Genomic DNA, 57671 nt, shown 5'->3' on the forward strand with positions numbered 1-57671 from the left:
CTTATAACTTTAGGATATTTACCCTATTTAATCAACTTTTTTGGCGAAGGTATTGCCTTAAATGGCATAATTTGCCTTAGTTTTACATTTGGAGAGCGGATATAAGAAAGGTATGCTAAAATTCAAATTTACATTATTTAACCGCAAGGAATAATTAAAGTTATGAACATCTTGATTACCTCCGCTGGTTCTGAGTTGGCGCGCAGCGTAGCGGGAGCATTCGCGGCGGAACACACACTCCGCTTGACAGAGTTGTATTCTGTTGACACTGTTGAAGGGACGTTCGTGCAAAGCGAACTTGGGCACGACGAGTCAACCAACGAACTGGTGCGCGGTATAGATACCATTATCCACATCGCCGAAACACCGCCTAACCTTCTTGCTGAAGCCGACCAACCCGACAATTACGCTATTGATTATCAGACGCGCTGCACTTATAACCTCCTGATGGCAGCAGCGGAAGAAGGCGTGAAACATGCCATTTATGCAAGCACGCTCCGCCTCTTTGAGCAACACGGTGAAGACTGGACGGTTACAGAGAGTTGGCGACCTCGTCCTACTGTGGATAGTTTTGTGCTTTCAAAGCATCTTGGTGAGTTCACATGTAGAGAATTCGGGCGTGAAGGCAAACTCAACGTGACGTGCCTCCGTCTGGGTAACCTCGTTACTGCTGATGCCGCGGCAACCGCCGAACCAGATTCAATGTGGCTTGAGATGAAGGACGCAGTCACCGCGTTTCAGGGAGCCCTTGAATCGTCCTCGCCGTGGCGGATCTTTCACATCCAGTCAGAGTTCCCCGATTCTCGTTTTTCGATCGGGAAAGCCAAGGGGCATCTAAAGTTCGATCCGCAATTCGTACCGTAGCGGACGGGAATAGTCGTCAGTTATCAGGCGACTGAAAATTGTTAAAAAAATACGCCAAAGATTCAAGTTCCAAACAACGTTTGGGACGGCACCGTGAAGAGGATTCGTTTCGGCGAAACCTACATATTTAACCGCAAGGAAAGTTAAAAGATGAAAGTTCTTATTTTAGGGGGGAATGGGTATCTCGGACCGCATGTCGTCAAGGCATTGGAACCTTACTATACGTTGCGCGTCACAGACATCAACGAGATTGAAACGAAACATGAGTCGATGCACATTGATGCCGGTTCACTGGATCAGGTGATGCGCGCCGCTGAGGGAATGGACGCGATTCTCAATTGCTCCGTCCTACGACACGATCGGCAACTGGCTTTTGATGTGAGCACGCGTGGATGTTACAATACGATGCGCGCCGCTCTCGAACACGGTATCCGTCGCGTTATCAACACGGGACCCCATTTCACCATCCAAGGGGATGACTATACCACTTACGATTACGAGATTAACCCGGATGTGCCACCGCACACCAGCACTGGACTCTATCCGTTGACCAAGGGGTTAGGACAGGAAATCTGTAAAGTCTTCACTGAACATTACGACATCTATGTTCTCTGCTATCTGTTCCTGAGTTTCCGGGAGCACGACGATCCTGCAGAAGGCACCGATCTCAATCCCTTTTCTGTCAGTTGGCGGGACGCAGGCGAAGCCTTCCGACTGGGTTTGGAGATCGATTTGGAGGACCTCCCATCACGCTGTGAGATTTTCAATATTTTCGCAGATTTACCGCATCAGCAATTCTCGAACCTCAAAGCGAAACGGATTTTAGGTTTCGCGCCTCAGGATAACTTTGAGCGGATGTGGCATAAAACGGAATAGAACATCAATACACAGACTAACAAGTCTATGCTACAAAACCGTAGCCTGCAACAATACACAGAAATACGCAGAAATACGCAGAAATGCCCAAGCAAAAACGCCCCAAGCAAAAACACGCAGGCGGATATACGTAAAGGGACTTCAAACTTGAAACCTACCTGACCGAACCGCAAGGAAAAATTAAAAAGCCGCAAGGAAAAATTAAAAAATGGAGATTAAACTCTTGGCACATCGAGGCGGCATGGGGCGTGCCCCCGAAAACACCCTTGCTTCCTTCAGACAGGCGTTGGTGGACGGTGCCGATGGATATGAGTGTGATGTCTGTCTCACCCAAGATAAGCAACCCGTCCTGATTCACGTTGGTTTCAACCGCTACAGTATTCAAAAGGCTACGGGATGCTCAAAATCCCTCAGTGAACTTACGTGGAAAGAGGTCCAACAACTCACGATGGAGGCATCTAATGAACCTGTTGCCCACCTTGACGATACCCTTCATTTCGCACGAGAAAACCAAATGCCGTGCTTCATTGAGCCGAAGACGGACGCGCCAGAATTACTCCCAATCATCGTAGAACAAATCCGCCATTTTGAAGTCGTTCATCTTGTCAATATTCTCACGTTTTACTTTCGAAAGCATTTGCTTGTGGAGGCTAAGCGTTTGGAACCAAAGTTGCAGACGAGTGCGATTCTCATTAATCCGGCGGCGAACTTCCTCAAGGCAGCGGCTGCTATTGATGCAGACCGCATCATCTTAGGCTGGAGTGGGATTAATCACTTTGGGCTTTATAACGCTTTCACGCAGACTGTTACACGCCAGGTTAAGCAGCTCCAGGCAAACGGAATTGTTGTAGATGCCGGGTTCATTCAGACGGCAAAAGATGTCGATTGGGCGGTCTCGCCGCAGAAAGCTGGCGGTGTTGATGGCTTATGGGTGGACGATGTGCCTTATATCAGACGTTGTCTCCGAGAGATGTTTTAAACTATTAACTTCAAGTTTCCGTGTACCATGCAATAGGTTCGTTTTGTAGGTAGGGAAGCAGCATTCTCCGAAGTTTCCGACGGGCGTGATGTAAGTACGTTTTAACCGTGCTCTCCGACTTGCCCAAGCGTGATGCAATCTCTTTTATTGGGAGTCCTTCCCGGTGCCGTAGGTAAAAAACACTGCGTTGGGTAAGAGGCAGCTGGTAGGCGGCTTTACGGATAATCTCTTCGAGTTCTTTCCTTTCGAGAAGCTCACACGGTGAAGGTTGCACCTCGGCCATTTGAAGTGTGTCGTCTGCGTTCTGCGGTAATTCCTCGAATCCTATAACATCGTGTCTATTGCGCTTACGGAGAAAGTCAATGCTACGATTGACAGCAATTTGGTAAAGCCAACTGTAAAATACGGATTGCCCCTTGAAATTTGGCAATGCCTGCCACGCCTTCAGAAAGACCTCTTGGCAGAGGTCTTTCGCTGTCTCACGGTCACAAACCTTGCGATAAATCAGATTATAGATTTTTTGTTGATATTTGTACACGAGTGGATTAAACGCCTCTGTATCACCATTTTGGGCGCGTGCGACAAGTTCCTGCTCATCGAAATGGTTGAGTTCAGTATGTGTTGTTAAAACATTTCTCATTTTTCTAATTATGGCCTCCTGGGCTGTGCTCCATTACATTCCGCACAGGTTTTCGGTAAAGTCAAAATCCTTTTCAAACCTTGAGATAGTTAAAAAACTATTCGATCCATTGCATTGTTTCTCGGAGCTGTTCCTTTGCTTTGGCGTAATCTCGACGTGCCTGATAAAAAACACGTTGCGCCTCTGTAAATTGTGCTTGTGTTTGAAACGCATCGTTATAAGTCATATTTTGATACCCGGGTATTTCAACCGTGACTTCATCCAGCACGCGTTCTATTGTTCGTAACCTTTGCTCAAAAATTCTCACGCGTGTTTCTTCGATCTCCGCCCGTTCTTTGGCATTCGCCACGGCACGGTAAGCCCGTCGCACCTCTACGCGGATTGACTTTGTTGTTTCGACGTATTCCAACTGAAGTCGTTCAAGTTCTGCGATTTCTACGGCGCGAAGATGCTTCGTTTTGTTCCCATCGTATAACGGAATATTGAAGTTAAAACGCACTTCCCACCCATCTTGTGTCCGTGGACGGGTTTGAAAGATACTGGATGCATCTCGCTCCCGATCGAGTATCACTGGATCGTAGAGTGCCTTTGCATCCCATGTTTGGTTCCGTTCGTGTTGTTCCAGCAGCACATGAAGGTCCTTGTAACGTGCTTCAGCAGAGAGTTCAGGAAATCGGTTCCAGATTGTCTCTGCGGCGAGACGTTCTTGACGCACGATATTGCCTTGTAAGTCGCGTAAATTGAGATTATTTACGAGTGCAAGTTCAACTGCATTCTCTAATGTCAGGTCGTCCTCAGGGAGAGGGTCTGAGAGCGTAACTTGCGCCAGCGGATCAAGTCCGGTAAGGCGGATGAGTTCCGCGGTGTCTACATCCAATCTACGCTGCAGCTCATTGAGGGCAAGCTGCTGCTCGGAGAGTTCAAGTTCCGTATTGAGGCGACTGAGGAAAGGGATCCGTTTTTCTGCGTGCTTGATTTGTGTGCCTTTCAGTTTTTTATTCAGTTCGACCTCGATCGCACGCCGTTCCTGAATCTCTTCCTGTGTCAGGACGATGTTGTTCCAAAGATTGCGGACATCGTGAACGCTCTGCTTTTTCGAGCGTTCATATTCAATCTCTGCCCTACGGACATCTTCCTGTGCGGCGTCAAGACCTTCGGGGATTTCGCCAAATTGGACAAGGAGCATACTCGCTTGTGCGCGGGTGAGATAGTCCCTTTCATCAATATCGCCATCTTTTTGGCGTTGATATTCACCGGTGACCCCCACCTGTGGTAGGTAAATGGCTTTGGACACTCGGAGGTTTGCTTTGGCGCGTTCCACCACTTTTTCTGCCTTTTTCACGACTTCATTGTTCTGTAGCGCGAGTTCGATGGCGCGGGCTGGCTGAAGTATGACCAGCTGCTGCCCTGAGACGACGCTCCCAATGGTAAAGAATAGGCAGATCGCTAATACTTTTGTTAACCTCTTGTTCACTACTATCTCCATTTCAATAGTTATCGGTTATCAGTTGTGAGTTAAAGAAAATTTTGATAGTTCTAACACCTCTTGGCACTGATAACCGACCACTGAGAGGAAAACCCGAAGGGTTTCCGTACTGACGGTTATTCTTCAACGCCGACTAATACGGACTGTGACGATAACAATCCCAATCATCAGGAGGATCAAGGCACCGAACAGGAGCGTCGTCACCGACATTTGTGTCTGAGACTCGACTTGCACCGTGATCGAACGGTCGCGTGCTTCAAACTTACGATTGTCGACAGTGACTTCTGCGTTCAACTTCGCTTGGTATTCTCCCACGCCGATGTCCACAGGTGGACTCAGCGTCAATTGAATGTCTGTCTCCTCGTTTCGTTCCAATGCGCCGACAACTTCAGGGATAACCGTGTATTTCCAATCCGTGTTGACATCGACAAGCATACGAATGTCCACGAGGTCGCGGGTGCCTATGTTCTTTAGCGTCGCTGTCATGTTGACTTCTTCGCCTATCTTGATCGTCTGGAAGGCGTTCGGCACGAACACCTCAATCTCCGGCACACCCTTTGGAATCAACTCGAACCGCTCGACACCGCCTTGTATATTCGCAATCCTATCGGCAGGTAAATCCAAGCGATTGTTCACACCCCCGAGTTCATTCGCTTCCGCCTCATCAATCACAGCTACATAGAACTCAAGCGTGTTATCGAGGTAGGACGCATCGAGTTCCTCCGGGAGATAGACAATCAATGACAGATCCCGCTTTGACTGTTCTTGCGTGAACTTTACCTGAGACTGTCGAGATTGCGTCTCTGGGTCTTGGAATTCAAAGGAGAGGCGGTTGAGAAGGTTAATAACGCGGAGTTGGAAGGTGTTCTCCGTTTCTGCCAACCGATCGAGCGTCAAATCGTAGGTGACACTGCTGCCTAAGTTCCCTTCCTGTGAAAAGCGGAGCGAGCTGACGTTTACCACATCCAACGCAGATTCTTTTTGCAGATAGATGAGTCGCGTTTCGGGTTCGTCAAGTTCGGGGTAATCTAACGATACCTTCAAACTCTCGACATCTTTCTGAAGTTGGAACGTCAATTCCGCTGTTTCATTGTAGCCGAGAACCGGGATCTTCTCTTCATACGGTTTAACGATGTTCGTGTCATCGGTAACATCGAGTAAGGAGACATAGATGCCGCGAATCTCATTTGCGGCTGCAATCTCTTCAGGGGTCGCGTTGACGGGCATTGCCTCGGTCGTAGATGTGTTTTTTAGTTGAATCGTCACCATCATTTGGTTGTCGACGCGAAACTTCTTCGCACTCAGGATAGAGATGTAGCGTGTGTCCTCCTCAAGATGAATTTTGTAAGAAATATCCTTATCCAGGTATTTGAGATTAACAGTGAGGTTATCCACATTCCGCCGCAGTTCAAAGTCGAGGGTTTTCTCCTGTCCGTCTTTCAGCGTTGGAATGCGGGGTTCATAAGGATAGCCGATGATGGATTCCGTGTCGTCTTTAATGGAGACATAGACGTTATTGATTTCTTGTGCCGTGTTGGTACCTGTTTCTTCTGTTTCGCCTTCCAAGGCACCGTAGGTCAGAACAACTTCCAGACGCCGCCGATCCGCCTCCTTATAACGTCTCGCCGATACCACAGAGATATACGGGTCATCCTGTTTAAGGTGGATGTTCTTCTGCTCCTCACGCCCCGAGTACGTCAACTCGACGACGACATCCCGCACGTTTTCTTTAATGAGCTCAAACTCCAGGGTAACAGACTCCCCCTCTTTGAGCGTCTCAATCCGTTGTTCGTAAGGTTCGGTGATCGTCGCTCCGCTGGTGCCATACCCTTCCTGCTCTTTAATCTCGACGAAGATGTCGTCAATCTGTGCGCTGATGATAATCTCGCGGCCCAACACTTTCGAGCTTTCAACGAGTTTGACCGGCACTGAACTGTTCCGCAAGGTAATTGAGAACAACTCCCGTCCATCAGCGGATTCATAGAGTCTTGTCTTTTCAACGGTGATATGCCACTCATCTTGCAGCGACTCAAGTTCTGTCTGTTGGAGCGTCAATTTTGCCTGTTCATATTCATCGACGGCGCGTTCGTAAGCCTCTTCTGCAGTATTCACCTCCGAGACGGTGACGATGTTGTTTTCCTCCATCAGCATCGCCTTGAGGTTTTCGAGCTCCACCTGCTTCTTTTTCATTAGATTTTCTGCCAACTCCATCTTCAGGCGATCGATTTCTATCAGGATTTGGCGGCTCTGTTCCTCTTTCGTTTTCGGGCTGTTATCGTTAACAGGCGGGATCTCTTCTGGCACTGCTGCCAATGGAACAGACAGTGATACCGCTATCGCGCTCATAAATATCAGTGCAAACGTCAAAGACTGAAAGCAGGAATGGAAGGATGGATGGGTGGAAGGATAGGTGCCCAATCTCCCAATCTTCCAATCTTCCAATCTTCTCTTCCTTTTTTTCTTGCATCCATCCATAGTTTTATCCTTCTAATCCAGTTCGGTTTAAACTTCTTCCGGTTCGTATCCAGCAACATAGTGCAGATACAACGTCTCAAGGTTTTCTTTGAGAATTTCTTCGCGTGTCAACTCGCGTTCAAGGTTGCCTTCCACGAGAATGCCGATCCTGTCAGCGATCTCCTTGGCACGAAAGATGTCGTGCGTAGACATGAAGATGGCTTTGCCTTCCTCTCTCAACTCACGAAGAAGATTCAGGAAATCGGCACCCCCTTTGGGGTCCAAACCCGAAGTCGGCTCATCGAGGAGAACGGCTTGTGCATTCTTCATGATCGCAATGGCAATGCCCAAGCGTTGGCGCATTCCTTTGGAAAAGGTCTTGACGCGCCGTGTAAAGGCTGCCTCCGGTAAACCGACACGTCCAAGCGTCGCATCGAGGTCCGCGTTGGATACCTTCTTGCGTCCACCGAGCTTCGCGAAGAAGGATAGGTTTTGACGCGCCGTAAAATTTCGATAGAGTTCAACGTTTTCAGAGACGTAGGCGAGATGCTTCTTTGCCTCCAGTGGGAACTTTGGAATCTCAATGTCGCCTACCAAGGCAGTGCCGCTTGTGGGTTCGATGAAGTTCAGCAGCATGGAGATGGTCGTGCTTTTCCCAGCACCGTTCGCGCCGAGGACAACATAAATTTCGCCATCGTCCACTTTCAGGTTCAACTTGTTAACAGCTAAAACGCTTTCGTTATAAACTTTCGTAAGATCACGGGTTTCTAACATGAGGTTCCTCCTACGGTTGATTTTTCTCTAATGGTACTGGAAATATAAGGAATTTTCAAGGAAGAATTTTATTTCTCCTTTTAGTGATGGGCTTATGGGCTGCAGATATTCATACCTCCGAACGTATGAAAACGAGGAATGCTCCGGAAAGAAACACAACGAACAGCAACATAAGCAGTAGTATATCCACCATTGCCGCGTTGACCGTATCGCTGAAAGTAATCTTATCCTCATAAGTTGGGAGTGCCCTTGACGAGATCGGCTTTTTAGACATACCCTCAGGGATACCGATAATATGAGGACTCTCTGTATCGGCGCGGTCGGTTTCAACAATGAAGTTTCTGAATGCCTTTATATGAATATCTACACGCGCAAGGAATTGCAAATGGCGATTCAACCCGGTGCCTGCCATGGATTCAAGGGCGTATTCGACTATCGCCGCTGGAGAGAAACGGGTAATGCCTCGTGCACGCTGGACCTGTGCGATTTGTGCCGCTAAATGCGCTCTGTTCAGTCTTTCCCGAATCTCCACATCTTTGTTGACAAATTCAGCCTTGATCTGTAATTCCCCTGAATCTACCTCTCTGGATTGCAACTTTGCCAATTCCGATGTTAAGGCTTCCTCCTTCCCTGCCGCGAATTCTCCTGCCTTTTCGGGCGAAGTTTTTATAAGTTGCATAAATTCACTCAGAAAGCTGCTGACTTGTAATTTGGCTTCCAGTTGTGCGTAAAAACTTTCATCAACCTGATCAAGAGCACTCGCTTTTGCCATTTCCCGTTGGTGGACGGTTTGGACGGGTGCCATCCATTTCTGGGCAAGCGTGCCGAGGGTAGAAGGCATAAACACGACAAGTGCCACCCAGATTATCAACAGGATGACGAGACTCACGCGGCTCTCTCGGGTGCTCGCCGACACCATCAATCCTATCGCGATAAAGATGCCAGCATAGCCTGACGCAATCAGGACGATCATGCCCAAACGGCCCCAGTCTGCCGCTCCGAACTGTGTCCAACTGTCCGTGGAAATCACTGCCAGATTCAGCAACACCGCAAAATAGAAGGGGAGTAGGACCGTTAGGAGGGTCCCCAAAAACTTTCCAACTAACAGGGCAGGACGCGATATCGGATTCGCGAGGCACAGTCGAAGCGTTCCCCTTTCTCTTTCGCCAGAGAGGGCATCAAACGTAAACAGAAGCGGGATAAAGGAGAGCAGATAGGTGATGATGAACACCCAATCTATTTTTGTCGCCGCGGGACGAAGATCTCGCACATTCGGGTTGACGGTGGAATAATCCAGCGACCAGATACTTTTTACTGATACGCCTGGGAACGTTTCTTTACGCCAAGACCCCCAATTGTTCGTTCCTTGCCCCGGCAAAAACGTCTCGCTACCGGCTGCAATGAAGGTCAGCGGAGAGGGGCGTTTGTAAAGCGCACCGGGCCCCTCTTGTAGCAGAGAATAGAGATCCGTCTGGGACTGCAATTCATTTCGGGAGGTGTTAACATTCTCGGAATACTTCCGGACCTTAGCTGGGTGTGTCTGAAGATGCACGACAGCGTTGGTTACCATTAATGCTGACATCACCAAGACAGTCAAGGCAAAACGCAGACTATTGAGATGGTCTAAGAATTCGCGTTTGATAACATGTCCGATCATCGTACTTTCTCCTTCAGAAGTTACCTGTCCAGCTATACCTCAATTTTGACAAAAATCAAGATTGCCACCATGAATAGGACGATATTGATTAACAATAGCAAAAACAATTCTGGCAGGGCGCGCTGCGCGTTTACGTTAACATCTACTTGCTGGAAAGTAAACCGAGGTAAATCCCACCAATCTACTCTCCCTTTGTCAGACGCGAACCAGAGTCGACTTGCGAATGCGTCTCTGTCATGGAAATAGTCAATTAACGTTTGGCGATACCTCTGTGTAGCACGACTAAAATCTAACATCCCATCCAAGTCAGTACCCGCCCAAGCAGAGGTCGCGAACGTATACAAGCTTGCAGGACTGAGTTTCATCAACCTTTCATCCCATTTCGACTGCCGGATATCTGTTCGTGCCAAGCCTTGTTCACGTATCAATGCAGCCTTTTCTGCGAGACGGATATGCATCGCATTGATGAACGCGTGGTAATTTTGGAAAGGCGAGATGAACGGTTCTGAAGCCGTATTCACTTGATACATATTGAGCCTATATCTTCTGTCAGCACGCAAGGATGCCCCTGAATAGCCTATATTAAACCTGGGAGGATCCCCCTCCAGGGGACTGTTTGCTAAGAACTGTTGTTTTTCTCTCTCGGCTTCTTCCCACATCTGCTCAATTTGTTGGCTCACGGATTGTTTTTCGGCGCGTATATCGCCCCCCGGATTCATGGAAAACCGACTCCAGTTGGGATAAACAAGCACCAAAGTCACCCAGAAGAACATGCAGAGGATCAGGGACGTAGCCGTGCGGCGAGTCGTCACAGAAATCAACAACCCGATCAGGTAGAAGAGGGACAAGTAGACAATTGTCGTCAAAACGATCCCACCAATCCGGAGGAAATCCTGTCCGTTGAGTTGAATTGAATTCGCGAGAGAGCAAAGAAGCAGCACTATCAGTAAGCTCATTAGCACAGGGAGTAGCAAGCAGATCATCGCAGCGATATATTTACCAAGCAAAATTCCGCCGCGTCGAACCGGGTGTGAGATAACCAGACGTAAGGTGCCAGCTTCCCAATCTCCCGCAATCGCATCATAAGCGAAAAGCAAGGCGAGAAGACTCAGCACCACTTGAAAGACAGAGACCAAGTCTACCTTTGAAAAGAGATTCAAATACGGATTCTCCAGATTTCGCCCGGAAACACTTGAAATCAACGGGACACTCCCATGATCAATTTCAACAGTCGTCCCCAGTCGCTTGTCTAATCCTGTGCTAAAGAGACTTAAAGGGTTCGGAGTCCGCTCGACGAACAGTTCTAACATCGAATAGGTGGGGGCACTCACCGCTTTCTCACGATGAACCTTTGCTTGCTGGCTGGAACTCGCCACTCGGCTTTCATGATCATCAATTAGCACAATTGTATTGGCAACAACGAGCAGAAGCGTAATCAGGAAGGCAGCAAGGAACCGCGCGCTCATGAGATGGGTTAAGAGTTCTTGGCGTATCAGGGTGCCTAACATAATGTTGATCCTTCCTGCCTACATATTTTAATTATATGCAGCTAAATCCAAAATCTTTAGTTTTTTTAAGATGTACGCTTGAATGTAATAACACCTTCGTCAAAGAAGAATTGAGTAAATAAGGAAACCAATACCTTAACCTTATAGGTGAGCGCGCTACACCTTAGAAAGGATATTTGCCCATGTATGAGATTATATCACTCTTTCAGTTTCGTATCTACGTTTTATTTCGTCCATTAATAAACGGACAGAGTGCCAGCGTTTATAGTCGCATGCAGTGTGATCTACGACCTTTGAAGAAAGACGGGTCACTTCACTTTAATGACAACAAGCGTCACGTCATCCGCTTGGGGTTTACCGTTTGCCCAGGATGTACTTGCCTTGAAGATGTGGTCAATAATCGCTTGCGGGGATTGGGTTGCCACCTCCGTAAACAAATTTTTTGTCTTTGGATAGTCTAGCATTTCATTTTCCGGATTCAACATCTCTGGCAAACCGTCACTCATGAGCAAGAGGGTATCGCCGCTGTGGAGTTCGTACGACATCTCTTCTCGCTCGGATCCGATAGACCAGCCGAGGGGCGTGCCTTCAAGGAATATCTCCTCAACTCTGTTTTCGTTCGCTATATAGAAGAGGGCAGGTGGCATTCCAGCACCTGTCAGTGTTAGTGTGTTGTGATTTACTGTAGCGAGCATCATCGCCATGGATAATCTTTTCAGATTCATGCTCTTAATACCCTGGGAGATATGATCGAGCGTTTCCAAGTTGTCAGCGTCTTGTGCTGAGGTCTTGAAAAGGCCCTTAACAGCGGAAACCACGAGTCCAGCATTCATGCCGTGTCCTGTTGCATCCCCGATGGCGAATGTAAGCCGACCGTTCTCGCTGAGAGTGTAGTCATAATAGTCGCCCCCAACTTCCGTTGCGGGTTGCATCTTAAAGGCGACATCAAGGTTAGGAAGTTCCGGTGGGGTTTGCGGCAGCATTGACACCTGAAGGTCATGTGCTGCTGCAAACTCTTCTGTTTTACGGGCGTTTTCGGCTGCTAACAATTTTCGCTCAAATACCTCAGTTTCGAGTTGGCGGCGGCTCCGGGCGAAGTTGCGAGCAAGATAAACCGACATCGGAAAAAAGGGAACAAGTGCACTAAATTTCCAACTAATGTATATTGTGGTAATATGTGTTGGGAAAAAAATATACGCGAGCGGCAGGATAAAAGGGGCGAACGAGCCGATTCCAAAAATCCACGCGTCATCTTTTTTCTTAGAGATGGCGACGATAATTACCCGTGCCATCTCTAAAAATGTGAGGCTTGTAAACAGGAATAGAAGTGAAAGTGTTAGTCCTACACTCTCCGAAACCCTGATATTGTGGGTCCCATCAGACCAGCTTGAATGGGGTGTACTTTCACTAATGGGCGGAAAGCCTGACTTAAGACTCAGGAGACCCACGCAGAGTGTTACACCCCAGCCAATAAGAAAGCCCCAAAAAGATTTTGGCAGTTTTACATAGAAAAGCGTGTACAGAAACAGCAGGGCTGCCAAGAACATCAGGACATAAACGCAGATAAGGAGTTGAAGCAGGTGTAGAATATGGGTTCCATTTGTCGTCAACAAGGTAAATTGGTGCAGAAAAAAAACAAACGTCCCGATACTCCCCGTTAAGATAGAAAAATATAAGTTTTCCCGCATGCGAGGGTAAAAGATAAATAACAACAGGTGCTGCAGCATCAGAAAAGCCGAGATCGCTGTCCACACCATCTGAAAAGTAGTGCCTTGGCGAACTGTGTTGACACGTTTTTTAATGCTTGCGTTTAGCGGGGTGAGACTCAAACTGAAGCCGAGGAAGGGGCTCGATTGATGGAGCAAGAAATTGGAATATCGAACCGCGATGAGATGATCAGTTTTACCCGAAAACGAAATCGCCTGTGGATTTCGCTCCCAATAGGGTTCCTCTTCCCCTTGTCGTGTTCCTACTTTACCGAATTTATAAATCAGTTTTCCGTCGAGATAGATTTCAGATGCCCCCATTTGATACACCACATGGAGGGCTAACGGCATATTCCAAAGCTGCTCATCAGCAACGGAGAGATGAAGTCTGAACCATCCAATACCCTGCCATCCACCCTCGGGCAAGGCATTGGGAGATAACAATATGCTCGTGGATTCCCACGCTGTATCATCGAAAGTTGGACTCGCCCATTCCAAGTTATCGCCTGGGTGATACTTCCAAGAGGCACTCGACCAATTTACCCTCCCCGAATTCACAGTTTCTAACGTCAGGACGTATACGTCGGTGCCCGGTATAATTTCAGTTTCGTGGGCAGACACTTGTGATATGAATATGAGTCCTATTAAAATGAGATAGAACCTTAGAATTACCCTGTGTTTCATACCAATACCTTTGCCAAAGAAGAATTGAATAGATAGGGAAACCAATATGCCAAAGTGATGGATGAAGAAACCATAGTGTGAACAGGAGAATGCCTATGTATGAAATTATATCACTTTTTAGCGTTTTACATCTACATTAACTTGATATTATACCATTTCTGATTGAAAATGCTTCAATAAACGAGCTCTTTGTAGCATAGGAGACCGTTGGTCTCCTGTGCAGTCTGGTGGGGTCTTTGAAGCGATCTGTCAATGCAATATAATCTTTTAGAAATGGTATTACATGCCTTTTGTAGAGGTGTTTAAAACAAGGTGACCTTTTTCCGTCGCTACGCGAATGTTGCTTTGCTGGGCAGTTGGGTCTAGGGATAGTCCCAGGTGTCCGGTAGGGTTGGTCTGTACTCGGAAACTCCCCTTCTTCCAAGTAAAGCACAAGGATTGTGAGGCCAATCGTTTCCCACCTTTCGAGATGACTTGGAGTGACAGGAGATTGTGGGGCTGTGCCAACCCAGCAGCGTAGGTATGATAAAGTGCTTGTGTTAGGTCAAACGCAACCGCGCGAAGGCGGGTAAGTGACTCCTGCTTTAAGTGCTTTCCACCTATTTCCCCGTCATGACACTGAGCACAGACAGAAACCGTCTGTTCAGGAACCTTCATCCTCTGGACACTGTTATGTTGATGCACCCCAATCATTTTTGAGATCATTTTAGGGATTTCAGATATTGGTGGTGTCTGTGTCCGAACCAGTTCAAATACTTCGTCCCGCCAGCGGGCACGGACAATGCCTAAGGGTAGAACGGATGGGTTCGCCCAAATTTCCAAAAGAGGCTCACAACTGCCATCCGGGGCTTGTAGTTGGGCAAAATAGTGCTGGCATTCAAAGATACCGCTTGCTGTTTCCACCATTTCTTTCCCAACATGTTCGAGAATTAAAGGATGAGGCGGCACACTGCGCGATGGAACGAGAAATGGAACAGCCCTTGTGGTAAAGATAACCTTAGCACTTTCGCTGCCAGGGCGGAGAGATTCTGTGCTCAGAAGCCGCCATACCTCCATATCTATTCCATTATATTGTACCAGCCCCTTCGTTTTCAGCCAAAAATCACTGTTGGGTTGGCTTTCCGATGCGACGACTTGGAAGGCGATTTGTCTATGATCGGTATTGGTTTTGAGTTGATATACTGCAGAATCACCGGGGTTCCATTTGTCAACTCCCAATTGTTCTGGGGCAATGAAGAGGTACCTCACGCTGAGTGGCGCCTCCTTAACGATGGTGTGAAAAGCAGCAGCGGCTTTCCACCGTTTCTGGAAGTCAAGGAATAGCCACAGCGTTAACAATGTAGTGACACACACAATAATAGGGAGTAAGATGCGATTACCCATAATATTAGTTTCTCCTCTGAAAAGCGACAAAACCATTTTCATATATGTGACAGATTCCGCTTCTGATCGGAGCACTTGTCTCGGTCAGTTGTTGCACTATGACTCTGTACTCGCCCGGTGGTGGCGCGGGCAGGTCGAAGGCGACAGCATTGGATGTTTTAGTTATCAATTTGCTATCGTGATACGTGCTTGTACTCACAAGGACTGGTTCGCCCTGTTCTGATTTGGGATACCAAGTTACCTTACATCCGACGCTGTGTTCCCATGGGGTTGTCAGTTCACATTGATGCTCATCTACCTGATAATAGAGACAAAGGGTCACATGATTCGGGGAAGTAGTACTTTCATAAAGTGTCAGTGCTACAATGTCCGGAAGAGAATTTTCCATCTCTGTAGAATTAAAGCCTACTTTGTAAAGCCTATTTGTGTCTTCACGCGCGAGAGAGATGAGCCCATTTCCTTCCAACGCTTCCAATTTCTGTTTTTCCTTTTCGTTAAGTTGTGCTTCATGTGTTAAGACATATTGGGTACCAAAGGTATTGAACGCTGCGAGGACGGTTTCAGGTGACGATTCCGCTATCACTTTTTTCAGATCAACTTTGGCATGTGGGGTAAAGCCGGAATATCCATTCACTATCCTATGCCAATGGAGGGTGCTGTAATACAGGAACAGTGCCTCCGTTTCTAATTGTCGCTCCGAAGGACCTCTCGCTAATGGGAGTTCAAGCAAGGTTGCCTCGGGGGGAAGTCTTTTGACGTGCTGGTAGATGCGTGGGACTTCCGCAATGCTTCCTGGCACCTTAACCAGCCGAGCAGGGAGCGGCCAGCTCTCTAAAATCACAACTGTTAGGAAGATGGGGATAAGTACAAACCGCCATCGTGGGGCTGCTCGTTGAGATAACCAAAGGACACCCCACCCCGCAAGTACGGCGAGGAACAGGGTAGAAAAAATGACGAACCGATATGGCGATCGGATGGAGGAAAATCCTGGAACAAATTGATAAAGCAGATTGTAAGGCGAGAACCATGCCACGATTCGGTATACGCCTAATCCGGTGGCGTTTGTCGGTGTGAGTGCCATGCCGAAGGAGAGCCAAAAGGCGAGCCCAGCCATGACGAAGTAGAATCTCCCGTAGTGTTGTGGGAACCCCACCTTCTGGGCCTGTTGCCCTCTACCTACCGGCATGCTTTGTTTATTGGCGGTGTTTTTAGGATCCTTGGCTCTAAAAATGGCTATTGTTCCGATACCTGCAAGGCACACGAGCGTCGCACCGAGGAATATGCTCCGGTCGGGACTACCGATGTCCAAAATTCTCCCGTAAAGCCAACTGTTCTGAGGCAATTTAAGGTAATCTGAAAGCACTGCGGATAGGTTCTGAACAAGGAACTTCGGACGCGACAATTCCATCGCAGTCTTAGCGGATTGCATACCGACAATTAAGGGTGCTAAACACGAGAAAGTTATCACTGCTGTAACGCCGCCACGGATTAAGGTTTTCCATTCCATGTCTAACACTTTTCGATACCCAAATTTAAGGACGAAGCAACAGACGAAAACGCTAAGAAAGAGTCCATAGTAGGCACATGTATACCAGCATCCAAGGAAGCCCGCACAGAAAAGGAGGGCATCTGCCCATCTGTTGCTGTTGAGAAAGCGATGGATGCCTAAAAAGGTGAGGGGCAGAAAGAGCGTCGCTAACAGTTGCAAGACTCCCATTTCAGCGAACATATAGAAATGAAATCCATATAGGATACCTGCTATGACAGCGGCTCCCCATCGGTAACCTCGGTATGTCTTGGAGTGAAAATTCTCCTTCCTTAACGTTCCAAAGAGGGACCAACAGAGGGCGTAAACCGCCATACCAGCCCCCCAGATGAATCCGAGCAGAAGCAGGTTATACATTAAAACCGTATTCGCACCGAGGAACACCAACGGGAATGTGAGTAAGCCCATACCCAATTGAGGTTCTGAATAGGCAAGGGTTTTCTGATGCGGATAGAATAAATTCGCATCCCAATAACTGTCCGCTTGTCCTTTTAACCAGTGATGATTCCATGCTAAGGTCCAAAGGTTGAGATAGGGGACGGTCATAACAGGCTGCTGGCCGGGGGTTACATGCGTGTTCAGATGCATAGCAACGGGCCAAGTCATTGCTACAGTAAGTACCAAAAAACAGAGGCCTGCTAATAAGTGTGGATGAGATTTTAACAGTCTAATGAGCATTTTTTATCCCCTGCGAAAAAGTTGCAACCTGAAAAACGAGAGAAAACCGTCGATAATTCCGTCTACCATATCACGCGAACCTTACTCTTCTTCGCTTCTGCAGAAACCATTACCTCGTAATCTAATATATCTTTCTCAAACTCCATACGAAGCACGCCATTTGGATCCGTTTGGAAACTCATACGTCCACCTTCAACCCATCGGAATTTTAAGAGTCCAAACGGAACCGATTCCCCCTGCCGTGTGAGGATTTGAAACTGAACCTTCTGTCCAGGCAACTCACGGACATGGGTTTTGAGAAATGACCCGAGTTCAAATGCCTCTTCAAATTCAATGTGGTTTGGGGAGGAACACCCCACGACACCGAGCCAGACTGAAAATACTATCAGGTAACTGTATTTTGAAATCATTTTCTGTTAACCTCCTATCGTGAATTTTAGAATGAATTAGACAGTGTAGGCGAGGTTAGGAACTTTGCCCACACGTTAAGAAACGATTTTTGCTTGGAGTTTACCAAGGGTCTACTTATTTATCAGATTTGCCATAAATGGTTCTCAGATCTGTTGACGACTTCCTTTTTCATCGAATGGGTTGTGAAGCGATTTCAAAGAATTGTAGTCCTATTTCTAATCCATCAAGTGTTGCTACCTGAACATGGCTAAAGAGTGTCTCCTCATCCATGTAGATAACCACTCGACCAAGATCGTCGGATTGAACTCGAAAGGATCCGCGTTCCCACGAAACACGGGCTATTTTACGAGGCGTTCTTTTCAACTTCGTTGGAGGTTTCGTGTGTTTGAGTGCATTGATATTGGACACGCTGGGAACCGCCATGATTTGGCAGACGAGCGGATCTATACTCGGTTCAAACATGCCGGCTTTCAAGCGATGGTAGAGATCCTCTGTGACATCTTTCGCCTTCCCAAAGTCGCTGATGTCTTTTGGTTTATTCCCACATCCGCTCCAGATAAGTGCTATGATGCCTATGAGGAGTGCCAATGCCTTACCGGGGTGGCGAAATGAGTTCGTGGCAGTTATCATATCCATGGCAAGAGGTACATCCTTGTGCTAATGTTGTGATGCCTTCAATAACAGGGTGAATCAGTTCTGGGACATCAAATACTGTGTCTTGTCCGTAGGATGCAAGTTCCAAAACTTCGTTGGGTGTGCTCACTCGGACAATTCCCAAGGGCCGGATTTTGGGGTTTACCCAGATTTCTATTGGGGCGGAATTCGTCCCAAACTCAACACGGTAGTGAATACAATCGAACAGACCCGCTGGGGTTTTCGTTTCACTTTCCTCCAGTTTGACGAGGGTCGCTAAGGGAGTGGAAACTTGTTGACAAAAATCATCTCGCCTGGGAACATAATTCCTCACAAAATGAAATCGCGGGGTTTCAGAGGTGATACGTAGATCCGTGGGCGAGACTAACCGATAGATATCCTTGGGGATCGCACGAAAAAAAGCGAGGCCCGTTTTTCGCATCCAGTAACGACTCTGTCCCAATGTGCTTAGTTCTCCGATAATATGAAATTTCACATCCCTCGCAGACAAACGCGCTTGCATTGCATCGGACTTGAAATGTTGCTCCAGTAGAGATGAGACTATAGCAGACTTTTGGTTGTATTGATATTCCGCATAGTCCCCGATTTGCCACTGTTTTACCCCCAGTTGAGAGGGTGAGATTAAATTCAGTGTATAGGCGATATCGTCCGTAGGGCATTCTCGGACTCCAACATCTTCATAAGAAGCTCCTTTTAAAACAGAGAGGCTGACTAAGAGAGCACCTGCAAGGCATACGGAGATGAGGAGGCTCATTCGCCACCCTTGAAGGTTTTGGTGAAGGAGATTTTTGAGTTTGTTTCCCTGCATAATATCTGTCCTCTCATCACTGCGTGCTGCTATTTGGGGGCCAGGGGGCAACTGTTTTAGGAACGAGTTCTTTGCGTCGCTTATCAACGAACGGCAATACAAATTGCTTCTCTGTTGCTTTCTTTGGTACTACCACTATTGTTGCTGTCTGTTCGCCAAGAATTTCATGCCAGACACGAATTGTGTGAGTGCCGGCAGGAACATTCTCCAGTCTAAAAACCCCTTCTTCATCTGTGACAGTGTAAAATGGGTGTGTGAAGACCAAGATGTAGGCTTTCATCCATGTATGTGTATCGCACTCTACGCGATAGGTGCCTGCCCATCTGAACTTCCGCTTGAACTTCTGATTCGGATTCAAAAGGGTTATATTGAAGATAGTCTTTTGATTGTTCCACCACCCGTGTGGGTTATGTGTTACCTTATCACCGCTGTTGAGCATCAAATAATTCTCGAGTCGCGTTGCTTGAACGCGTGGATGAAACCGACACCCTCGACTCTGAAGATGTATAGGGGTAGGCAGTTTTCCAGCGGTGGGGACCTCCGTTTGCCAGTCCAGGGATACCACTGCCCCCTGAATGCCTCGGTTTTGAACCATCAGTACAGCATCTGTCAAGGTTTCCCCGCAAAATTCAACGTTTTTATCTACTGCAATTTGGGGTAATGCTGGTGGCTCTCTGTCTAAAAAAATTTTGCCAGTAATTCTGCCTGTGCCTTCGTCAGCGGGTAGAAGTCCGGCATAGATTAGCAGAAAATTGAGAAGTAAAAAAGATGTGTGTTTCATTGTGCAAGTCCCTTGAGTTCTTCAACCGTCACTGAAAAAACTGGACCGGTAAGACTTTTCAAAAAAGCCAGTAAATCCGCTTTTTCTGCGTCGGTGAGTTCAATAGGTTTCATTTCTTTGTCGAGGTTGAGGTTAGGACGACCTCCTTGGTCGTAAAATGCGATAACATCTTCAAGGCGTGCTAAGCTGCCGTCGTGCATATAAGGCGCTGTTAGTTCAATGTTTCTCAAGGAGGGTGTTTTGAACTTGCCAAAATCAGCGGAATCGCCCGTCACCGCGGCACGTCCCGCATCCTGCTGACCCGCACCTTCACCAGCGCCGATGTTGTGAAATTGCTCGTCTGTAAAATTAGTGCCGATGTGACATGTGTTACATCTCGCTTTGCCTCGAAACAGGACGAGTCCTCTCGCGGCACTCTCACTCAGAGCAGGTTTCTCGCCCTCCCACTCATACCGATCAAAAGCCGTTTCGCCCGTGAGGAGTGTCCGTTCAAAACAGGCAATGGCTTTGCCGACACTCTCTACTGAGGGCTCAGAGGTTCCAAATGCCTCATAAAAGAGGTTTTGATAAGTTGCATCTGTCTTCAATCTTTGCAGGAGCAAGTTTTCGTTCATCCCCATCTCGTCGGGATTGAAGAGGGGTCCCAATGCTTGAGATTCCAATGTTGCCGCGCGGCCATCCCAGAATTGGGCATTCCCATAGAGCCGATTCACAAGGGTTGGCACGTTTCGGCTACCTTTCCGCCCTGAGACTCCTTCAGTAACAGCCAACCCATTTGAAAAACCTTGCCCTGGGTCATGACACGTCGCACAACTGAGGCTTCCATCAAGACTCAACTGTTTGTCAAAAAAGAGGCGTTTACCGAGTCTGACTTTTTCCGCAGTTATCGGGTTGTCTATTGGAATCTCAAAATCGGGCTCAAGCCCTAAGGGCCAGTCACCCTCTGGTATATTTCCCTCCCCTTTTGAGAGACTAAAGATGAATAAAAAAATCAAGAAAACTTTCATTTATCAAAACCTCTATGATATGGAGATGCGGGGAAACCGTAAAGTTTCCCCGGCATACTTAGGGGTTAGGGTTAGGGTTAGTCCGTATATGTTTCTATCCCGAAATGTACACTACCTACCCCAATGTAAGTCTCGCTGGTATGATGTGACTGAGCCAAGCTGTCGGTATCAAAACTGCCTATCATAAGCATCGCGCCAAAAATCAACGCGGCTGTGAGTAGAGTAACTTGGACGATACGTCGAAACTTTGCTAACATGAGAATTTACCTCCATTGGAGCATCTATACTGATGGGTGTTTAAGCAAACTTGTTGATGCTCCATAAATTGCGCTATTCTATAGCACAGACCTGTTTAACTTGCTGTAGTTTCCAAACTTCATAGAAGGAACTATGTGGATAATTCTCTCTATGCTTAATTATATGTAGCCGAGACGGAAACCTTTAGTTATAAATAACCCAAGTTGCCACTTACTTATACACATAGCACTCCGCTGGAGTGCAAGCGGTAATACCAATTCTGATTGATGATTCTTCTTAAAAAGGAATACTGTTTTGAGTTACGCCCAGTGCGGTTAGGAAACCGCGCCTACTGGGATCTGGATGAATATCTCGGTTAATGCGATATAAACTTTTAGAGATGCTATTAGATGGTGTGAAAGGTTGCATTATTTCTAAAAAGAACCGCATAAAAAAACGGGGGTGATTTTACCACCCCCGTTTAACATTTCACAGAATTTTGGGTTTTAAGCGGAGAGTCTTGAAACCGCAGCAGCCTCATTATCGAAACGTTCAAAGAGGCTCACGAGTCGACTCATAACAATTAGGTTACCGATGTGTTTGCTGACATTGATAACCCCGACCCGTCCTTTTTTTCGCGCGACAACGGCACGTGCTTTCATCATCACACCGAGGCCTGTGCTGTCGACCTTGTTGACGTGCTCAAAATTGATGAGAATACGGGGTGTATCGGAACCCTCTATCTGCGGCGAGATTTCCGCCCATAATTCTGATGCTGAGGATCCCATTATTTTCCCTTTAGGTTCTAAAATCGTGATGCCATTCTCTCTACGAACTTTAGTGGTCATGATTGACTCCTCTTTTTAAGTGAATGTTCCGTTGGACTTCCAGGGAACAACTTGGTTTGAAATTGAGTATTCATTGATTAAAGTGATGTAACTTGTAACGTAGGTATGAAAAGATTGAAGTATCAAAGATAACCTAAATCAACACTCCCTACATATTCTCATAGGTTACTGCGGCTTGCTTCAGGAACGACATCGACCCGTATTGGACATGCGTCCTCTAACAAACGCAGATATGCCTTTTTCAACTTTGCTAACGCACTTTTCGTAATTTGGCTGACGCGCCCCTCGGATACGGTCAACGCGTCGGCTATCTCTACCCCACTACAACACTCGAAGTATTTCAATCTCAAGATTTCGCGCTCTCTCTTTGAAAGTTTCGAAAGCAGTTGTGGAAGTAATTTTCGGAAGTGATCCGCTTCTATGTCCTCGACCACAGTATCTTCAAAGTTTTCGCAAGCACATGCCCCGGCAATGAGGGCCTCAACCAACGGATTTGATGCTAAATCCTCAGTAGTAGGATCCTCCTCATCCTGTGAACAGGGCAGATATTTCATCTCTTGTCGTCTTTCAGACCACAGTCGACCACACACACGAGATTTGATAAACGTGATAAAACTCGCACCACTGACATGATCAGGATCATACTTCGGACCCTCTTCGAGAATCGTCAAGAACGCAACTTGGTAGAAATCTGCCCTTAACTTTTCTAACCGGGCGTTTCCGTAGGTAACACACTTAACGCAGTGATTTACTGAGGCTTCCGCAGAGAGCGGATCGTCAGGCACAATATAGAACGGGCACTTTGCTGAGTTGTGTGGGCCTCTATGTTCGTTCATGGGTGTTCCCCTTTCAGATGTAAAGTCAATGAAAAAGAAAATTTATGGATTTCGTGAATACCATATATCCTATCCTTGCTTAACTATATACCGCCAAACCCAAAACCTTTAGTTTTTTTTCAAAAAATATGAGTTTAACGTGAGGACTTACCTTCTAACGCAACCATCAAAAAAAAACGAAACTAAACTATCAGGGTAAAACGTTCTGATGTCCCTCTATGAACCCTTTTAAGCAAGTTTCGTGCCAATTCCTAAAATAAACGTCTTTTTGCTCCCAAATTTGTTAGAACTTCAAGCGTCTATTTGAGAAGAGAATCGCCTAAAATACACGGACGGCTTAGCTTGTTAGATCCATTAACAGCGTTTCCTTCTCCTTAAAAATAAAATATTATTGCCGCAGAGATGGAACATATTCGTATGAACTCAAGGCTTGTCTATACGCAAAAATTGTAGGTTGACACGCAAAAATTGTAGGTTGACACGCAAAAATTGTAGGTTGACACGCAAAAATTGTAGGTTGACACGTAAAAAATTGAGCACCGCGAGGCTCTTCAACCATCGCGGTGCTGCTTGTATAGAAAACTGTATATACTTAATCTAAACCCCAGTGGAGTAATATGTGTCTGAGAACACATAGAAGCCCGTAAATGAAGTAGTCCTATGGGGTGGTGCGAGTGAAGCTGCAATCTACGTGCCTGACAGTTCAGTCTTATATTCTTCAACAATTGCCGCTAAAACAGATTCAGGGATATCCTCCAACTGCGACGCTAACTCTTCTTCGACGTTAACCATCAGGCTATGATCGAACGTCTCGCGCTCGGCACAAGGGTCGAAGTATTCACCGCGCGCTTCCAGCAAAACTGTCAAGCGTGCAGGGGTTAACCCCTCAGAGATCCCATGCAGACTCCATGCTGTCCCTCGGTAGCCTTTCTCATAATCGTCACCGAGGTGTTTTTTTAAAATTTCTTCTCTTTCAGTGCCTTGCGCTCCGCTGTTTTCAAGTTCTTCTGCTGCGGCAATTGCGCGTGGATCCAGTTCCACTTGAAACGCAGTTGAGGCATCCGCCGCTGGGATAGGATAAATTTTGTAGATTTCCATATTGTTCTCCATAAGTTGCTAGCTTTATATATAGCAAGTTTTGGAAACTTGCGAGTCGCGCTAAAAAGGGCGGTCCCACGGAATAGGAGCCGCCCATTTCTCTACGTTTAGAAAATGTCTATTATACGACTGCCGAGAGTCCACCATCAATATTGATAGCAGTGCCTGTAATAAACGATGCACACTCCGAAACGAGGAAAGCGACAAGATTGCCCACCTCATGCGGTTCCCCTAAACGTCCGAGTGGATGCCCCGCGCCCTGTTCTTCCCAATATTCCTCAAGCGTTCCGGGTGAACCCGCCGCTTTCCATGCGCGTTCCCCTTGGGCAGTCTTAATCGAGGTCAGGCAGACCGTGTTAACCAAGATTTTATGGGGTAGCAGTTCCTTAGAGAGTGCCTTCGTCATAGCGATCCCTGCTGCTCGACTGACGGAGGTCGGACAGGAACCTGCGCTGGGCTGTTTGCCCCCCGGATGCGTGATGTTGATAATCCTACCACTGCCATTGCTTTTCATGTGTGGAATCACCAATCGCGCGCAACGAATAGCCCCCATTAACTTGAGATCCAGGTCCTCGTACCATGCTTCATCGCTCATGGTTTCGAAATCACCACCTGCCGAACGTCCGGCGTTATTGATTAAAATGTCAATCTTTCCGAAGTGGGTCGCGGTCTGTCCGATGAAATTTTCCAGTGTTTCCGGTTTCGTTACATCTGCGGGGATGGCAAGGACTTCACCCCCGGTTTGTGTGCGGATGTTTTCAGCCGCATCTGTTAAGACTGATTCGCGTCTCCCACAAATTGAGACTTTCGCACCCTCTTCACACAGACGGTGCGCGATACCTTTGCCGATCCCCTCACTACCGCCAGTAATAACAGCAACTTTTCCAGTTAATCCGAGTTCCATATTTTTACCCTATTGAATCTGGTCCGTACCTCCGTTGTCGGCACGGATCTAAAATTGTTTTTCTAACTATGTGCTTCTGAGCGATGCCTCCGCTGTCGGCATCGATCTAAAATTGTTAAGAAACCTACTTGAGATTATGAAGGGTTCGTTAACCATTGGAATACTGCAAGGACAACGGACGCAGCAGCCCAGGCGCAATCGTTAAAATTGCCTCCGGAACCGTCTTTAGCACATCACTGGCAATGAGCCCATGTCTCCCAAATCTCTCCGCGGCGATGTCTCCCGATAACCCGTGTAGATAGACCCCAAGCGCAGCTGCACTTTCACTCGGTATGCCTTGTGCCATTAACCCCGCAATTACGCCTGTCAATACGTCCCCCATACCGCCTGTTGCCATGCCGGGGTTACCCGTTGAATTTATCCATAGATTTCCATTTGGATCGCTGGTAACAGTCGGTGCCCCTTTAAATACGAGTGTTACACCCTGTTCACTTGCAAACTGTTGAGCGGTCCCAATCCTGTCTGCCTCTAATGTAGGAACTGCGGTGTTCGTTAACCGCGCCATCTCACCGGGATGCGGTGTGAGCACTGCCTCGCTGTTGAGGCGTGAAAGGGTTTCTCTATCTTGCGCGAGGGCGTTCAGGCCATCTGCATCGATAACCATCCGTAAGTCAATCCTCTGTTCCCGGTTTTCGCGTATCAATTGATGGACGAGGGACACTGTTTCGGGATGTTGGGAAAGCCCGGGACCGATTGCCAGTATTGATTTCGTTTTTTCCGCAAATTCGAGGATGGGTGAGGTTGCCGATGCTGCTAAGTTCCCGACATCCGTTTCTGGTAAGGGTAGCGTCATCACCTCAGGGAGAAGACCCTCTAAAATTGGGTTGAGATGTTTCGGAGTTGCGAGCGTTACCAACCCCGCACCGGTGCGTAAAGCCGCTTCGCTGGCGAGTGCGGCAGCTCCCGTCATCCCTGTCGAACCAGCGACGACAAGAACGCGCCCATAACTCCCTTTATGAGAGAATGCCGGACGCGGTGGCATCCATTGTGATGCTTGTGCTGCTGATGTCCAGTTTACCTGAATATCTTGTGCGTTTACAACCTGTTCTGGGAAACCGATATCAACGACTTCGAGTTTTCCGACGAGTTCGGCACCCGGATGCATCAACAGTCCTCTTTTGGGCAAGCCTATCGTTACCGTTCGATCGGCTTGAACACAGACACCTAACGGATGTCCCGTGTCAGCATCCAAACCGGAGGGTAGATCGACAGAAAGGATGGGGGTCGGAAGCCTATTGATCGCATTAATTACGGTAGCGATTGGATTGCGCACCGCACCCCGCAGCCCTGTCCCAAAGATCGCGTCCACAAGCAGTTCGCAACTCGCGATGTGCGTCAAAGAGGTCCTGCGTTCCGCGAAGAAATCGGAGCCGAGTGCTGCATCTGTCAGGATTTCCTCAATCCGCAAGCCTAAACGTTTGGTAATTTGGAGATTGGTGTGTGCCTCTCCCGTAAAACTGTCTTCAGGAGAAACCAAGAAGAGAAGCACATCGCGCCCTATGTGGGCAAGTTGGCGTGCGATAACAATACCATCCCCGCCGTTATTACCCTTACCCGCGAAAATGCCAATCCGTTGGCATGTCGGGTAGTGTTTTTCGATTGCGCGAACGATGGCACTCCCAGCGGTTTCCATCAGAACGATGCCGGGAATGCCAATACCTTCAATGGTGTCCTGATCGATCTGGCGCATTTCCGCCGCGGTCACGACTTTCATGTTTTCTGTCCTTGCGCCAAGCGAGAAACAACGGAATTGGTTCTACCGCGGTTTTAACATAAGTTCCGCAAGCCTCCGTTGTCGGGTTGCTGCGTGCGTCTTTCAACTGATAACTACTGCTGCAATTTGTCCGCGAGCCCTAACAGGTGTGCTTCCATTTGCGGGATTGCCTGTTCTAAGGTTTCCTGCGCTATCTGTATTTCTTGAACCCTTTCATCTTGGTGGGTTTGGAGACAGAAATTCAAATTTGTGCGGAGATCGAACAGGCTCTGCTGAATGTGGTCTTGGAAAGTGCCGTCTGGGTACATCCACCGTCTACCGCGGGTCTGCCGCAGATTAAAATGGCAATGCCCATTATCACCACCGAAACAGTCGAAACGCATGATCTCGTCGTCATAAACAAATAACGAAGCCGCGGGACCGCGTCCACCAGCATCGTCACGCCAGTATGATTCTAACCGGACGTTCTCCTGGATGGGATATTCAACCAGGTCGTGTTTTTCATTCGCCATCTGTAGTCCCTCCTTGGGTGTTTTGCATGATTGAAAGAACCACGCCTACAGTACGGGTTAAAAAGTGACTTGAATTTGAACCAGATTTGCGCTAAAGTATAGCAAACCCAAAAATAGAAGTCAATAAGCAATTTATAAGGATAGAGCGATAACGTGCATATTTCGATCACTGATGCGCGGCAGCTCACGGAAACTTTACCCAAATCCTTACGGGTGTCTTGGTCAACGCTGCGACAATCCCGCCTCCCGGTAAAAACTACGGCTTACTCATTGTTGCGATAGACCCAACCAGTTTTGTTCCATTGACACAGTTCAAGACGGAAGTCGATACCCTCATTGCGCGCGTCAAAGAGAATCGACGAGAAGCAGGGGTTGCGGAAATCCTGATTCCAGGTGAACGCGCCTATCGTCAGAGGGAAGTACATCTCGCTAAGGGTATTCATTTAGAGGACACACTCGTAAATCAATTAACGTGAACACATCGGTAGGAGCGATCTTGTGATCGCAATGAAACGGAGATTCATATGACAACTTTTAAAGCAGGAGTTATTGGTTGTGGCGGACGTGGCCGCTCACATGCACGCGGGTATCAGGCATCCCTCGATGTGGACATCGTTGCCTGTTCTGATCCGGTTGAAGATGCCCGAAACGCCTTCGCTGAAGAGTTTAAGGTTCCTAACACCTACGAGAGTTATCAGGAGATGCTGGATACAGAATCCCTGGATTTCGTCAGTGTCTGCACTTGGATTGAACTCCATAAGGACATGGTAATCGCCGCCGCCAATAGCGGGATTAAAGCCATTCATTGTGAGAAACCGATGGCACCCACTTGGGGGGATGCTAAGGCGCTTTATCAAGCCTGTGTTGATAACAACGTAGTGATAACGTTCTGTCATCAACGCCGTTTCGGTGCACAGTTCATCAAAGCCAAACGCTTGGCAAACGAAGGGGCAATCGGTGAATTGCGTCGACTCGAAGCCGCATGCCCAAATTTACTTGACTGGGGGACGCACTGGTTCGATATGTTCTTTTTCTACAATAATGACGAACCTGTTGATTGGGTTATCGGTCAAATAGATGTAGCGGAAGAAAAGACTGTCTTCGGTGTTCAGGTTGAAACGAGTGGGGTCTCGTGGATTCGCTGGAAGAACGGCGTTGAAGGGCTGCTCGCGACGGGGGATGCATCTTTAAGTGGTTTCTCCAATCGTCTCATCGGTACGAAAGGCATCATTGATGTTGGTGGGCGTGGGGCACCCTTACGGATGCTCCGCGAGGGTGGAGACGGATGGGAAGAGCCTGATTTAAGTGGCTTAGCCGCTGAACGCGACGCAACAACACTCTCTGTCCTCGACCTTGTTCACGGTGTAAAGACCGGACGTGAGCCGGAACTCAGTGGTCGGAAGGCACTTCAGGCGACTGAACTCATTTTCGCAACGTATCAGTCGAGCCGACAGCGGGCAAGAGTTGATTTACCTCTGACAGTGGACGATTCTGCGTTGCTGACGATGGTCGCCACTGGTGATGTCGGTTAGACACGCTGCCTACAAGTTACAATGCGCGATTGACAGTTAACCGCGCATTGTAACGGCGTTTCGTTCCGCTGGCGTCTCTATAATTTTATCAACCTAATTGAAGTTTCTGCGTCTAATCAAAATAAGGGGATTCTTATTACACGTCTATTCCCCAAGAACATGAAATCAAAAAAATCGGAAGAAATCAATCCTTAATAGTTATCAGTTATCAGTCTAAAAGAGGATAGCCGCATGCAGGAAGCCGCTTGTAACGCTCACTGTGAGGTATGCTGACTGCTGATTGCTGACTTCTATTCTCCTTTAGTTACCTTCGGACTCGCGACAAGCAGGGAGAAACGAGTGTCAAAAAATAAATATATATATGCCGCAGCTTGTAAGAGCCAACCGGTCTCCAATCCCAGTACCGAATTAACCAAAAACATGCCTGAAACGAATCGTAGAGGGTGGGTAATCCAGCCCGCAAAGAAGGCACCCCAGAAGCAATCCATTAAAAAAGCGAATTTTCTCTTTTTTCTCAGTTTTGTCTGTTTCGCACTCCTAACGATAGCCACCACCGGTTGGGCAGAATTGACCGGTCTGACAGTTGATGCAGGTGGGGATGACAGTTTTAGAGGCGGCACAGATAGGGTGCGTATTATTTTTACCGTTGATGAGGATTCCGATGGAGATCCGTATGTCGTTCAGGTCGTCACTATTGGTTCAGGTGAAAATCCAAGAATCAACATCCTTGGGGTCATTGCTGAAGGAGTCGTATCGGCAAACGAGACTGTGGAACTTTTTTGGGACGGAACCGTTAACAACAGGCAGCTTGCGGACGGGGACTATACGATTCGTGTTATTGTTGATGATGATACAGCAAATGATCAGAGAGCAACGGTGACTTTAGATTCCAGTGCACCGCGTGTTTCCGATGTCCTTGCAAGCGACGGTGTTGACGATATACCGATTACCGATGGCAGTTTTCTCAAGGGACCACTCCGATTGATTAAGGTAACGGGGATAGATGATGGGGCCCCGATTGATCTGAGTAACAGGCGAAACACTATTTTCCTGAGAAATGCCCGACAGGCTGTATCACGCGGAACCCTCAATTACGACGATGCCAACGAAACCCTCATCTTTACTTTGGTAGATCCCTTAGACGAACCTAATGAAAATGGAAAATACACCCTTATTCTCATCTTACTGGATGAAGCCGGGAATGTGGTCCAAAACATAAGGGAATTCACCTTTGATAACGTCGCTCCCCGTATAGCAAGAGTCTCTACGAACAGAAGGACAATTGTGCCCGGTGGGAGTGTTAACCAACGGATCAGTTTCGTTGAAGCCACGCTCACGGATAACCTTCCGGACGGTATAAATCCTTTAGCATCCGAAATAAAACTCACTGGACCTGGTGGTCCTGATGATGTTATACCCGGAAACCAGACGGTGGATTCTGATAGTGGTAGAATCCGGTTGGAGCTGCTGTCCCCCTTATTAGGCATGGACAGTTCCGATGATGGTCGATATACCGTTACGGTTGAAGCAGTTGATAAAGCGGGCAACCCAACTTCCCAGAGCGTGTCATTTGTTTATGATAATCGCGCGCCGAGCCTTATTTCGTTAAGCCCCATACCAAGTGATGAGGAGTCGTTTGACTTCACTAACTATACGTTTGGCGATACGGTTTATTATAATCTCCCAATCAATGGATTTGTCGCTACCTTTAACGATGATTCTGGAGTAGGGGTGCATCTTACCGGCGGGCGGCAATCGACGCAGCTTGTGTTTGGGACACCGAAAAAATCTGGGGAGGGTATTAATGCCCTTAAAGGACGAGTCGTCACTGATAGCGAGGAGAACACATTAACTTACATCCTCGATGAACCCATTGTCCGCCGGGATGGAAGCCAGGATGGCCGCTATACACTCAATATTCAGGCAACAGATATTGCTGGCAATACGAAGACTTACGATTACCAACTTATCTATGATACGCAAGTTCCCACACTCGTTTCTACAGTGCCAGCCTCCAATGAGACCGTTTCAGAGTTATCACAGGTTCAGGTGAAACTCAATGAAAAAACCAGTGGTATTAATTTCATTGAAAGCGAATTTCGACTGTGGAAAGGGACAGTGGAAGATGTTCTTAAGGATGCACTTGAGCAACACGCAACGCTGTCAGTGCAGGTGCCTGTGAATGTTACAAGTAACGGCACAGATACGTTCACACTGACACTCATGAAACCGTTTGCATTAGATGGTTCGGATGACGGGCCCTACACAATTGAAGTTATTCCCGTCGACCAAGCAGGCAACAAGCCTCGCGACCGTGCGGCCAACAAGCCTAACGACAACCTTGTAGACTTCAATACGCTCCCTGTTATACGGGGGTTCTACTTCGTCAGCCAGGGGCATGAACCCAAAATCCGATTGACAATGCCTGAAGCCACAAGAGTCAACCGTTTACCGACGATTCCCGTGGAACTGGTTGATTATATCGGTGTGGGCATCAATGTCGATGCGTCAACGGTGACCCTCAAAAACCCTCAAGGGACTCTCGTGCCACAGGTAGACTCCGAACGCACCGTAGAAGAGGTTTACAACCCCGATTCCTCGATATGGACCTTGACCTGGACGCCGGCCGCACGCGTCGCCCGTGATGGTAGCGCAGATGGTGAGTACATTGTAACCGCGACGTTTGTAGATTTTACCGGACGCCGCTTCACACAAGAATTTCCGATCGTTTTAGACACCCAAATTCCCGCACTCGTTTCTACAGTACCAGCAGCGAATGAAATCGTCTCGGAGTTATCACAGGTTGAGGTGAAACTCAGCGAGCTAACGAGTGGCATTGATTTCCTCCAGAGTACCTTCCAACTCACTCACGGTGATGCGGAGGTGCCTGTGAATATCACAAGCAACGGCACGGATACTGTCATGCTAACGCTCGCGGAACCGATTGCGTTAGACGGCTCAGACGATGGCACCTACGCGATTAAAGTAGCACCTACTGACCGGGCAGGCAATACAGGTATCCCTGTTGTGCGGGAGTTTTATCTCGTCAGCCAGGGGCATGAACCCGAAATCCGATTGGTGATGCCTGAAACGACAACCCTTAACAGTTTGCCAACAGTTGTTGTAGAACTGGTAGATTATGTTGGCGCGGGTATAGATTTTGATGCGTCAACCGTGACCGTCAGGAGTCCGCAAGGCGTTCTTGTTCCAGAAAAGGATCTCGAACCCGATGAAGCCAGCAATTTGCTAACGTGGAACACCGAAGTCTCTGTCCCCCGTGACGGAAGTGAGGACGGTGAATATACCATAACGGCGACGTTTGTCGACTTTATCGGACGCCGCTTCACACAGGAATTCTCGTTCGTTTTAGATACGCTATTTCCCACTGTTGAAACCGTCCAAGTAGCAACCGGATCCCAAACCCCGCTTATTGAGGATCGCACCGTATATAGTGCGGAGTCCATCATTGAGGTAACCGTTGTGTTTGATGAGACCTCTAATGATGTTGATTTTGAAGGAACCCTTATATCGCTGGTAGGATCCAGTGAAGCCAGTATTCCTGTTACCACGGTTAATGATGGGCAAACTGTTTTGACGATCAGTTCCGATGCCTTGACCCAGGACGGTGAATACGAGCTCTCAATTACGCCGCGAGATCGGGCAGGCAACCAAGGCGGGGTCATCTATCGTAAGTTCGTTTATGACACGGAAGAGCCTCGCATCACTGTGCCTACACCTTTAATATTTAACCAACAACCTGTTACGTATATCGGGAATGCTTTAAGACAATTTCAGTTTTCGTTTACGATTGAAGACGTAGGTCCAGCGGGCTTGTATTTAGAAGAGCAAACCCTTGAAGTAATGAATGCAGCTGGAGTGAATATTCCTGTCGCTGTGACGCGGGACGAACTAACGAATCAAATCTTTTTGGCACTTCCTGCGTCGTTCCCTCGAGACGGAAGTGTGGATGGTGAATATACAGCAAAAATATCGCTTGTCGACAAAGCGGGGAATCGTTCGGATGCGGAATACACCATCATTTATGATTCCACGCCCCCGCAAATAGCGTCAGTCGTGATAGATGCCGACCCACAGGTAGGGCTTGTCCCGAATCGTATTGCCAAGATCGTGGAGCCTATAAACAGGATCACCCTTCAATTTGAGGAGGCAACACGCATTAATTTTGCCAATACACAGATTACCTTGACGGGACCTGGAGCCTCCGATACACCCGATGACGCTGCGCCCTCCTCGATTCCGCTGACGTTGGAAGATGACGGTGTCTCTCAGGTGTCTCTCAGTTTCTTAGATGTGGAACAGGTCGGAACGTATACCTTATCCGTTACCCCGCAAGATGCCGCTGGGAATGCCGCAGCGGGTGCCGTTGAATATAAATTCATTTTGGATATGCCGTTGCCGAGTGTCGGTTCTGTTGTCGTAAATACAGACCCGCCGATGGAGCTTGTCCCGAATCGGATTGCTGAGATCCTGGAACCCGTAAACAGTATTACCCTTCAATTTGAAGAGGCGACACAAATTAATTTTGCCAATACGCAAATTACGTTGATGGGTCCAGATCCATCTGGCGCGACGGATCCTGATTCTGGACTACCGATTGAGTTTGAATTCCCACTCACATTGGAAAATGATGGTGTCTCTGAGGTTACGGTTAGTTTCTTGGATTTGGAACAGATCGGATCGTATGTTTTATCTGTCACCCCACAAGATGTAGCGGGGAATGTCGCAGCAGGTGCCGTTGCGTATAGGTTCATATTGGATATACCCTTACCGCAGGTCAGTTCTGTTGTTATTGGGGAGACTGTGGCAGAGACGAGCAGCGATGTCGTTTATGTCAACGCAAACAATATACGCATCGGAGCCTTTCTCCTTGACCCAACGGAGACAGGATTATCCCTTGGGAGTGAGGGGTCGACTATTACTGTCGTGGATGCTGCTGAAACAGTCGTTCCCGGTGCGATGGGTTCCAATGGAGAAGACTTGATCGTTTGGCAACCGATAACCCTTACATCGGATGGGACTACGGATGGAAGGTATAGTGTATATGTTACGCCTGTTGATAAAGCGGGACGGCAGGGAAGCGCGGTATATCGTGAGTTTATCTATGATACGCAGGAACCCGAGATTATAGCCGCTGCTCCAATGGAAATGAATTTGAGCCAGCCTGTTTCCTATATGAGCGAGAGTTTAACGCAATTCAACTTCACTGTCGCAGATGTCGGTCCCGCGGATCTCGAACTGTCCGATCAGATGGTCAGTCTCCGCGATGCAGAGGGTAGTTTGGTCCCGGCACAACTCACGAACGATACTGAAAACCAACTCTTCCTCACGTTGGACCAACCGTTACCGCTTGATGGCAGTATGGATGGGGAATACACTGTCCTTGTTGAGTTGGCAGACAAGGCGGGAAATTTTTACACGATTGAGCACTTGATTGTCTATGATACCCAAGCCCCAACATTAGTGAGTACAGTGCCATCCGATGGTGCCCTACTTACGGAGGATGTTACGCAAATACAAGTGAAGCTCAATGATGAGGGCGGTAGTGGTATTGACTGGACGGAGACTACGGTGACATTGATTAATCCAAATGGCACTGAAATATCAGGTGAACTTGTCAGTGATGGCGAAACGGAGTTAACGCTCACTACCCGTCAGCTTATTGAAGATGGTCGATATGTTATCCGTGTGCAAGCCGTTGATCGCGCAGGCAATGGAGGTGCTACCGATTTTCGGCAGAATTTTATCCTGTCAAGACGCTTACCGACTATCGTTTCAACGGAACCAACTACAGCACCCGCGGATGAAGCGTTTATGAATGAGGCGCTGGAGCGGATAGAAGTAACACTCGAAGCGGGAGACACCCACGATATAGGACGGCACCTGTCAACACTGCGTTTACTAAATCCCACCACTCAGGTCGTCGCAGGGCAACTGGAGCGCACAAATGATCAGTTAATCTATAACCTTGTTCGTCCGCTCGCTACCGACGGTTCCGAAGATGGGGTTTATACTATTGAGTTCACCCCTATTAGTGCTTCTGGACGAGCAGGTCAACTGCAGCGATTAATCTTTACCTACGACACACAGGCACCTGAAATTGAATCTGATGAAGTGATTAACCTTGTTGTCGCACAACCTGAAGTTAATAACTCTCTGACAGAGATTCACGTCAATCTTACAGATGAAACGTCTGGAATTGATTGGGACAATCTTGATGAGAAATGGTTAACTTTTGAACGCCTCTCACCAAATCCAACCAAAATTTCGGGACGGATCTCTGACGATGGGCAAAGCAACCTCACTTTCCGGTTGACTGTGCCACTTGCAGACAACGGGTCCGCAGATGGTGAATATCGGATCACCCTTACCCCTAAAGACCGGGCAGGGAACGACGATAAACCTTATGAAAAGGTCTTCATCTACGATACCAGTCCACCGATGATTGACCCGGGCACATTACTTATCAATGAGGCACCCCTCCTTGTTGACATCAATGCGGAAAATTACCCGACTGCGGTTTCCACAACCGGCGGCGTTGTCATCCAGGCGAATATCTTTGACACTGGATTAGGGGTCAACTTGGCACAATCGAAGATTGTGGTGAGAAGTCCGGATGGATCGGAGATTTCTGGTAGCACGCAGCAGAACGGCGTAGACACCCTCATTTTCAAATCCGACGGACTTACGGTCCAAGGCGTTTACAAAGTCACGGTTATAAGTATCGGAAATGACTCCGAACTCCTCGGATTCGCGCCAACGGACTCGCTTACCACCGAATTTCTGTATGAAACTACCGTGCCAACTGCCACGCTAACGAGCGATGGCGGGGAAACCGAGCTCACCGATAAAGCCTTACCATTAGAAGGCACAGCCACCGACCCAAGTGGCACGCAGCGGATCGGTCAAGACGAAATGACAGTCCCAGCGTCTGGCGTGTGGCTCGTTGAGATTGTTGGCATTGGACCCGACAAACAACCTATAGATCCTGTTCCCGTTGTTGATGATAGTGATGCGGAACAGGAACCGTGGAGCGTCTGGTCCATTGACTTCTTGCCAACACGTTCCGGTGAATACGACTTGGATGTCCGGGTTACTGACAATGCGGGGAACTACGAGGTTTACGACATCGGCGAATATACTATGTCTGTGTCTCTCACTTTCCGAGGGACGACCTTTGGATGGCCAAACCCACTCCGACTTTCAAAACGGGATGTTGCTTTCTTCTCCTTTGATGTCAATGTGCCACGTGGAGATACAATTGAACTCACACTGAGTATCTACGATTGGAGTGGGGATATGATACTCTCACAAACGTATCCCGATGTTGTATCAGGGCAGCGCAATGATCAGTTGGTGAAATGGAATTTGGAGAATCAAGCGGGCACCTCTGTCGCACGGGGACTCTATATCTTCAGGTTGGAAGCTGTCAATTCAGCTGGAAATCGCGCGAACGTTGTCGGCAAAGTACTGGTCGTGGAATAGTTGTCTGGTAACTGATAACTGACACCCACAAAAGAATGGACACTCTACTGGGAGACCATAGTTAAAAAATGAAAATAAACTGCTCACCTTTTCAAAAAATCGCAATACTGCTTCTCATAGTAACCGCGGTCGCCCCAAATGCGCACGCAGTTAATATCCACGATGGAGCAGGAACAGCCGGTGCCGCTTTCTTAAAAATTGAAGGTGGAAGTCGGCCTGTTGGAATGGGGGGTGCCTTCGCTGGACTTGCGAATGACGTTAGCACTATCTTTTGGAATCCGGCAGGATTAACCGCTGTCCACGATCAGGAACTCACCGCAATGCAGCACTTCTCATTTGCGGACATTAACAATCAAACCATCGGATACGCCCAGCGGATAGACCGGCTCGTCTGGGGAGCAAGTTTTCTCGGAAGTTTCACTGAAATTGAACGCCGACAAGGCCCAACGGAAGACCCGGATAGTACTGTAACGGTCGGAGGTTTCGCGACGGGGTTGTCGCTTGCCTACCCACTTGGCACTGCACTGTCGGTTGGTGGCACTGCAAAGATGATTTCGCAACAACTCGACATTCAGAATGCCTATGGTGTTGCAGCAGATGTCGGTGTAATCTTGCGTTTGCTTGACAATCACCTCGGAATCGGGGTTGCTGTCCAAAATGCTGGCGTCTTAGATGGCGGGGAAAATCTGCCGATGGCACTCCGGGCAGGGATGGCTTATAGGACTTGGAAACAACCCGCGGAAACCGAAACTGGGGAGGTAATGCCTTCACAGGAGGTGTGGGCATTCGTGGCAGACGCAAACCTTCCCCTCATTGATGCAAATCCAAGTTTTCACATCGGGGCAGAGCGATGGTTTTACGAGAGCATTGCTGCGCGTATCGGATACCGAATCGGGATGAATGAGAATCCCAGCGATGGGTTGGCACTCGGTATCGGTGTACGACGCAGCGGTGAAGATGCATTAGCGAACATGGACTTCCAGTTCGACTACGCTTTCGTACCCGACGCGTATGTCGGCAATGCGCATCGCGTCTCTGTCATCACGCGATTTTAATAGTTGCTAATTATCGGTTGTCGATTATCAGTTAAAGGAGGTTTTTGTTAAACGCACACCTCTTAACCGAGAACCGAGAACCACTACACACTTGCTTCAAGCATTCGCTCAATCGGGGTCCGGGCTTTATTGATAATCTCCGGACTCAGTGTAATTTCGTATTCACCGAGGTCCGCATTCTGATCGATCGCTTCCAGAATGTTCGCTATTTTACCCAAGCTCACCTGTGCCATGTGTGTGCATCGGACCGAGCAAGCTGTCCAGAACTGGACTTCTGGAAACTCTTGTGCCAGATTTGAGGTGAGTTCACACTCCGAGGCAACAAACGCGCGCTCAAGTTGGTTTGCTGCAACACGTTCCGCGATATCCTTCATAATCTGACTGGTACTCCCGTAAAAATCTGCTTCCTGTAAAACGTTTGGGCGGCATTCCCAGTGCGCGTAGAGTTTACGGCGAGGATGCCCTTTCGGGATTTCAAACGATTCTCGGATTCCCAGAAGGTCATCAAGTGTGAATCTTTCATGAACTTCACAGACTGCGCCGCGCGCTGTGTTGTCTTTGCCGGGATAGACGACATTTTTCTCGCCTTTCAGTTCTTCCTCCAAATTCTGTGCAAAGAAGATATCGGGCACAAAAATCACTGTATCGCCTGGCATCGTTTTCGCGATGTGTGCTGCATTCGCTGACGTGCAGCAGATATCCGATTCTGCTTTCGCGTCGGCGTAGCTATTGACGTAAATCATCACCGGGGCGTCGGGATAAAGCGCTTTCAACTCCTTGACATCTTCGGCACCGAAATTATCGGCGAGCGAGCATCCTGCTGTTTTGTCTGCGACCAGCACCGTTTTACTCGGATTTAAAATTTTCGCTGTTTCTGCCATGAAGGGGACGCCGTTAAATATGAGATAGGGGGCTTCTGTTTTTGCGGCGTACATGCTCAGACCGAGCGAATCGCCCTGTTCCTCTCTCTCAGACAGTCCAAAAACCAATGGTTCCATGTAGTTGTGACCGAGCATCACAACGTTGTGTTTCTCTTTCAGTGTTCGTATCTTGTGAATCGTCTTCGCATGGGCTTCTATGTCGAGAAACGTTAAACTCGGATGGTGCCGGTTATATAGTTCCTGTTTGACATCTTCAAGACTCAGTTCTGTCGTACAATTCGGTGCATCTGCTGTGTCGGGAATCTCTCCCTTAGAATGCATGACAGTCATTTTTTTTATACGCTCCAAGTTTTTAATTATACCTTGCGGAGAAACGACGTGAATTTGAACCGTGCTTGACATTCGACTTACCATACCGCAAGGAAACATTAAAAATTATTCAGTTCAATTAGAATACCGCCAATTTTTTTTTTTGTCAAGTCCAATATATTCAAAAGGACACACAAATGTTAAATTTATGCCATATTTTCTCTCTAAAACGAAAAAAAATCTGCGCTTTTGTCCTTATTGTCTGCCTAATTTGTGGATTAACGCCAAATGCGGAGAGTGTTTCAGTCAAATTAAGAGGAAAAATAGCGTTAGGTGGGATTCTTTCGGGTTTGGCGTATGTGACTTACACGCTTGTAACACGCGACGAGCGGGCAGCGGAGAAGTTGCAGCTTCACCTCGGCCCGCCTGATCGTGTTATCCAGTTTGAACGTGGGTTTGATCGATGGCGTATCGACTCTCACGGGGAGCAGTGCTATCTATTTCGCAACAACTTGTTTCTCAAAACTGGACCTTGCACCAATATCTTGGGTAAGTTCAAACCTGTAGCCCGTAATGTAATGGAGGGCGGTTCTACGGAGAAGTCCTTCATCCATCAAACTGCCCTGACCGAACCGCAAGGTAAACTTAAAAATCCGTTTCTTATTGATATGCCTGTTTCAGACCACCCCACGTGGTTGCGGCTTTACCTTTCGCGTCCACAGCGAGTCCCTCAATTTGTATCTTCCTATCCTTATCGGTTGGAAGTCGAACGTTGGCTTGGTCGGCAACCGTTGCCTTCACGTTAGTCGTCACGAAAATTGCATCCAACATCGTCGCGTCTTCCCGCACTGCGATACGTAGGAGCGTTTCGCCGGCTTTGTTAAACTTCCATTCACGATCGAATGTTCCGCCATCTAACCAGTGGTTGATGCGATCCCAATGCCAAGCGGCACCTTGACCAACCCCCCAACGGAACTGTGTATTCTGGGTTGCTTGCGCATTTTCCTTTGGGTCGGCGGGTTCCCATGTTACCCAGAACGAATCACTGTTGCCATCCCATGCAATGACGTGACCCCAGAGGGCATATTTTCCAGGTTCCGGGATATTGACAATAAAATCTGCATGACCTGCACCACCACCGCCAGCAACGGGTTCACCTGCCATCCAGATGAATTTCCCGTCAGAGGCGTCTTTCTCCTCATCAATAATCATCGGTTCTACAATCTCTTGCGCCAGTTCTGCTTCCAGGGCAATCTCTACCTCAGCCCTAAGTCCTACAATACCGCACAAAAACGCTGTCAGTATAAACAGTGGAAAAATTATTCCGTATTTCATTTTTTAATGTATAGCCTCCTTTTCGTAAGGGCGGGGAAACCCCGCCCGTTACCGAGTTCTTATCCGCAAGGTAAAATTAAAAACCCGCTTTGAGTTTGCCCCAGGTTGTAGTCAGTTTGTCTTGTGGCTCGACAGGCGTTAGGGAATCTTCAGGAATCGGATCCCGCGGATTCACTTCTGCTTCGTCTTCTGAGAGGTTGTCAGTGATATAGATCACGTCCAGCATTGTTGCATCTTCCCGAACGGCGATACGCAGCGTGGTGTCCCCGGCTGCGTCTATTTCCCATTCCCGTTCAAAGGTGCCACCGTCTAACCAGTGGTTGATACGATCCCAGTGCCAATCGTTGCCTTGAGCAACACCCCAGCGGAACTCAGTATTTTGAGTTGCTTGTGCATCTTCGTTTGGGTCGGCGGGTTGCCATGTCACCCAGAAGGAATCGCTATTGCCATCCCATGCGATGACTTTGCCCCAGAGTGCGTAAGTGCCGGGTGCCGGGATATGTAGTGTGTATTCCGCCCAACCTTCGCCGCCGCCACCAGCAACGGGTTCACCCTCCATCCAGATGAACTGTCCGCCGGAAGCGTCTGCATCGTCGGCAACGACCATTGGTGCTTCGATCGCATCTGCCATCTCTGCCTCGATCGCCCGCTCATAGCCGTAACTCGTACCGCTTGTTAGCAGTAAACCAAACATGAAAAGCATACCTAATACTAACGTTGTGAAACGCATAAAATATCTGTTCCTTTCAACCTGAGTATTTCTATAGAAGCCTATAAAAAATCTCGGTTTGCATCTGCCTGAGTTCCAACCTGTTCCAGGGGTTCAGAGGTTTCCAACTTAACCGAAAACCACCGTGAAATATAATGGAACGGTGCCCAGGCGTTAATAAATTAAAAGTCGAATTTTGCCCCATTGCTGAATCTGTAATGTTGAGGGTTCTATAGGCAGGACATCTAAGTTTCCGCTGAACCATTTCGGTTGTGCCGCCCATGCCCCGTTGTTAATCAATTCACGTCGTTGGGTTCCATCAGCGTGCATCAGGTGGATAACCCATCTGCCGTCTTTTTCAAATTGAAAAGCGATGCTATCACCATCAGGTGCCCATGCCGGAACGGCTTCATCTGTTGGTGTGTCCGTAAGTGCTTGCTTATTCCCACCATCAATTGCGTCCATAAGGTATAAATCGAAATCGGCGAGTTCTACCTCTTGGTGCATAGACGCATATACAATCCGTGTGCCATCGGGTGACCAGGCGGGATAGGTATCCATTAGCGGTTGATCTGTCAATCGCCGTTCCACCCGACTGCCTACATCAATCACGTAGATATCCCAGTTAAATTCCCGTTTTGAGTGGAAAACTAAGGTATTTCCATCGGGTGCCCACGCAGGGGCTTCATCTTCAAATGGGTTATCGGTGAGGGGGGCTACCTCGCCGTTATTGAGGTGGAGCAGGTAAATGTTGAAATGCCCATCTCGATTTGACGTAAAAGCGAGTCGCTTACCATCGGGTGCCCAAGCAGGAGCCTTATCTGTTGCTGGGTGGTGTGTTAAGCGTTGCTGATGCGTTCCATCAGCCCGCATCATATAAATTTCATGGTTCCCATCGCGCCGGGAGAAGAAAGCGATATGAACGCCATCGGGTGCCCACGTCGGATAGTAATCCGCGGCGGGATTCTGTGTAAGATTTACCGGGCGTTGGTTTCCGGTCGTATCTGTCAGATAGATTTCCCAATCACCGCTCACGTCCGAAGCAAAAGCAATAGTCATCGGTGGGAGTGGTTGGCACAAAGCACTACTGATTAAAAGTGCGAACGTCACAAAAATACTGCTCTGATATGCTAACAGAATTCTCATTTTTTGTCTATATTGTTTTTACGCCTCAGTACAAAATATCAGAATTTTCCGTCACGCACCTCGAAATGCGTCGGTTTTCGGAGTGTTGGACCGCCTATCCGAACCCATTCTGCCACCCACTCGATCATCTGTTCCAAAGAAACACGTGGGTATCCAAACAATCGATGACACCGAGATGCATTACTTAAGAGTGCCGTTTCTGCTTCACTGCCCTCGAGATGTGGTGATTTATTGAAAAGCGCGCCGAAACGTGAAGCAAGGTATCGGACAGACACAGTCTCTGGTCCCGTGAGATTGAGGATTAACGGTGGGCTTTGGCAGTGTGCGAAAACCCGCAATACCACAGCGTTCGCATCTCTTTGCCATATTACGTTCACGTTGCCCATCTCAAGTGAAATCGGTTGTTCTGTGTAAACTTTTTCAGCGATATCCAGCAGTATCCCGTAGCGGAGATCAATGGCGTAATTTAATCGCAAAATCGCCATCTGCGTTCCGAATTGCGATGAAAAGTAGGTACAGATCCGCTCACGACTCAGACACGATTGCGCGTATTCACCGATTGGGACAGGTGGCAAACATTCTGTTGCCCCCCCATGGGAGACTGGGGTCAGTGGGTAGACGTTCCCTGTTGAGAAAATAACGAATCGTGAATCTTTATACGTATCTGCCACGCGTCCGGGCATGTAGCTATTCAGTGCCCACGTTAAACTCTCATTATCTATGGAACCGAACTTCCTACCTGCCATCAGGATCACATTTTGAATGTTAGGGAGATTTTTCAGACATTCTTCCGACAGTAGATCCGCGGCAATCGTTTCAATACCGGCTTCCTGCAAACCTTCTCGCACACCCGGGGTCGAAAAACGGGACACACCGATGACTTTTTTGGTTATCCCCGCAAGATCAATGGCGCGTTTCGCTTGTTTGGCAAGCGTCGGTCCCATCTTTCCACCAACACCGAGGATAAGAATGTCTCCCTCCAGCGCAGCCATGGACGCTATCACTTCGTCTGTCGGTTCCGACAGATATGATTCTAACTGGATTTCTGTTTTAATCAAGGGAGGGATCCTGTAGACCTGATCGGTTAAAAACGTGGCAATGAGATAGTTTTCAGTTAACGGTAACACTTCATGGAAGGTCACTGTTGTAAGGGCTGGGTAACCCAGCCCTACAAAACTGACGACTGACGATTCTGGTTAATACTCAGCCTTGATATTTGCCCATGTGGTGCTGAGTTTCTCTCTGGGATCAACGGCAAATAAAACACCGTCGTTCATGTCGGCGTTAATCTCGTCCTCACTCAAAGCGCGCGTATAGAAGGCGAACTCATCGATAAACCCGTTCAGGTATTGAATATCTGCTTCATTGTCCTTACCGAGGACGATGGCACCTGTCGGTGCTGCGAAGATAGAGATTTTTCCACTCCACGCTTCTTCGCCGACCACTTTACCGTTGAGATAAGACTTCTGGACTTTCCCGTCATACGTGCCAGCGATATGTACCCATTTTTTCGTCGGTAGGACCGGAATGGGTGTGCGATGTTCCGTGTTTTTAGTGTCATAGATATAGAACACCATGTCCGCAGTTCCTTCAATGAAGGTTTCGGCGGGCCACGCCCCCGCGGCGTTCAATGCTTCCCAGACTTGCTGTGTGTCGCCGGTCGCCGCAGTAATCATTACCCAATGCTCCACGGTCATTGCTGTTAACTCGGTATCAGTGAGCCCTGGAACCTCTGGTGGGCTTTTGATAGCACTCCCGCCGTCAAATTCCATCGCGCCGCCGAGTTTGCCCTCCTTGCTCCAATCCGCTCCGTCGACTTCAGCATCAAACCCGTTACCGCTGTCGTCCGCAACCTCTTTGTCATTGTCTTCATCGAAGGAGTAGTAGATTATTAAGTCTGAGTCATTCCGAATTGCTTCAACGTTCATAGAAAGCGCGAGGATCGCGCCACAGGAAACCAAGCAAAATAACAACGTTTTCATGATGACCTCCATGTCAGTATATCAGCAGAAGGGCTGGTGCTTAAGCATCAACCCTTCGGAAACTTAGCACAAAATTGGGTGATTCGTTTATGGACAGAACTTACGCAAAAGTAGCGGTTAGGAAACCGCACCTACCGGGGAAGTGCGTAAGTCCTGATAGATTATCTATTCGACTTGATGTTCGCCCAGGTCGTGGCGAGTTTACCTTGTGGTTCTACTGGGGTTGGACCTTGATTCATGATCGCTTGAATCTCGTCTGCCGAGAGGGCACGGTTCCAAAGCATAACCTCGTCAACACTCCCAGTCCACGCTTCACCCCCCCAAGTGCCGATCGTCACCGCACTCGTGTTTTCGGCAGGAGCAACAGGATTTCCGGATTCCTCCGAATGCGTTACCTCGCCATCTACATAAATCTCCACTAAGCCGTTGCTATCGTCTGTGTGGGTATAGGCAAGGTGATACCATTTACCTGTTTCCAGTTCTGTTTCGTTATCATTGATGTCTTTGAATCCACCGGCTGCACCGTTGGTCCAGACTTTGATACCGTTTGCTGGATTCATACCGAACCCGAAACCGATGTGCCGTGTCGCAGCACTCTGTCGAGTGCCGAAGATGATGGCGTGTGCGCCCGGCAACCTGTCAAGTTGTACCCATGCGGCTTGCGTGATGGCACCTTCAAGATGAAAAGCGGTATCGTCTTCAATGAGAACATGATCCGCCGCCGCCGCAAATTGCAGGGCGTTGCCGTGTTGTCCTTCAATCCATTTCGCGTTGCCCTTTAATTCGCCTTCAAAACCGTTTGCAGAGAAATCCTGCGTTGCGGTTCCAGAGCCTTCGTCGAGAGGCATGTATAGAACAAGTCCCTCCGTTAAGTCTGCGTGCGAAAATGCCGTACATACGAGCAAACAGAGCGTGATTACTGAAAAGATTTTCATTGCATCTCCTTCGCTGAAAAGTGAAAGTAGCTTAACGTTATACAAAAAGCAAAAAATGAACGAGTGTCCTTTTCCGCTTAGGTTCCATTCTAACAGATTTTCGTTTTTGTCTCAACACACAAAATTTGGTGGTGTGCCTCAGGTTCGGCACGTGTTTTCGATTGCTATCTGTGTAAAATCTTTACACACCTTTAATAGATCTCCAAGTAGTTATCAATCTCCCATTGGCTAACGCTCAGATGGTAGTTCCGCCATTCCTTGCGTTTAACCTGGATGTAATAGTCAGCGTATTCCATGCCGAGTGCATTCTTGATGACGTCATCTGTGTCGAGCGCAGCTGCCGCGTCGCCGAGTGTCGCGGGTAGCGAACCGATACCTCGCTGTTGCAATTCCGCCTCCGGCACTTCATAAAGGTTGTCTTCGTTCTGTACCCCCGGATCAATCTTATTTTCGATACCGTCCAGTCCAGCGGCAAGCAGAACCGTCGCCGCGAGGTAAGGATTCGCCGCGCCATCGCCTAATCGGTTCTCAATCCGTCCCGGTGCAGGAATCCGAATCATCTGGGTCCGATTGTTTGCCCCGTAGGTGACATATACCGGTGCCCACGATGAGCCGGAACGCGGGGGTCTGCGAACTAAACGTTTGTAACTGTTCACCAGTGGATTTGTGACCGCTGTCACTGCTTTCGCATGTTTGAGAATACCCCCCGTAAACCAGTAAGCGAGTTGAGATAAACCGTTTCTATCCGCTTCATTCAGGAACAGATTCGTTTGATTTCCCTCGTCCCAAAGGCTCATGTGGAAATGGGCACCGTTTCCCGTCAAATTGGTGAAGGGTTTCGGCATAAACGTAGCCAGTAGCCCACGTTCCTCTGCGAGCGTTTTGACCATCCATTTGAAGAAGGTATGTCGATCCGCTGTCGTAAGTGCGTCCGAATAGGTCCAATTTGCCTCGAACTGACACGTTCCATCTTCATGGTCGTTGGCGTAGGGGTCCCATCCCAATTCTTGCATATATTTGATCAAGGTGGTCATCGTATCAAGATTGCGATGAAGTGCTCTGAGATCGTAGCACGGCTTATCCAAGGTATCCAATTTGTCCCATGGGGCATAGGAACCCGTCTCATCCTGTTTCAACAGCATGAATTCTGCCTCTATGCCGACGTTGAAGACGTAACCTTTTTCACGCGCTTTTTCCAATTGCCGTCGCAGGATAGTTCTCGGACAGTAGTGCCAGGCTTCGCCTTCAACGAACATATCTCCTGCGACCCACGCTATGTTTTTCCGCCACGGCACAATTGTCAGCGAGTTAAAGTCGGGGATACTTGCCATCTCTGGGTCGTGCGGATATTGTCCGATCTCACCTGCAGCGAAACCCCCGAAACCCGCACCTTCTTCTGCCATATCTTCAAGGTGTGTGGATGGGATAACCTTTGCCTTCGGGGCACCGCTCATCTCTACGAAGGAGCAAAGAAAAAACTCAATGCCGTTCTCTTCAACGAAACGTTTGACTGCATCTCGATTCATGAAATTGTTCTCCAATAGTTCGCACCTCGAAAGAATAATGATTCCTGAAAAGCCGATTTATTAAGGTGCAAAATTAATATACTTTATTATGAAAAAATGTTATTCATAAAGTGCGGAAACATGATAGTATTATAACTGAAGTCCTGAAAATTTCAAGACGCATCTTTTAACAGTAAGTTTTAAAAACCTACCCGTTACGCCAAAATGGATAAAAGGAAAGTAATGACACTCTTTTCCCGATGCCACATGCTTCTACGCAAAAACGGATCGCTTTTGGTTGGTGCACTCATTGTTGTCTATTTGCTGCCGATATGGTTGTTTCCCTATTTTCCAACACAAGATGGCGTGAGCCATGTTTATAACTCGCAAATTTTGACCGAGTATAACAACCCAGAATATCAGTTTCGCGACTATTACGAGATTAACTGGTATCCTTTCCCTAATTGGCTTTCCCACTTTTCGTTAGCGATATTAATGTTCGTCTTCCCGCCTCTCGTCGCGGAGAAAATATTTCTGAGTCTCTATGTTATTTTGTTCCCGCTTGCAATCCACTATTTTCTTGAGGCTGTCCAACGCGGACGGTATCCGCTCGTAATACTGAGTTTCACCTTTATCTACAATTATCTCTTTCTCATGGGATTCTACAATTTTGCTGTCAGCGTGCCCCTCTTTTTTCTCGCCCTCGGTTACTGGTGGAAACACAAGGATGAGATGAACAGGACGCGGATTATTCTGCTCAACCTGCTTATCGTTATTACCTACTTTGCCCACCTCATCTCCTACGCTTTCATTCTGTTCTCTATAGCCTTGCTGGCACTGTTCCATTTCAAGCGGGACCTCAAGCGAATTTTGATAACAGGATGTTATCTGCTACCCGCAGCTGTCCTCATCCTCGTCTATCTTCCGACCTCCGACCTCCTCGCAGGAGAGCCTCCTGAATTTGGGTTTGGGAGGATCGGAGAACTCTTCAGTAACCTCATCGGGATGCACGTGCTTGTTGCCTACGCCGAACCTCCGAATTGGATTTCCCCTTCAGTTTCCGTCCTCTTGCTTTTTCTTACTGCTGGAACAATCTGGCAAAATAGGAAAGACCCCGAAGAGAGTTCCTTTGGACAGAGGGCGTTTCTCTGTCTTGCAGGTGTGCTTTTTGGACTCTATTTCATCTTGCCAAATTCTATAGGACCCGGGGGGTGGGTCAATGACAGGCTCGCTATTTTGGCGGTCCTTGCCATGTTCGCATGGTTCCGTGTTCTCGATCCTCTTCCATGGAGACGCGTATTCACAGCGATAGTTGTCCTACTCGCGCTCGTTAACATCCTCTATGTTGGCATTCGCTTCAAGAATCTCAACGCCGAGATACACCAGTTTAACGCTTTTGTCCAACAGATTGGAAAGAACAAGGTTATCCTTCCACTTCACTTTGATCCGAGGGGCAGTTCTAAACGCGTGGGCATCTTTGTCAACGCTGCCAATTACTACTGTCTCGACAATGGAGGCATCAACCTCGGCAATTATGAAATACAGTTCGACTATTTTCCAATCCGATTCAATGCCGATTTTGAGACCCCTTTGGAAGAGAAGGAATGGGTGCAGATTGTGCACTGGGAGCCTGAAAGGATTGACCTCTGCGATTATGCTGACAACGTGGATTATCTGTTGTTGTGGGACACGCCGGACGAACCTATTGTCGCCGAGGCGATTGAGGCGTGTTATACCTTGGTGGCGTCTGAGGGGAAATTGAAGTTATTTAAGGGGAAGCGGTAACGACGCGTTGCCTTACCCGCAAGGTAAATTAAAAAGTCAATACTGACCGCGGAGCGTGACGGTCGCGATGGTCTGCGTATAATTAAGAAAATCGAGCAGTGGATCTACCTCATTTGTGCGGTTCTGGGTAACCTGATAATCGGCATTGAGTGTTAGATATGGATTCAATTCCCAATTCAACTGCACATTCGCACCTATCTGTGTGTCCCGACGGTTTGGTGCGTCTTCCAGTATATTTCCTATTTCGTCTGGAATCTGTCTGCCTTCAAAAAGCACCCAGAGTCTGGAGAATCGAAGCCGAAGCCAGCGGCCCATCTCAAAGCGATAAAAGGAACTTGCCGCGACTTCGGTACTGACGAAGTTAAAGAAATCGACATTGGAACGATTCAGAAATAGGTTCACCTCTTCCTGAAACACGAATCTATCCATTGCGACCTGTATCAGTTTTGCGGAACCGATGTGTCGCCAATCATTTCGGCGTTCATTGTCGTCAAGTCCCGTTATACCTAAGATAAGATTGTTCAGATTGGTTTGGTAGCTACTCCGCTCTATCCCGTATTCCAGTTTACCAAGGATCTGTTTAAGAATCCCAAATTGCAGGCGTGCAGTCATTTTATGGTTGGTAGAGCCGACAAGTAAGAAATCCTCTCTTCGCGAATCTTCGTCATCAAATCGGTGTAACCGCAGATTATATTCTAAGACGCGCCCAAAGCGGAGACCGAATTGTCGTTCGGTGTTATTATAGACGTTTGAACTTCGCACGAGGCGTTGCAGTTGATGGGACGTGACAAGAGGCGGTAAATTCGCGACGGGTTGGAAACTCACTTCAGTGAGGAAGACATCACTAAACGCGTCGAATTCGTTGAGTTTTCCATCGGCACCGGTGTAGTTTTCAACTTGTGGCGCGTATTGCAATTTGAGCCTGAGTTTATCAGTTATCGGTAAATCCCCGAGCAAGTTGACCCCAAAACGGTTAATCATACCTTCAAGTTGTGAATCTTCCTCACCGGCGAGACCACTGGTGTATGGATCGACGCTCAGACCGAATTCAATGTGATTGTTGAATGTATTAGAGAAGTAGGAGTCAATGGTAAGTTCTGCGGAATCGGTTTCAGAGGTTTCGGGTTTTCTGTCGAGGAGACTCTGTCCGAATTCAGTCTGGAGTTGGGCAAAGGCATTTTGCGGATGAGGTAAGAGAACGCTGCCTACGAATTGCGTAGAAATAATCAGGCATATCCAGAAAAAGTGGGATGTTTTTTTCACACACCGACTCCAATTCTATGTATGTAATACCATTTCTAAAAGTTTATATCGCATTAACCGCACTTGAGTGCACAGCGTCTTTGCGAATGCCACACGCGCATTCGCCAGTCTATGCTACAAGCATGCACAAACTAAAGTTTATGCTACAATTTCAATCAGAAATGGTATAAGTTTCTGTCTATTGACACTCCCATAGCTAAAGCAATGGGATTCTTGCTTCGTCGTCCACACCCTCAAAATGAGGAATTACACGGACTCCACAAGCGTTTAGACTCTCGGTATGCCCTACCGCGAGCGGTTTTGGCGGGAATGCAAGGGAGGTTGAAAAACGATCAACCGATAAAAGTTTTCTCACATTCCCTAATGTTTAGAGTGATTTCGCACCAGCACCACACACCTTCTTACGATTGCGGGATAGCACCCAATCAGGGTTTGATTGGGGTAAGAATGCTATCCACGATGCTGATATAATTATACCACATTTTACCCTCGTTTGTCAAGACTTTTTTGACGAAAAAAGCACGAATAACGCAGGTTGGACCCCGGTGAATGCCATAAGGCATTCATACCGTTGATTCGTCTAAAGCATTGGGATTGTTAAGTGTTATCCTTCAATAATGCCAGCTTGAGGACTTGAGGCAGTCGCGTAAAGTTTCCGCGGGATACGTCCAGCCAGAAACGCCGCTCTGCCCGCTTCAACTGCTTTTTTCATCGCCTCCGCCATCAGCACAGGACGGTGTGCTTTCGCGACCGCTGTGTTGAGCAGAACACCGTCACACCCTAACTCCATCGCTATCGCTGCATCCGATGCCGTTCCAACGCCCGCATCGACAATAAGCGGCACTTGCACGAGATCTCGGATGATCTGGATATTATACGGATTACGGATCCCCATCCCTGAGCCGATCGGGGCACCTAACGGCATCACCGCTGCACAGCCAAGGTCTTCTAATTTCTTACACGTAATCGGATCGTCGTTACAATAGGGAAGCACAGTGAAGCCGTTTTTGACAAGTGTCTCGGCTGCACTCAGCAGCTGCTCCACATCCGGAAATAGTGTTTCCTCGTCCCCGATAACTTCGAGTTTGATGAGTGATGTCTCAAGTGCCTCTCTCGCGAGGCTGGCAGTTAGGATCGCGTCCTTTGCTGTGAAACAACCGGCGGTATTTGGGAGGATTGTCATATCTCGTTCGCGTAGGAGCGCGAACAAATTCTCTCCCGGTGTATCTGTAAATTTCACGCGACGCATTGACACCGTCGCAATTTCGGCACCACTCGCAGCAATAGATGCTGTCATTATATGAAAATTCGGGTACCCTGCTGTTCCGATCAGCAGTCTTGATGTATATGTTTGATCGGCAATTTTAAATTCTTGCATTTCTTATTTTTTGCTATTGAGTTTTCCCTGAACTCTGTCCATTGTTCATAATCCTGCTGCCGGAGTTTACCTCTGAATAATGGTTTGAATTAGTATAACACCTTCAAAACCTCTTTATCAAGCGTTAAACGAAGGTCCTCATTTCCGAACGGACATGCTTTGCTGGAGTATTATCCACCTTGGACGGCGCGGATGATCTCAACTTCACTGTTCTCGTGAAGTTCCGTCGCTTGCCACTCCATTTTCGGGATAACTTCCCGATCCACGGCGACAGCAATGCCCGACTGCAGTGGATTCATTTCTAAAGCGATGAGCAGCTCATGGACATTCAAATTCGGATGAACTGTTTTTGCTTCACCATTAACGCGTATCTTCATTTTTCACTCCCACTATGCCAAAAATCTGTCTAACCGAAACGGGGCAATTGTCTCTGAGGTCTCACCGGTCAGAATCAGTTTGGAGACCTCGTAAGCCGTGATGGGTGTGAGTAAGATGCCGTTGCGGTAATGTCCTGTGGCGTATATTAGATTCTCAATGGGTGTTTCGCCAAGTATCGGTGCGTTGTCTCTGCTACCGGGACGTAAGCCTGTCCATGTTTCCAGAAGTGGCAGTTCATAAATACCCGGCACCGCTTCCCATGCGCCCCGGAGGAGTTCAAACATACCACCCGCTGTCAAACGTGTGTCAAATCCCATCTCCTCGCTCGTTGCACCCACGATAAGCCTCCCATCGGTTCTCGGTACCAAATATACCGATGTCGGATACCTTGCCCTGAGAGTGCGGATGACGTTTTTAACCGTGATCCCATCTTCCATTTGCAACGCCAGCATCTGTCCTTTCACAGGACGCACCGGCGGAAGAATAGCATCGGGTAACCCTTCAATTTGCGCTGACCAGCATCCTGCCGCAAGAATGATCACATCTGCTGCTTGAAAACTTTCTTGTGTTTGAACACCGGTTACGACTTCGCTTTCTATGACGATTTTTTCAACGGTAATGCTTTCACACAACACGCCCCCATATCTCTGATAGGCGCGTCCGAGTGCTTTCACCATCAATCGGTTATCCACTTGGTGGTCGCTCTCGCATCGGATCGCCGCCGTCACGCGGGGTGAAAGGGCGGGTTCGATTTCACGCGCCTCTCGCCCCGTCAACCATTCGACAGCCGGTATCCCTAAATCTTGTTGTGAGGTGTAAAGGTGTCGAAGTTGATGTGTATCATCAGGTTCCAGTCCGACGATCAGAGTGCCTTCCACCCGATACCCGATAGACATCTCGGCATCTGCCTCTAATTCCTGAACCCATTGCGGATAGAGTGCTAAACTTTGGCATCCGAGTTTCAGCAGTTCCGGTTCTTCGGTATGTGCTTCGGCGAGTGGCGCGAGCATCCCGGCAGCTGCCCAAGACGCAGCGCGCCCGGCTTTAGCCTGTTCGTAGATGGTGACGGAAGCACCCGATTTCGCCAATTGCCATCCGATACCGAGACCGATCACACCGCCACCGATGATGAGAATCTTTTTGTTCTTCATTGACGCTGTAGGGTAAAACAGTTATTCTTCTAAGACGTTGATGAAACAGTCTTTTGCTTCGACTGTTTTGGAAATCAAACCTTTTTCATACGCAAATTTTGCGAAGGCTGCCCATTTTTCTGCGGATTGCACCTGCGTTGTCGCGAACACATCCAGTGTATCCCGAAACGCCAGTTCTTCTAAATCTTTGCGGGCATCTGGATTTGCTTTGAAAAAAAGCTGCAATGCGTCATCAGGATTCTCTTTCGTGAATTGAATCGCCTCCTGAATCGCCATCATCAGTTTTTTAGCGGTTTCTGGATGTTCTTTCAAAAAAGCATCATTAGAGACAATTACCAACTCATAATAGTCGGGAATGCCGTGCTTCTCAAGTGCGAAATACCCCGCTTCTGCACCTTCAAGTTTCAATTCGTTAATCTCGTAATTCCGAAACGGACCGATCACTGCATCGATTTGCCCACTCAGCAGAGATGCCGAAATATTTGTGCTCACGTTTATCAATTCGTAGTCATCTTCTGCTAATCCGGCGTTCGCCGCAATTGCATTGAAGAGCAGGACATCCAACGGTGCGACTGTGTATCCGATTTTCTTCCCTTTGAAATCTGCTGGTGTTTTAATACCTGTTTTCTTCAGGAAACTAATCGTGTTAAGGGGGTGCTCCACAAGTAAACCGATCGATTTAACCGGTAAAACCTCTTCACTTGCCCGCGCAATCGTGACGCTCTGTTGATAACTCACAGCGAACGGTGATTTTCCGGCTGCCACGAGTTTCAACGGCGCATTCGGATCACCCCCCCAGAGCAATTCGACCTCTAAACCGTGCTTACTAAAAATCTTTTTCTCTTGCGCGACGTAAAGCGGTGCGTGATCTACGTTCGGGAACCAATCGAGGAGCAGCGTGACCTTCTCTATTTCGGATTTCTGGTGGCCGTCCGCCTTGCTGTCGATGTGTCCTGTTAAAAGTATACCGCAACTGATGAGAAACATTAAGTAAATTGCTGTTTTCATGTTTTTAATTTATTCCTCCTGGGCGTTGCTCCGTTCCATTACGCAACGGTCTCTGGTGACGTTAGAAACCTTTGAGCACTTGGAATGGATTGGAATTCACGATTCCCATAGTTAGAAAATCGTTAGAAATCTGGTTTTTCGTATTGATGCTGTCGCCACGGCATTGCGTACCGCTCCAACAGTGTCATCAATCCAAAGAGACTTAAACCTAAAATCGTTAAGCAAAAAATCGCTGCAAATACGAGTGAAATTTGGAGTTGTCCGTTCGCATACAGCATGAGGTATCCGAGTCCCGCCTTTGCCCCCACCCATTCCCCGATAACCGCACCAATTGTAGAGATCGAAATGCCTATCTTTGCCCCTGAAAAGATAAACGGTAATGCCGACGGAATGCGAACCTTCCAAAGTATCTGCCATCGCGTGGCTCGCAAAATTCGGAGCAGGTTTACGGTATCTGGATCGGTGGATTTCAAGCCATCGAGTGTATTCAACACAATTGCGAAGAATACGATCAGTGCTGCCATAATGACTTTTGAAGCGATACCGAAACCGAACCATATCACCAGTAGTGGAGCGATAGCAAACACTGGCACCGTTTGTGAGCCGATAACATACGGATAGAGGGCTTTCTCTAATGCTGGGAACTCGAACATCAGCACGGCTAACGGGACACCGATACCAACCGCGAGGAGAAATCCAAGGAGCATCTCTTGGAGTGTCACGATCGTGTGTTTCAGTAATTGCGCGTATTCTGCAAAGAGGGTCACCACAATTTTTGAAGGGGCTGGTAGGATGTAGCGCGGCATCTCAAAAAGATACACGACACCTTCCCATACGCCTACGACTATCAATAGGATAGCCACAGGTGCTGCAAATTTACTGAACATAGATATCTGTGTCCTTAACAACAAAAAACCGTCTTCCGTTTGGATATGGGAAATATGCCCGTCCGCCAGTGGTTCTATTTCACAACCGTGGCAACACCAAAAAGAAACAGCTTTGACAACTCTTCTCATATTTCCCTACGCTGGTATGATCCAGATCAGGTTCAATGGGTGTTTTCTCAGCTCTTAAACAGGTAAGAGCACCCCATAATGTTACTTATTTAAATATTATAGCATATTCTCCACATTTAAAGCAAATTTTGAGGCGATAACGGTTTTTCCTTAATCAACCGGCATGGCATGCGCTGGAATTTCCACGCCCTGTTCACTCCAAAATTTGTATGCTCCGCGGTGTAGTGGAATCACAAAGGCTTTCGGTCCATTCTCTATCGTCATATCTGCTGCTGCTTGGTTTGTTTGCAGCATCATTTGATGTCCTTCCGAGGCGTAAACATGCTTTAGAAGTTTATAGATAGTTTCTTCGCTCACCGCTTTGTTCGAGATGAGTACTGTTGGCATCAGAATAGTATTCACCGGTTCCACTTTGCCTTCATACGCGCCCTCTGGCAGAGAGCCGGGGAGGTAGAACGGATACTTTTCATAGAAGCCATACTTTTTCGCAGCTACGTCGAGATCGATCATCCGAATAGATTTAATCGCTGTCAATTGGATAACAGCACTGTTCGGCACACTCACGAGCCACTGAAATCCAGCAACCTGTCCATCTTGGAGAGCCTCGGCAGCAGCACTCCCGCCTTTATAGATCGGCGTAAACTTTCCCCAGATACCCGCCAGTCTTGACAGGCGTTCTAACGTCTGTGCCGTACCGGATCCACTCGCTCCAGAGGCGATTTTTTTTCCAACAATATCTTCAAACTGATGAATATCGCTGTTCGCCAGCGTTGAAAATTGGTCGTAAGCCATGAAAAGCAACGTCACCATACGAATGTTAGTTTTCGGTCCCTCTTCTGCGAAAATTTCTTCGCCGCGGTAACCGAGGTAGCTTTCAGCCGCAAAAACGACACCGAGTGCTTCTGGGTCTTCGTTCACACGTCGTGTGTTTTCGACCGAACCTGCGGAAGCATCAATGGATATTTTCAGATGGGGTTCCTTGTGGTTCAAAATACGGCTAACGCCCCCGGCAAATTGTGAAAAACTACCGCCCATCACGCCCCCTAAAATCGAGAGCCACTCCTTTTTCTGCGGGACGGCATCACCTGTTTTGGCTTTTTCACCCGATTGTTTATCACTACACCCATAGAGAACAATGAGTGCAACCAACGCGGCGGATATAAATATATGTAATAAATTATGGCACTTGCATCTGTTTTTTGTAAACATGGCGTTTCCTTTTTCGTTTGTATGTTGAATAGTTGTCAGTTATCGGTCGTCGGTTGTGAGTTAAGAAATTTAATGTAACGATCTGCTTTGTCCTGAAGTACTCCAAGTTGGGACTATTTGGACACAGCACCTCTTTAACTGAAAACCGATAACTATAAGAATACCAGATATTTTGGGGTATTTCAAGTTTTTAATTTTACCTTTTAAAAACCTTGATAAATCTTCAGAGGACTGCTAAACTATAGGGGTGAAAGGTAAATGAAGGAAAAAGGAGGGTAAAAAAGGGTGAAACGCTTCTTTTCATGTCTTAATAACAATAATAACAAAAACCAAGCCCGTAATGAAACGGAGGACGACGCTGACGACAGACACGTCAAAGCACAAACCTCGTTGTTCCTCCGCAAGGTAAGCTTAAAAAGTCTGCTCGTGATAGGATTCAGTCTGTGTTTCATGATTGGCACTATTGCTGTGAGCGATGCAACGCCAAAGAAACGTATTGCTGTTCTCTATTTTGAGGATCACAGCCGCTTTGATTCTCCTACCGGATGTGGTTGTGTCCCCGCCTTCATCGGAAGCATCTTCGGCACCAAGAAACGATGGGATTTGGAGGCAGGATTTGCGAAAATGCTCAATCGGAAGTTCGTCGAAACGAATGTGTATGAACCTGTCAGTAAAGATGAACTCCTCGATGCGATGGCACTTATGACGCTCTCACGGCAGAACCTGAGAAAACTGGATCAAGAACAGTATGCAACGCTTGCGAAGCATCTCAACGTAGACGTAATTGTGGTAGGCGATATCCGAAAATTTAATCAAGAACGCTTGCGGGCGAACGCTTCGCGCACGCTGCGGGAAGGTGGACGAGAATCGCAGCAAGGACTTGGGCGCACGAGTTACCTGGCGCCTGTTATCCTGCGAGGGTCTCTACACCGTGCCACCATTAAACTGAACATGAAATTCTACAACGCCGCCGGTAGCCTTGTGGCTGAGCCGCGAATCTCCGCCAGCCGTGATCACCGGTACACCGGCACAAAATTCGCCACTCTTGAAGCCAGTATGACCGAGGAAGGAACGAACCTCTCTTTTGGTCAAACAAAGGACGCTCAACGGAAGAATCCACGCCCGATTGTTAGACCGACCGAACTTAATCAGATCCAGTTTGCGAGTGCTGAATACGACAGAACCCTTTTCGGTGTCGTAACCAATGAAGCGTTGATTAAAGTGGTTTTGGCACTTCGAGACAACGTCGGTCCCAATTTCATTACGCCTTGGGAACCGAAAACCGGAATCGCGAAGGAAGGACAAGAAACGCCGGAAACGGTATCTGGGGAGCCTGTGAAAGGCAAAATTCAGTACGTGGATAATGAACATCCGGATAAGATTTATGTCAATATCGGTTCCAGCAAGCGGATCGCTATCAACCAAGAGTTCGCTGTCTATACCAAAGGCAAACCGGTCCGAGATTTAGATACAGGGGAAATCCTAACATACGTCCCGAAGCAGATTGGGCTTGTGGCGGTTTCTGAAATCCTGAATGATAAGGTTTCTATCTTCCGAATTGTTGAGATAACGGAACCTCTCAAAATCGGAGATGCTGTTCGCGAGATTACACCCGATGCTGCCCCATCCGCGGAATCTACTTCAGAAACAGATGCGTCTGAAGAATAACAATGAATCTCAAAAGGAGTGATGTGATGTGCCTTCCGACTTTTAACGTTAACTTTTGGCTCCCCGTAACGGTGTGTCTCGTAATTCTATTTGGATGTGCTGACCCAGGCACACAGAAAAAGAGCGAAGAGGCGGATGCGACTGCCACTCAGAAAATCAAAATCGGTTTGTCTATGGATTCGTTGCGGGTGGAACGCTGGCAGAAGGACCGAGATATTTTCACGGCTGAAGCAGAGAAACTCGGTGCTGAGGTTATCGTCCAGTCTGCTGATGGAGATGAACGTCGACAGAACGAACAAGCCGAGAACATGATTACCCAGGGTGTGGACGTTCTCGTTGTTATTCCGAAGGATAGCGTCGCTGCTGCACAAATCGTCCAAATCGCACACGCTGAGGGAATCAAAGTCATCGCCTACGATCGACTCATCCGTGAGAGTTCACCTGATCTCTATATCTCTTTTGACAACGAACAGGTCGGGTACTTGCAAGCCGAATACCTACTGCGTCAGAAGCCAGAAGGTGCCTATTTCCTGCTCGGTGGTGCCCCAACCGACAATAACGCACAACTCCTTCGACAGGGGCAGCTCCGTGCCTTGCAACCCGCAATTGACAGCGGTGCCATTCGTTTAGTGGCAGGTGGAGAACATTGGGCGGTTAATTGGGATCCGCGGGACGCGCTCAAAAAGGCAGAACAGGTCTTGACACAGACGAACAACCAAATAGACGCTGTCGTTGCGTCAAATGATGGCACAGCCGGTGGCGTGATACAAGCACTTGAGGGACAGAATTTAGCGGGAAGCGTCCTTGTGTCGGGGCAG

Annotated in this window: 45 protein-coding genes and 1 riboswitch (1 of these 46 running past the window's edge); of the genes, 10 read left to right on the forward strand and 35 right to left on the reverse strand. The window is 47.9% G+C overall.

The genetic code is table 11. From position 1 onward, the window contains the following. Nucleotides 1-162: 162 nt before the first annotated feature. From F4X88_08640 to F4X88_08650, 3 genes are all read left to right on the forward strand, one after another. The gene (locus F4X88_08640; protein MYA56347.1) at nucleotides 163-864 is read left to right on the forward strand and encodes an NAD(P)-dependent oxidoreductase; all 702 of its coding nucleotides are present in this window, start codon (nucleotides 163-165) and stop codon (nucleotides 862-864) included. Between the two features lie 150 nt (nucleotides 865-1014). Continuing rightward, nucleotides 1015-1740: an NAD(P)-dependent oxidoreductase gene (locus F4X88_08645; GenBank protein ID MYA56348.1), complete on the forward strand. Its 726-nt coding sequence runs from the start codon at nucleotides 1015-1017 to the stop codon at nucleotides 1738-1740. Nucleotides 1741-1948: 208 nt separating this feature from the next. Then, the gene (locus F4X88_08650) at nucleotides 1949-2719 is read left to right on the forward strand and encodes a hypothetical protein (GenBank protein MYA56349.1); all 771 of its coding nucleotides are present in this window, start codon (nucleotides 1949-1951) and stop codon (nucleotides 2717-2719) included. 10 nt (nucleotides 2720-2729) lie between these two features. Here F4X88_08650 and F4X88_08655 read toward each other — a convergent pair whose 3' ends face one another. From F4X88_08655 to F4X88_08750, 20 genes are all read right to left on the reverse strand, one after another. Next, on the reverse strand, nucleotides 2730-3359 hold the full coding sequence (locus F4X88_08655; GenBank protein MYA56350.1) for a sigma-70 family RNA polymerase sigma factor: 630 nt from the start codon (nucleotides 3357-3359) through the stop codon (nucleotides 2730-2732). Nucleotides 3360-3456: 97 nt separating this feature from the next. Beyond that, the gene (locus F4X88_08660; GenBank protein ID MYA56351.1) at nucleotides 3457-4845 is read right to left on the reverse strand and encodes a TolC family protein; all 1389 of its coding nucleotides are present in this window, start codon (nucleotides 4843-4845) and stop codon (nucleotides 3457-3459) included. 123 nt (nucleotides 4846-4968) lie between these two features. After that, nucleotides 4969-7320 (reverse strand): hypothetical protein, encoded by a 2352-nt coding sequence (locus F4X88_08665; protein ID MYA56352.1) that lies wholly within the window; start codon nucleotides 7318-7320, stop codon nucleotides 4969-4971. 27 nt (nucleotides 7321-7347) lie between these two features. Further along, on the reverse strand, nucleotides 7348-8073 hold the full coding sequence (locus F4X88_08670) for an ABC transporter ATP-binding protein (protein ID MYA56353.1): 726 nt from the start codon (nucleotides 8071-8073) through the stop codon (nucleotides 7348-7350). Nucleotides 8074-8182: 109 nt separating this feature from the next. Beyond that, nucleotides 8183-9730, reverse strand: coding sequence for an ABC transporter permease subunit (locus F4X88_08675; GenBank protein ID MYA56354.1), 1548 nt, complete (start codon nucleotides 9728-9730; stop codon nucleotides 8183-8185). 32 nt (nucleotides 9731-9762) lie between these two features. Beyond that, nucleotides 9763-11238 carry an ABC transporter permease subunit gene (locus F4X88_08680; GenBank protein ID MYA56355.1) on the reverse strand — a complete coding sequence of 492 codons (1476 nt, stop codon included), beginning with the start codon at nucleotides 11236-11238 and terminating at the stop codon, nucleotides 9763-9765. A 308-nt stretch (nucleotides 11239-11546) separates the two neighbouring features. Continuing rightward, entirely contained in the window at nucleotides 11547-13628 is a 2082-nt protein-coding gene (locus F4X88_08685) for a SpoIIE family protein phosphatase (protein ID MYA56356.1), read from the reverse strand. Between the two features lie 279 nt (nucleotides 13629-13907). Further along, complete coding sequence (locus tag F4X88_08690) at nucleotides 13908-15011, reverse strand: hypothetical protein (GenBank protein MYA56357.1); 1104 nt, start codon at nucleotides 15009-15011, stop codon at nucleotides 13908-13910. A 4-nt stretch (nucleotides 15012-15015) separates the two neighbouring features. Beyond that, complete coding sequence (locus F4X88_08695; protein ID MYA56358.1) at nucleotides 15016-17235, reverse strand: YfhO family protein; 2220 nt, start codon at nucleotides 17233-17235, stop codon at nucleotides 15016-15018. A gap of 62 nt (nucleotides 17236-17297) precedes the next feature. Continuing rightward, entirely contained in the window at nucleotides 17298-17645 is a 348-nt protein-coding gene (locus tag F4X88_08700; GenBank protein ID MYA56359.1) for a hypothetical protein, read from the reverse strand. A 169-nt stretch (nucleotides 17646-17814) separates the two neighbouring features. Continuing rightward, nucleotides 17815-18282: a hypothetical protein gene (locus F4X88_08705; protein MYA56360.1), complete on the reverse strand. Its 468-nt coding sequence runs from the start codon at nucleotides 18280-18282 to the stop codon at nucleotides 17815-17817. Further along, the gene (locus tag F4X88_08710; GenBank protein ID MYA56361.1) at nucleotides 18239-19108 is read right to left on the reverse strand and encodes a hypothetical protein; all 870 of its coding nucleotides are present in this window, start codon (nucleotides 19106-19108) and stop codon (nucleotides 18239-18241) included. Before F4X88_08710 ends, F4X88_08705 begins: the two co-directional genes overlap by 44 nt. Nucleotides 19109-19124: 16 nt before the next feature. Beyond that, nucleotides 19125-19889 carry a carboxypeptidase regulatory-like domain-containing protein gene (locus F4X88_08715; GenBank protein ID MYA56362.1) on the reverse strand — a complete coding sequence of 255 codons (765 nt, stop codon included), beginning with the start codon at nucleotides 19887-19889 and terminating at the stop codon, nucleotides 19125-19127. Next, complete coding sequence (locus tag F4X88_08720) at nucleotides 19886-20896, reverse strand: c-type cytochrome (GenBank protein MYA56363.1); 1011 nt, start codon at nucleotides 20894-20896, stop codon at nucleotides 19886-19888. Before F4X88_08720 ends, F4X88_08715 begins: the two co-directional genes overlap by 4 nt. Nucleotides 20897-21639: 743 nt before the next feature. Further along, nucleotides 21640-21981, reverse strand: coding sequence for an STAS domain-containing protein (locus F4X88_08725; protein MYA56364.1), 342 nt, complete (start codon nucleotides 21979-21981; stop codon nucleotides 21640-21642). Between the two features lie 158 nt (nucleotides 21982-22139). Then, on the reverse strand, nucleotides 22140-22817 hold the full coding sequence (locus F4X88_08730; protein MYA56365.1) for a sigma-70 family RNA polymerase sigma factor: 678 nt from the start codon (nucleotides 22815-22817) through the stop codon (nucleotides 22140-22142). A 687-nt stretch (nucleotides 22818-23504) separates the two neighbouring features. Next, nucleotides 23505-23915 carry a hypothetical protein gene (locus tag F4X88_08735; GenBank protein ID MYA56366.1) on the reverse strand — a complete coding sequence of 137 codons (411 nt, stop codon included), beginning with the start codon at nucleotides 23913-23915 and terminating at the stop codon, nucleotides 23505-23507. 121 nt (nucleotides 23916-24036) lie between these two features. Then, nucleotides 24037-24819, reverse strand: coding sequence for an SDR family oxidoreductase (locus F4X88_08740; protein MYA56367.1), 783 nt, complete (start codon nucleotides 24817-24819; stop codon nucleotides 24037-24039). Between the two features lie 148 nt (nucleotides 24820-24967). Then, nucleotides 24968-26593: an NAD(P)H-hydrate dehydratase gene (locus F4X88_08745; protein ID MYA56368.1), complete on the reverse strand. Its 1626-nt coding sequence runs from the start codon at nucleotides 26591-26593 to the stop codon at nucleotides 24968-24970. A 113-nt stretch (nucleotides 26594-26706) separates the two neighbouring features. Next, nucleotides 26707-27105 carry a hypothetical protein gene (locus F4X88_08750; GenBank protein MYA56369.1) on the reverse strand — a complete coding sequence of 133 codons (399 nt, stop codon included), beginning with the start codon at nucleotides 27103-27105 and terminating at the stop codon, nucleotides 26707-26709. Nucleotides 27106-27308: 203 nt separating this feature from the next. Between F4X88_08750 and F4X88_08755 the strand changes: the two genes are divergently transcribed. From F4X88_08755 to F4X88_08770, 4 genes are all read left to right on the forward strand, one after another. Then, entirely contained in the window at nucleotides 27309-27581 is a 273-nt protein-coding gene (locus tag F4X88_08755) for an Ldh family oxidoreductase (protein MYA56370.1), read from the forward strand. A 48-nt stretch (nucleotides 27582-27629) separates the two neighbouring features. Further along, complete coding sequence (locus F4X88_08760) at nucleotides 27630-28637, forward strand: Gfo/Idh/MocA family oxidoreductase (protein MYA56371.1); 1008 nt, start codon at nucleotides 27630-27632, stop codon at nucleotides 28635-28637. A 339-nt stretch (nucleotides 28638-28976) separates the two neighbouring features. Then, on the forward strand, nucleotides 28977-36140 hold the full coding sequence (locus tag F4X88_08765; protein ID MYA56372.1) for a hypothetical protein: 7164 nt from the start codon (nucleotides 28977-28979) through the stop codon (nucleotides 36138-36140). A 68-nt stretch (nucleotides 36141-36208) separates the two neighbouring features. Beyond that, nucleotides 36209-37195: a UPF0164 family protein gene (locus F4X88_08770; protein ID MYA56373.1), complete on the forward strand. Its 987-nt coding sequence runs from the start codon at nucleotides 36209-36211 to the stop codon at nucleotides 37193-37195. 83 nt (nucleotides 37196-37278) lie between these two features. Here F4X88_08770 and F4X88_08775 read toward each other — a convergent pair whose 3' ends face one another. The 8 genes from F4X88_08775 to glnT all read right to left on the reverse strand — a co-directional run bounded on the left by F4X88_08775 (nucleotide 37279) and on the right by glnT (nucleotide 46018). Further along, nucleotides 37279-38505 carry a quinolinate synthase NadA gene (locus F4X88_08775; protein MYA56374.1) on the reverse strand — a complete coding sequence of 409 codons (1227 nt, stop codon included), beginning with the start codon at nucleotides 38503-38505 and terminating at the stop codon, nucleotides 37279-37281. A 540-nt stretch (nucleotides 38506-39045) separates the two neighbouring features. Continuing rightward, a complete protein-coding gene (locus tag F4X88_08780) occupies nucleotides 39046-39720 on the reverse strand; it encodes a hypothetical protein (protein MYA56375.1) in 675 nt (224 codons plus the stop codon). Nucleotides 39721-39796: 76 nt separating this feature from the next. Beyond that, on the reverse strand, nucleotides 39797-40450 hold the full coding sequence (locus tag F4X88_08785) for a hypothetical protein (GenBank protein ID MYA56376.1): 654 nt from the start codon (nucleotides 40448-40450) through the stop codon (nucleotides 39797-39799). Nucleotides 40451-40603: 153 nt separating this feature from the next. Further along, nucleotides 40604-41575, reverse strand: coding sequence for a hypothetical protein (locus F4X88_08790; protein ID MYA56377.1), 972 nt, complete (start codon nucleotides 41573-41575; stop codon nucleotides 40604-40606). A 38-nt stretch (nucleotides 41576-41613) separates the two neighbouring features. Then, the gene (locus tag F4X88_08795) at nucleotides 41614-42630 is read right to left on the reverse strand and encodes an NAD(P)-dependent oxidoreductase (protein MYA56378.1); all 1017 of its coding nucleotides are present in this window, start codon (nucleotides 42628-42630) and stop codon (nucleotides 41614-41616) included. A gap of 141 nt (nucleotides 42631-42771) precedes the next feature. Next, nucleotides 42772-43569: a LamG domain-containing protein gene (locus F4X88_08800; GenBank protein ID MYA56379.1), complete on the reverse strand. Its 798-nt coding sequence runs from the start codon at nucleotides 43567-43569 to the stop codon at nucleotides 42772-42774. 149 nt (nucleotides 43570-43718) lie between these two features. Next, complete coding sequence (locus F4X88_08805) at nucleotides 43719-44492, reverse strand: LamG domain-containing protein (GenBank protein MYA56380.1); 774 nt, start codon at nucleotides 44490-44492, stop codon at nucleotides 43719-43721. A 191-nt stretch (nucleotides 44493-44683) separates the two neighbouring features. Then, nucleotides 44684-46018: a type III glutamate--ammonia ligase gene (gene glnT, locus F4X88_08810; GenBank protein ID MYA56381.1), complete on the reverse strand. Its 1335-nt coding sequence runs from the start codon at nucleotides 46016-46018 to the stop codon at nucleotides 44684-44686. A gap of 222 nt (nucleotides 46019-46240) precedes the next feature. On the opposite strand from glnT, the gene F4X88_08815 reads away from it, so the two are divergent. Continuing rightward, nucleotides 46241-47782: a hypothetical protein gene (locus tag F4X88_08815; GenBank protein MYA56382.1), complete on the forward strand. Its 1542-nt coding sequence runs from the start codon at nucleotides 46241-46243 to the stop codon at nucleotides 47780-47782. Between the two features lie 36 nt (nucleotides 47783-47818). Here the strand turns inward: F4X88_08815 and F4X88_08820 are convergent, their stop codons facing one another. From F4X88_08820 to F4X88_08850, 7 genes are all read right to left on the reverse strand, one after another. Beyond that, entirely contained in the window at nucleotides 47819-49045 is a 1227-nt protein-coding gene (locus F4X88_08820) for a hypothetical protein (GenBank protein MYA56383.1), read from the reverse strand. Nucleotides 49046-49649: 604 nt separating this feature from the next. Next, complete coding sequence (locus tag F4X88_08825; GenBank protein MYA56384.1) at nucleotides 49650-50423, reverse strand: thiazole synthase; 774 nt, start codon at nucleotides 50421-50423, stop codon at nucleotides 49650-49652. Nucleotides 50424-50593: 170 nt separating this feature from the next. Next, on the reverse strand, nucleotides 50594-50800 hold the full coding sequence (thiS, locus tag F4X88_08830; GenBank protein MYA56385.1) for a sulfur carrier protein ThiS: 207 nt from the start codon (nucleotides 50798-50800) through the stop codon (nucleotides 50594-50596). A 12-nt stretch (nucleotides 50801-50812) separates the two neighbouring features. After that, the gene (gene thiO, locus F4X88_08835; protein ID MYA56386.1) at nucleotides 50813-51952 is read right to left on the reverse strand and encodes a glycine oxidase ThiO; all 1140 of its coding nucleotides are present in this window, start codon (nucleotides 51950-51952) and stop codon (nucleotides 50813-50815) included. Between the two features lie 21 nt (nucleotides 51953-51973). Next, nucleotides 51974-52960, reverse strand: a complete 987-nt coding sequence (locus F4X88_08840; protein ID MYA56387.1) for an ABC transporter substrate-binding protein — start codon at nucleotides 52958-52960, stop codon at nucleotides 51974-51976. 122 nt (nucleotides 52961-53082) lie between these two features. Further along, nucleotides 53083-53976, reverse strand: a complete 894-nt coding sequence (locus F4X88_08845; GenBank protein ID MYA56388.1) for an ABC transporter permease — start codon at nucleotides 53974-53976, stop codon at nucleotides 53083-53085. Beyond that, a riboswitch (TPP riboswitch) is annotated at nucleotides 53962-54062 on the reverse strand. (Overlaps the previous gene by 15 nt.) Nucleotides 54063-54126: 64 nt before the next feature. Next, nucleotides 54127-55185, reverse strand: a complete 1059-nt coding sequence (locus F4X88_08850) for a TAXI family TRAP transporter solute-binding subunit (GenBank protein ID MYA56389.1) — start codon at nucleotides 55183-55185, stop codon at nucleotides 54127-54129. 285 nt (nucleotides 55186-55470) lie between these two features. On the opposite strand from F4X88_08850, the gene F4X88_08855 reads away from it, so the two are divergent. Beyond that, a complete protein-coding gene (locus tag F4X88_08855; GenBank protein MYA56390.1) occupies nucleotides 55471-56853 on the forward strand; it encodes a hypothetical protein in 1383 nt (460 codons plus the stop codon). Between the two features lie 2 nt (nucleotides 56854-56855). After that, nucleotides 56856-57671 carry the 5' portion of a D-xylose ABC transporter substrate-binding protein gene (gene xylF / locus F4X88_08860; protein ID MYA56391.1) on the forward strand. The gene runs 273 nt beyond the window's last position, so only the first 816 of its 1089 coding nucleotides appear in the window; its start codon is at nucleotides 56856-56858; its stop codon lies off the right edge, out of view.

Source organism: Candidatus Poribacteria bacterium, from assembly GCA_009839745.1.
Lineage (GTDB): Bacteria > Poribacteria > WGA-4E > WGA-4E > WGA-3G > WGA-3G.

What these genes read in the sequence shown, in the direction of transcription:
- F4X88_08660 (MYA56351.1), bottom strand. Translation starts at nt 4,845, where the DNA reads ATGGAGATAGTAGTGAACAAGAGGTTAACAAAAGTATTAGCGATCTGC.
- F4X88_08770 (MYA56373.1), top strand. Translation starts at nt 36,209, where the DNA reads ATGAAAATAAACTGCTCACCTTTTCAAAAAATCGCAATACTGCTTCTC.
- F4X88_08730 (MYA56365.1), bottom strand. Translation starts at nt 22,817, where the DNA reads ATGAACGAACATAGAGGCCCACACAACTCAGCAAAGTGCCCGTTCTAT.
- F4X88_08815 (MYA56382.1), top strand. Translation starts at nt 46,241, where the DNA reads ATGACACTCTTTTCCCGATGCCACATGCTTCTACGCAAAAACGGATCG.
- F4X88_08710 (MYA56361.1), bottom strand. Translation starts at nt 19,108, where the DNA reads ATGCAGGGAAACAAACTCAAAAATCTCCTTCACCAAAACCTTCAAGGG.
- F4X88_08665 (MYA56352.1), bottom strand. Translation starts at nt 7,320, where the DNA reads ATGGATGGATGCAAGAAAAAAAGGAAGAGAAGATTGGAAGATTGGAAG.
- F4X88_08790 (MYA56377.1), bottom strand. Translation starts at nt 41,575, where the DNA reads ATGAGAATTCTGTTAGCATATCAGAGCAGTATTTTTGTGACGTTCGCA.
- F4X88_08760 (MYA56371.1), top strand. Translation starts at nt 27,630, where the DNA reads ATGACAACTTTTAAAGCAGGAGTTATTGGTTGTGGCGGACGTGGCCGC.
- F4X88_08800 (MYA56379.1), bottom strand. Translation starts at nt 43,569, where the DNA reads ATGGAGGTCATCATGAAAACGTTGTTATTTTGCTTGGTTTCCTGTGGC.
- F4X88_08685 (MYA56356.1), bottom strand. Translation starts at nt 13,628, where the DNA reads ATGAAACACAGGGTAATTCTAAGGTTCTATCTCATTTTAATAGGACTC.
- F4X88_08845 (MYA56388.1), bottom strand. Translation starts at nt 53,976, where the DNA reads ATGAGAAGAGTTGTCAAAGCTGTTTCTTTTTGGTGTTGCCACGGTTGT.
- F4X88_08695 (MYA56358.1), bottom strand. Translation starts at nt 17,235, where the DNA reads ATGCTCATTAGACTGTTAAAATCTCATCCACACTTATTAGCAGGCCTC.
- F4X88_08670 (MYA56353.1), bottom strand. Translation starts at nt 8,073, where the DNA reads ATGTTAGAAACCCGTGATCTTACGAAAGTTTATAACGAAAGCGTTTTA.
- F4X88_08680 (MYA56355.1), bottom strand. Translation starts at nt 11,238, where the DNA reads ATGTTAGGCACCCTGATACGCCAAGAACTCTTAACCCATCTCATGAGC.
- F4X88_08725 (MYA56364.1), bottom strand. Translation starts at nt 21,981, where the DNA reads ATGACCACTAAAGTTCGTAGAGAGAATGGCATCACGATTTTAGAACCT.
- F4X88_08715 (MYA56362.1), bottom strand. Translation starts at nt 19,889, where the DNA reads ATGAAACACACATCTTTTTTACTTCTCAATTTTCTGCTAATCTATGCC.
- F4X88_08740 (MYA56367.1), bottom strand. Translation starts at nt 24,819, where the DNA reads ATGGAACTCGGATTAACTGGAAAAGTTGCTGTTATTACTGGCGGTAGT.
- F4X88_08655 (MYA56350.1), bottom strand. Translation starts at nt 3,359, where the DNA reads ATGAGAAATGTTTTAACAACACATACTGAACTCAACCATTTCGATGAG.
- F4X88_08735 (MYA56366.1), bottom strand. Translation starts at nt 23,915, where the DNA reads ATGGAAATCTACAAAATTTATCCTATCCCAGCGGCGGATGCCTCAACT.
- glnT (MYA56381.1), bottom strand. Translation starts at nt 46,018, where the DNA reads ATGAATCGAGATGCAGTCAAACGTTTCGTTGAAGAGAACGGCATTGAG.
- F4X88_08705 (MYA56360.1), bottom strand. Translation starts at nt 18,282, where the DNA reads ATGGATATGATAACTGCCACGAACTCATTTCGCCACCCCGGTAAGGCA.
- F4X88_08850 (MYA56389.1), bottom strand. Translation starts at nt 55,185, where the DNA reads ATGTTTACAAAAAACAGATGCAAGTGCCATAATTTATTACATATATTT.
- thiS (MYA56385.1), bottom strand. Translation starts at nt 50,800, where the DNA reads ATGAAGATACGCGTTAATGGTGAAGCAAAAACAGTTCATCCGAATTTG.
- F4X88_08720 (MYA56363.1), bottom strand. Translation starts at nt 20,896, where the DNA reads ATGAAAGTTTTCTTGATTTTTTTATTCATCTTTAGTCTCTCAAAAGGG.
- F4X88_08825 (MYA56384.1), bottom strand. Translation starts at nt 50,423, where the DNA reads ATGCAAGAATTTAAAATTGCCGATCAAACATATACATCAAGACTGCTG.
- F4X88_08745 (MYA56368.1), bottom strand. Translation starts at nt 26,593, where the DNA reads ATGAAAGTCGTGACCGCGGCGGAAATGCGCCAGATCGATCAGGACACC.
- F4X88_08645 (MYA56348.1), top strand. Translation starts at nt 1,015, where the DNA reads ATGAAAGTTCTTATTTTAGGGGGGAATGGGTATCTCGGACCGCATGTC.
- F4X88_08640 (MYA56347.1), top strand. Translation starts at nt 163, where the DNA reads ATGAACATCTTGATTACCTCCGCTGGTTCTGAGTTGGCGCGCAGCGTA.
- F4X88_08690 (MYA56357.1), bottom strand. Translation starts at nt 15,011, where the DNA reads ATGGGTAATCGCATCTTACTCCCTATTATTGTGTGTGTCACTACATTG.
- F4X88_08805 (MYA56380.1), bottom strand. Translation starts at nt 44,492, where the DNA reads ATGAAAATCTTTTCAGTAATCACGCTCTGTTTGCTCGTATGTACGGCA.
- F4X88_08840 (MYA56387.1), bottom strand. Translation starts at nt 52,960, where the DNA reads ATGAAAACAGCAATTTACTTAATGTTTCTCATCAGTTGCGGTATACTT.
- F4X88_08750 (MYA56369.1), bottom strand. Translation starts at nt 27,105, where the DNA reads ATGGCGAATGAAAAACACGACCTGGTTGAATATCCCATCCAGGAGAAC.
- thiO (MYA56386.1), bottom strand. Translation starts at nt 51,952, where the DNA reads ATGAAGAACAAAAAGATTCTCATCATCGGTGGCGGTGTGATCGGTCTC.
- F4X88_08700 (MYA56359.1), bottom strand. Translation starts at nt 17,645, where the DNA reads ATGATTTCAAAATACAGTTACCTGATAGTATTTTCAGTCTGGCTCGGT.
- F4X88_08780 (MYA56375.1), bottom strand. Translation starts at nt 39,720, where the DNA reads ATGAAATACGGAATAATTTTTCCACTGTTTATACTGACAGCGTTTTTG.
- F4X88_08785 (MYA56376.1), bottom strand. Translation starts at nt 40,450, where the DNA reads ATGCGTTTCACAACGTTAGTATTAGGTATGCTTTTCATGTTTGGTTTA.
- F4X88_08775 (MYA56374.1), bottom strand. Translation starts at nt 38,505, where the DNA reads ATGTTTCCTTGCGGTATGGTAAGTCGAATGTCAAGCACGGTTCAAATT.
- F4X88_08675 (MYA56354.1), bottom strand. Translation starts at nt 9,730, where the DNA reads ATGATCGGACATGTTATCAAACGCGAATTCTTAGACCATCTCAATAGT.
- F4X88_08650 (MYA56349.1), top strand. Translation starts at nt 1,949, where the DNA reads ATGGAGATTAAACTCTTGGCACATCGAGGCGGCATGGGGCGTGCCCCC.